Origin of the sequence: Wolbachia endosymbiont of Wiebesia pumilae, assembly GCF_017869285.1 — a bacterium.
GTDB classification, from domain to species: Bacteria; Pseudomonadota; Alphaproteobacteria; order Rickettsiales; family Anaplasmataceae; genus Wolbachia; species Wolbachia pipientis.
This window is the reverse complement of the sequence record NZ_CP054557.1, coordinates 1,153,432-1,211,102: the sequence shown is the minus strand read 5'-3', so window position 1 is coordinate 1,211,102 and position 57,671 is coordinate 1,153,432. Positions and strand designations below refer to the sequence as shown.

The following is a 57,671-nucleotide window of genomic DNA, read 5'->3' as shown; positions in this document are numbered from 1 at the left end:
ACTTGCGAAAGCCTTAGCTGAATTTCTGTTTGACGATCAATCAGCGCTTCTGCGTTTTGATATGTCAGAATATATGGAAAAACATTCTGTTTCAAAGCTAATTGGCGCGCCTCCAGGGTATGTTGGCTATGAACAAGGTGGCAGATTAACTGAAGCGGTAAGAAGAAGGCCATATCAGGTTATTCTGTTTGATGAAATCGAGAAAGCAAATCCAGATATATTTAATCTATTGCTGCAAATCTTGGATGAGGGTAGACTCACTGATAGTCATGGTAAATTAATTGATTTTCGCAACACCATACTGATTTTAACTTCTAACCTTGGCGCTGAGATAATGCTAAAAGGGAATGTTGATTCTGTAAGAAATGAAGTGATGCAAATAGTTAAATCAGCATTTCGTCCAGAATTTTTAAACAGGCTGGATGAAATTATTATATTCCACAGTTTAACCAGAGATGACATCTATAAAATTATAGATGTTCAATTTTCTTATTTACAAAAAACACTTGCTAAGCGTAAACTGAGTATAAGTTTGTTGCAGGAAGCTAAAGAACTAATAGCACAAACTGGCTATGACCCTGAATATGGAGCAAGGCCCTTAAAAAGGGTTATACAAGAGTGTATTCAAAATAATTTAGCTAAATTAGTTTTATCAGGGGAAGTAGTAGAAAATGATGAGCTAATAGTGTACGCTCTTGATAATGAAATCTTAGTTAAAAAGGTTTAAGTTCACTGTGTATTTTTGTTAAAAAAAATGTGTATAGATCATAATGTTGACACTGAGTCTTTATTTAAGTTAGCTGATCAAGAAAATCAGCAAGATAAAGAAAAAATTAAAAAATTTATTAAGTATTTTTATAGTTTTGTTTATAAAAGCGACCTAAAAGCCAATGATAAGTTTTTGCTATATATTGTAAACGATGCTTACAATTTTGTTTCTCAAAAAGAGAAAGATGAAAGTAAGTTAGTAGTAAGCAATATAGATGATATACCAGGAATAGAAGGCGATTTTACCACGATTAAGATAACAAACAATGATATGCCATTTTTGGTTGACTCCGTTATTGCAACTATTAAGTCGCACGATTTAACCATATGCTATTACAGCAACAGCATAATTAACATTAAAAGAAAAGATGGCCTAATAGACGAGATTTACTCTTTGGAAGAAAGCAATGGAGTCAAAGAGTCAGTCATATATGTAATTATCAAAGGTATAAGTGACAGCTTTGTTGATACATTAAAAGAATCTCTACAGAAAACGCTGAAAGCGGTTAATTGCGTTGTGAAAGATTGGCACTTAATGCTCAAGAAACTTGATGAGGCAAGTCTTTCTGTCATCCCAGCTGGGATCCAGGAAAAGGACACGTGGATTCCAGTGTCACGCACTGGAATGACACCAGACCGAAATCAAGAGCAAAAAGATTTTCTAGTTTGGTTAAAGAATAATAACTTCGTATTTCTAGGTTATCAAGAATATATTGCTGGTAAAGATGAAAAACTCGTCTGTGACAGCAAAAAGGACCTTGGCCTGATGAGAGTAGGTCAAAGTACGTTGATTCCTTCTGCAAACCTTGATTCCCTATACATATTGAGATCAGATCTAATCTCAATAGTCCATCGGCGTACATACATGAATTGTATAGGAGTAAAAGAATTTGATGACCAGGGTAATGTGGTAAAGGAACGGCGTTTTTTCGGGCTATTTACTTCTGTAGCGGAGGTCCAAGATATTAGAACTATTCCAATAATAAGAGATAAAGTTAAAGTTATAGAAAAAAATGCAGGGTTTGTAACCGGGGGCCACAATAACAAAGCTCTAATTTATATTTTACAAGTATTCTCATGTGATGAATTGTTCCAGTCTAATGAGGAAGAATTATTTCAAATTTGTACTTCTATTATGTCCCTTGCAATAAGACCAAGAGTCAAGTTATGCTTAAGAAGTAAGGGAGCGTTTACTAGTTGTATAGTGCTGATACCGATGCGTTATGCTAGCTCCAGGCTAATGCTCAAGATAAGCAATATATTGAAGGATGAGATAAATGCAGAAAGTTCAGATATTTATAACCACCACATTATAAACGAATATGACTTAATGAAATTGCACGTGGTGCTAAAGGCTAAAAACGCTAGTGTTCCTGATGATAAAGTTTTGCGTATCGAAAACAAATTAAGGAACATTACGGAAAAATGGGAAGATCGTTTTATAGACAATTTATATAATACTTTTAGCACTGTTGAGGATATATTCATCCGTTATTGCAAGGCATTTCCAATAAGCTATCAAGAGAGTTTCGAACCTCATGACGCATATTACGATATGAAAAAATTGGAGATAGTGAGGAAAAAAAGAGTTAGCGAGGTTGATTTAAGACTTACTCGTGACAATCTTAATTATCAATTAAAGGTTTACACTTCGAGCAATGGAGGTCTTGAATTATTGAAGATATTAAGAATTACTAAGAATTTGGGAGCTAAGATTCTATCTCATAATGGCTATTACATAGAAATTAACGGCGGAATATGGATACACCATTTTGTGTTGTCAAGAGTCGATGAATTAATAGACAACATTACTCTAAAAGAGCAATTTGAAATAACACTTGCGAAAGTGTTTAGCAAGGAAATTAAAAATGACTATTTCAATAGTTTGATCATTATTGCTGGGCTCAAGTGGAAAGAAGTGCTTCTGGTTAGAGCGTTAAGTGCTTACCTAAAGCAGACGTCATTTAACTACAATCCAGAATATATCCAAAAGGTAGTCTCAGAGCATCCAAAAATAGTAAAGTATTTGATACAACTATTTCATGCAAGATTTGATCCTAACATAGACATTGATAGAGCAGAAACTACGGACATTGTCAGAGAAAAAATTGAGGAACTTCTAAAAGAGATCAGCAATGTTTCACATGATTACGTTTTGCGCTCGATATTTAACTTGATAATGGCTATTTTAAGGACCAGTTATTATCAAGACGATAAACCATATTTATCTACAAAATTTGACTCAAGTAAAATAAATGGTTTACCTGATCCTCGTCCGTATCGTGAATTGTATATTTATTCAAACCTTTTTGAGGGAATACATCTAAGAGGAGGGAAATTAGCCCGTGGTGGCTTAAGGTGGTCGGATAGGACGGAAGATTTTCGCACTGAAGTTTTGGGGCTCATGAAAGCTCAGATGACAAAAAATGCGGTTATTGTCCCTGTTGGTGCAAAGGGTGGGTTTGTAATAAAGCAAGCTTATAAAGATAAGAATATTTTAAGAGAGAAAAGTGTTGAGTGCTATAAGAGTTTTATCAGAGGAATGCTTGATATTACTGATAACGTGGTTGATGGTAAAATAATTCCACCAGAGAATGTGATTAGGTATGATGAAGATGATCCATATCTCGTGGTTGCTGCTGATAAAGGAACTGCTTCATTTTCTGATTATGCCAACCAGATAGCCTCTGAATATAACTTTTGGCTTGGCGATGCATTTGCATCTGGTGGATCAGTAGGTTACGACCATAAGAAAATGGGTATTACAGCAAGAGGTGCATGGATTGCAGCACAAAGGCATTTTTGGAAAATGAATAAGGATATTTACCAGGATGCAACTGTTATTGGAATTGGAGATATGGCTGGCGATCTATTTGGAAACGGTATGCTGCTTTCAAAAAATATACATTTAATCGGCGCATTTAACCATATGCATATTTTTGTTGACCCAAATCCTGATGCAGAAAAGAGTTTCACAGAACGTAAACGTCTCTTTAAGTTACCATTTTCAACCTGGATGGATTATAACAAAGATTTGATCTCTCAGGGTGGCGGGGTATTTGAGCGTAGCAGCAAGCAAGTAAATCTTTCTCAAGAAATGAAAAAATGCTTTGATATAACAGAAGATATGCTACCTCCAAGTGATTTGATTAGATATCTGTTGAAAGCAAAAGTGGACTTCATATGGAATGGAGGAATTGGCACGTTTGTTAAGGCAAAGAGTGAAAATCATAGCATGGTCGGTGACAAAGCAAACGATGAGCTGAGAGTAAATGGTAAGGATATTAGAGCTTCTATGTTTATAGAGGGTGGAAATCTTGGTTGTACACAGCTTGGAAGAATAGAATATGCTGAAAGAGGTGGATATATCAATGCAGATTTTGTTGATAATTCAGCCGGAGTGATATGTTCAGACCTTGAAGTTAACATTAAGATTGCATTTGTTTCAGCTATGAAAGCAGGGGGTATTTCTTTAGAAAAAAGGAATGAAATACTGGCAAGTATGGTGGATGAAGTTGCATCCAAAGTGCTTGAGAACCACAACAAAATTGAAACAAAAGCATTACTTCTTGAGTGTTTGCAAGCTAAAGAGAGATTGGAGCAGCACCACAGGTTACTGCTCAGTTTAGAAAAATCTGGGCTGTTAAACCGAAGCGTAGAATTTCTTCCAACTGAAGAAGAGATAGCAAGGATGTTAACTGGTGCAGAAGGTTTCAGTTCTCCTCAGCTCTCTGTTCTAATGTCTTATGCTAGAACAGCAATAAAAAATGAAATTATACATTCCGATCTGTCTGAAAAAGATCTTATATCTCATGACTACTTGCTAGGTTATTTTCCTAAAAAGATGGTAACAAAGTTTAAGGATTTCATATTAAAACACCAACTTCGTAGAGAAATTATCTCTACTTGCATTGCAAATGATGTAGTGAATAGAATGGGCTGTATATTCATCAATAATTTGGCTGAGAACACTGGAATTAAGATACAAGAAGCGGTTAACATATATATTGTTGTTAACCACCTGTATGATTTAAACAGCCTGTGGCAGAAAATTGATGAATTGGATGGAAAAATTGATGTTAACTCATACTTACAAATAGTGAGGAACGTGCAGAAATTTATTGGCAGAGTATCGTTTTGGTTAGTAAAAAATCTTAGCTTTGTAGAATTGGATGATGTTACAAAATTTAAAGATGCAATTGAAACTTTAGGCCATGATGTTTTAGATGAACACCTGTTAAAGGTCTATAATCATGGATACACTTCTTTAGTGGAACTTAATATAGATAAAGATCTAGCAAAAAAAATTGCTGACCTGTGCGTTCTTACTTATGCACTGGATATTATATCTGTTGCTGAACAGACATCTTTGTCCATTCTTGATGCTGGTAAAATATACTTTGAGTTAAAGTCGCTGTTAAGATTCGATCTGATTAGAACAATTGCCATCAAGATGAAAAGCCGCTCTTCTTATTGGGATCGCAGCTTAGTTAATGATTTATTGGACGATTTAAGCAATTACCATCACAAGCTAACTGTTAAAGTCATAAAAGCTACTGATAACCCCGAAGATAAGGTTCAAACCTGGGCTTGTAATGATAAGGACTACATAGAACGTTATAATAGTTTTTTAGATGAGATGGTTGCTTCTAAACTTGATTTAAGCAAATTAATATTTATAATCAGAAGGATTAAAGTACTTGCTTCATAGGAAAATGTTCAATATAGGTCTTTCAGAAATTTTAGTTGTAGCTTTAGTGAGCATAATTGTTCTTGATAAAAATAAGGTACCTGTATTTATTGATTTTATTAAGACTATATATAGGTATTTTATAATTGTAAAGTTAAAAGCTAGGAGGTTATTGAAGGATGCCGGAATTGAAGACTTATATAAAGAATGTAATGCTGAGAAAGTAAATTACATAATTGGTAAAAATGGTAAGCTTTATCCTACTTATGATATAGATAATACATCTAAAGATAATGACAGCAAAGATTCTGGTAGTAGATGATGTACTATCTAATGTCAAGCTTTTAGAAGCTCGACTAAAAGCAGAGTACTATACGGTTATCGTAGCTCATGATGGTGAAGAAGCTATAGATTTAGTAGCAAAGCAGCAGCCTGATATTATATTACTTGATATCATGATGCCAAAGATGAATGGCTTTGAAGTTTGTAAGGAGCTAAAAAATGATCCCTTGACAACCCATATTCCAATAATTATGGTAACTGCGCTGCATGATACTCATGATAGAGTGCAAGGTATTAATGCTGGCGCGGATGATTTTCTGACTAAACCAATAAACGAAACTGCTTTATCTGCACGAATTAAGTCTCTCACACGCTTAAAGATGATTATCGATGAATTGCGTTTGAGAGGAGAAACTAACGCTGAGATTGGTGGAGTCGCAGGAAACAGTATTATGGATTATTCCAATCAGATTTTTGATGCTAACATACTTGTTATAGATGAGGATGTTCATCAAGTAGAGCAGATATATAATATATTAAAGCAACGCTTTAGGTCAATTAAAATACTGAGTGATCCAATGGAAGCATTGAAGGTTGGTATTGAGAATGGTTACGACCTGATCATTTCTGATATGCAATTTTCAAAAACTGACGGCTTGCGTTTGTGTTCTGAGTTTCGTAGTAAGGTGGAAACACGTTATACACCAATTCTGATTCTTTCTGAGGATTATGATAAAAACAATTTAGTAAAAGCACTTGATGTAGGTGCTAATGATTATTTAACAGTACCTTTGGATGAGGGTGAGCTAATAGCAAGGGTTAATTCGCAAGTAAAACGCAAAAGATATCAAGATGCCTTGAGAATGAATTTATTTAATAATGCGGAAATGTCTATAAAGGACCCATTAACTAACTGTTATAATAGAAGATATTTTGATGCACACTTAAGAAACATTGTTAAGGACTCTGTGGAAAAGGATAGAAGGTTGTCTCTTATGATACTTGATATAGACTATTTTAAGATAGTGAATGACAGTTTTGGGCATAGTGCTGGAGATGAACTTTTAAAGCAAATACAGAAAAGAATTTCTGAAAATATCAGAGTGACAGATTTACTAGCTAGGTTTGGTGGTGAGGAGTTTGTTGTTGTAATGCCAGATACCAATGTATCAGATGCGTATACTATTGCGGAGAGAATACGAAAAATTATTGCTAAAAAACCTTTTATACTTGCGGATAAAAATACAACCCACGATGTAACTGTGAGCATTGGAATTGCAGAAATGCAAGAATCTGACCTTGACAATATTAAAGAATTTATAGTACGTGCCGACAAATATTTATATAAAGCAAAAAACAGTGGTAGAAATAGAGTGGTTACTGGCTATAGCTAAAGTGGCTTAAGTTTGCCGACAACCGTCATTCCGCTACTAGTTAGCGGAATCTATGCTGAGATACCGCGAATGAATCGCGGTATGACGGTTCGCGGCAGCATGACGATAAGGTTTATACCTTGTCATTCCAGTGCTTGACACTGGAATCCAGTTTTCCATATAATCTCATCGAAAACGTTGTAACCACTTTCCATGCTAGTTTGCTTGTTCACAAGCAAACTTTTCTGGATCACAGTGTCTGGGCACTGGGATGACATCATAGGGGCGCTGGGATGACACCCTGACAACCGTCGTCCCGCTGCTTGTTAGCTGGATCTATGCTAAGAGATACCGTGAATAAATCACGGTATGACGGTTCGCGGTGGCATGACGATAAGTTCGTCATCCCGCTACTTGTTAGCTGGATCTATGCTAAGAGATACCGCGAATGAATCGCGGTATGACGTAGGACTGCTAAAATTAAAGCGACAACATGAGGTTTCTCAGCTCTGGAAATTTCACGTTTAACTGCAAAAATAGATACTTATTTAAAAAATATCCTGTGACTTTCAGTCCTAACTGAAATTCTTGGAATGAGTAGCTGTTTTGTAGGTTATTATTGTATACATCATGTAACATTTGTGGAAAAGGTAGGAGTTTATCTGCATAATAATCTCCTACTTTTTTTGACACTGCTCTACCAGTTTTTGGAGAAATAAATTGTAAATTTTCCTTAACACCTGTTACAGCGCATTTGGATAAGTCTAACTTGAATCCCAATTGCGTAAGAAGCAGAAGCTCTAAGTTAAGATAATGGCTTTGCCAAGACTGATTGTTGTGTTTAATTACATCGATGAAATATCGAAAATTGTCATACAGCATGGCACAGGGTTCACTTTCTGGAAGCACTTTTTCTAAAATAGAGGAGAAAGAAACAATAGTAATGCTTTTTAACCTATCTTGAAAGAAATGATGGAATGGAGATTCGATTAATTCGCACTTAAAAAAACCTAGATTTTCAGGTAACTTAGCACTCCATTCTGCATGTAATAGATTACTTATCTGAAACTTATAATTGCTATTGTTTGTTAGCTTAGTTAATCCCCTGCGCTTTCCATGATTTTTTGTAAACAGAGAAAGAATTAAGTTTTTATCGCCGTATTTTTTAGCAGCTATAATGATGCCTTCATCTTTCCATCTCATTTAGAGTGTATTGACCGTATGATATATAGGATAGTGCACCTAGAGCGTGTAATCCATAAAAATCACTTACTCCGTTACTGTTTGCTTCCAAAGTTTCAAGGCTATGAGAGAGTAAGTTATTGGCTGCCACTCTTCTTCCTGAGCCTGATGCATTTCATACTGAGCTTTTGGTTTGCTAAATAATTGTTTGAATGATTTTAGTAACATTACTTTTCCTCGTCTGAAATTTTGGATAATTCAGCTTCTAATTCTTCTATCGTCGGTAAAGCTGTTTTTATGTTCTCTGGTAGATTTTCAGTTATTCGATATTCTGCTAGCCCTATTGGCTTGTTCATGTCTCGGAGTGTATATTTAGCAAGTACATCGTCTTTAGATTTACATAAGATTAACCCTATAGAAGGTTGATCTGTCGAGTGCTTCAGTAAATCATCAACTGCAGAAAGATAAAAATTCATTTTACCAGCATATTCCGGCTTAAAATCCTTATCTTTTAGTTCAATCACTACGAAGCAACGTAACTTTAAATGATAGAATAATAAATCAATATAAAAGTCTTTATTACCAACATCTAAATGAAATTGTCTACCAACAAATGCAAATCCTTCACCGAGTTCTAACAGAAATTTTTCCATATGCCCTACGAGTCCTTTTTCTACTTCTCTTTCATGAGCATCCTTACCTATACTTAAAAAATCAAAAATATACGGATCTTTTAATGTGTAATGTGCTAGATCGGATTGTGGAGATGGTAATTTTTCTTTAAAATTAGTTATTGCTTTTCCTTGACATTTATGTAGTCCAAGTTCTATCTGCATCACCATAATGTTACGTGACCAGCCATGTTCAATAGCTTTTTTTACATAAAATAATCTTATTTCATGACTTTCTATTTTTTCCAAAAGAGTGATATTGTGATACCAAGTTAATTGTGCAAGAGGCTCCTGCACAAATTCAACATCAGGATATTCTTCGGCAAACTTACGCATATACTTCAGATTTCTCATGCTAAAGCCTTTCATTTCTGGAAATGTACTTCTCAAATCCTTACTTAATTGATCAATTACCTTAGCTCCCCAGGTATGTTCTTTTTGGCGTTTTAGGATCTCTGTACCAATATGGTGGTAAAGCAAAATAAGCTTACTATTTACTGCAAGTGCTGCTTTATAACGGTTTGTTGCAATATGATCCTTCAATTGCTCTAAAAATTCTGTATATTCTTTTGCTATAATTTTTGTCATACGGTTCCTTTTAATCCATTATACAATTCCTTTGTCTGTCGAGAAGACAATCTTCCGCTTGCCTTCAGCTTTGAAGGGATTCCTTATTGACTTCAAACTCGTCCATCAACTAAAATATATTGACTTTACGTGCAATATTAGCTTTAAACCAGTAAAACAAGCTGCTTAACATATGCGTTTTTTCTATTCGAATTATATTCTTTTTTTGTCTTTATGTTGTTTTTTGCTTTTTTCGTTATCTTCAACAAAAGCCCAAACGAATGATACGTTAGCTGTTCCTATACCACAAAGGAAAAAAGAAATAGTTGAGCACACTGTTGTAGCACAACCGAGGCAAATTATCGAAATGCAAGAAGAAGTCATTATTAACGAGGGTAAAGAATTCATTCCAATTCCAAAAAGAAAAAAAAGTGTAGAGAAAAAACTAAGAAGGGATGTTAGAGGGGCAAAAAATGAAATAGGAAACGAAAAAAGCGTTGAGAGCAAAAAGGATGAATTAGTTGTAACAGAAATTATTAACTCTATAAGAGACAAGCTCACAAAATGCTGGAGCATTCCTGAAAGCATAGCTTACAAAGAAAATTTTAATATAAAAATTAACTTATTGTTATCCAGTCAAGGCGAGATAATTATGGCGGATGTAGCAGACAGTGATTCCTATCGAAATAATCCACTTTTCAGGTCGATAGCAGATAATGCAATGCGTGCAGTATATAAATGTAGCCCATTGACCGGCTTGCCTACTCAGCACCACCACATTTGGCGTGAAGTAACACTAGATTTTATTCTATAGCTAAAGTAATTCTATAATTTAATAAGCCCACTGTATCCGTTCAGGATAGCAGCAAGGTAGTATAACCATAGAGTAAAAGTGAGTTTACAACAAATGGTGTCATCCCAGTGCTTGACACTGGGATGGCTTTGTTGCATCGCTACTTATGAAAGGCTAACTATAGTTAGGATTATAAGCAACCTATTGAAAATCTTGTTTTTTTGCAATCAATCTGATCAAATTTAAGAATAGTAATTTGTTATTTATATTAATAAATTTAATTCTATTGAAAATAGCTAAAGCATTGAAATTCTTGAATTTTAGCCGGATTGGTAAATGGTAGTGAAATTTCTTTTACTCAAATTTAGGTATTCATTGACCGTTCTTGTTATAAATACCAGAATAATAAGCTACTGATATTCGCTATCTTTTTTATCTTTAATCCATCATAGCTAGCGATGCAACAAAGCCCACTGGGATCCAGTTTTCTTTACAAATTCACCAAAAGTGCTTCATTCTATAACGCAAAACCCATACTTACCAAACCCAATGCATTACTTGCAATTAAGTTTCCTGGATCCAAGTAGTCTGGGCACTGCCGTCATAAAGGAACTAGTGTCAGCTACTTTCATGACACCCTTCTGGTAGGCCCAAATCGCAATGTTCGTACAGTTATGGAATGAACCGCGGTATGACGTAGGAAGATCTGAGCAAACTTTCAATCAGAAACAGCCAAAGATCTCTCTAAGATGTCAGTTTCTTTTGTATCTTCAACTTTACCGTCCTGGTCGAATGAAATTTGCAGAGACTTACTACTATACTTCCTTTTTCCTAAAAAATTGGCTTGTTTAATTTTATATGAGACATAGTACCAAACATTGTCATCGAACTTTGATACTAATGTTGGTGATCCTAAAGTGTGAACCACTTTTTCTTTATCGTCACCTACTTTTATCTTGCTCCACAATTCAACACTAATGCCAGGAGCTCCGTGATTGTGAATAGTGTGAGTGCAGCTCACTGTAAATAATAAAATAAAAGATATTAATACTCGCATTTCTGTTGATAAATTACTTGAAGCTATAATACACTAATAAATTATCTGCCGTCAAATTTCAAAAAAGTTAAATTGACTGATTCTCAATATCACTTAATATAATATTTACTTTAGAAAATAATAGGTGTCTTATGTCATTGTTAGAAGCAGATCCAATATACAAACCTTTTAATTACCCTTGGGCGTATGATGCGTGGCTGCAGCAACAAAGAATCCATTGGATACCTGAAGAAGTTCCGCTCGCTGATGACGTGAAGGATTGGAAAACTAAACTTTCAAGTGTAGAAAAAAATCTACTAACCCAGATCTTTAGATTTTTTACTCAGGCAGACATTGAAGTAAATAACTGCTACATGAGGCATTATTCAAATATATTTAAGCCAACAGAAATATGCATGATGCTTGCAAGCTTTTCCAATATGGAAACCATACACATTGCAGCTTATTCTTATCTTTTAGACACAATTGGCATGCCAGAAAGTGAGTATCAAGCATTTTTAAAGTATGATGCTATGAGAAAGAAATATGAATATATGTTGGAATTCGAGGAAAGCAAAAAACACGATAAAAAACATGTAGCTAAAACTCTAGCAGTGTTTGGTGCATTCACTGAAGGGTTGCAGTTATTTGCATCATTTGCAATTTTGCTCAATTTCCAACGTTTTGGAAAAATGAAAGGAATGGGGCAGATAATCGCCTGGTCAGCCCGTGATGAAACTTTGCACACCAATTCAATTATCATGTTATTTAATACATTTATTAAAGAGAATAATGAAATTTGGGACAACGAGTTTAAAGAGGAATTATATTCTGCATGTCGCACCATCGTTGAACTTGAGGACGAATTCATAAAGCTTGCCTTTGATTTAGGAGATGTTGAAGGACTATCCGCAGAAGAAGTGCGCAATTACATACGCTACGTAGCAAACAGACGGTTAATGCAATTAGGTCTTGAGTCCATATATGATGTCAATGATAATCCTATTCCGTGGCTTGATGAAATACTAAATGGCGTTGAACATACGAATTTCTTTGAAAATAGAGTAACAGAGTATAGCCGCGCAGCAACTCAAGGCACGTGGGAAGAAGCTTTTACTGAAAATGACACGAATAATAAGTGAATGCTAATTTCACTCTTTTTTGTCATTCCACTTTCATTACACCATTTGCTGTGCAGTTTAGACAGTTTTGCTTTACTTAACAACTAACTTACCATATATATGTCCATAGGACATTGGTATATAAGAACGTGCTACAACTATTAATCTTACTCACGGTCATCACTTCAGCTGCATTCTTTGGTCATTTAGTTCCAATGGAAGTAAAAACCTTCTTGTACTCAACGAGCCTTAGTATAAAAGAGGTTTTGCTATTTATAATGCCTTTTATTATTTTTGCGTTAATCTTTAGCAGTGTTAACAATCTTAAGCAGTCAGCTATAAAGTTCATATTGTTACTTATTATAATGATCTTCTTATCGAATCTGGCTTCAAGTTTAATAGCTTATTCTGTTGGGCATTTTATCATACAAAACACTTATTCAATACAAGATATAACGTATGAAGAAACAATTGTTCCCTTATGGTCGTTTAGACTGCCTGCATTGCTTTCTAATTTTTATGCCCTTGCTTGTGGATTTGTGTCCAGCATAGTAGTGTCCACACTGCTACCCAAAAAAAGCAGAGAGCTTTCGAACAAAATGTTAGATTTAACTCTCTTTATTTTGAAGACGTTTTTGACGCCGATTATTCCAATATTTGTACTTGGGCTTGCTTTAAAAATGCAGCATGATCAAGTTTTATCTATAATATTTAAGGATTACTCAATAATTTTCATTATTATAGCATCTGCAACCTACCTTTATGTTTTCCTCTTATATGGAGCAGCAAATTCATTCAAGATCACAAGCTGGATAGCTAGTATAGGCAATATGATACCGGCATTTATTACTGCAATGAGCACAATGTCTAGTAATGCAACTATGCCGCTTACTCTTGAAGGAAGCAAAAAAAATGTAAAGCAACCTGACATAGCATCGTCTGTTGTGCCAATAACTGCTAGCTTTCATTTAGTAGGTGATTGCTTTTTTATTATAATATTATCAATGATAATTGCCTCCGGTTATTCATTGTGCACAACAGACTATGTAACTTTCCTTCTCTATTTTTTGTTATTTAAGTTTGCTATCGTGGCAGTTCCGGCAGGAGGAATTATGGTAATGCTACCTATTCTTGAGAAATACCTCAAATTTTCTCCAGAAATGCTTTCGTTAATCACAGCACTGTATATAGTGTTTGATCCAATAATTACTTCAGCAAACGTTATAGGTAATGGTGCCTTTGCTATAATGTTTACAAAACTCTATGATAAGCTTAAGTAATGTCTATTTTAGCGATTGATACTGTAGGTATTGGTAGTTCAATAGCAATAGTTGATTATGATGGTAACTGTTTTGTAGAGCACAATTCCGCCAGCAACAATCATGCAGAATCATTTTTTCAAATTCTGAATACTTTGTTTGATAAGCACAACTATAATTATGATAAAATAGATCATTTAGTGGTAGTAGTTGGACCAGGAAGTTTCACTGGAATTAGAGTTGGTATATCAGCTGCACAAGGTATAAATCTTGCTACAAATAAGCCATTATACGGAGTTAGTGTGCTGGAAGTTCAAGCCTACGCAATATCTTTGCTTTGTACGAATAACAAAAAAAATATCAGAGCTATAGTCAAAAATGCTCAAGGGTTTTATACGCAGTTATTTGATTTCAATTTATTGCCACTATCTGCACCTGGATCCCAGTGTCACGCTACAAGCAGTACACATATGGATTGCAATTTAAATGCTAGCCATGCAGGGCTATTAGTCCGTTATAGATTAGAGAACAAGCAAAAATTAAATGAAGTTGAAGCTCTATATTTAAATGAGCCTCAGTATATGAAATCATTATAGACTATTCTTTCGCGTACATGCAATGTTACTAAGCTTGTGCATCTGGTTTACTATCTCTTGAGCTACTTCTTTTATACTCATATCTGAATTTTCTATCTCTATGGCACTTGGTGGTATAAATAAATCGTCAGTCCTAAATTTCTCTACAATGCTATTTAGATTAATCACCTTCCTATTTTTTCTTTGCCTTTTTAATGCAATACGCTTTTGTAATGTCGGTAGATCACACCTAAGTACCACAGGAAGGATTTCTGTGTTCATTTTTTTACTAAGCCTTACTATTGAATCATACATCCTCATGTTCTGGTCATTATTTTCCATCAACTCATCAATAAATATGTAATTTTTTGAGTGAATCGGATAATTTTCTATTACCTGAAGCATAATTTGCATAATGCCATATATTCTATCTTGAACTTCTTTAGGTATTTGATCACGTTCAAAGACACCATCGTATATAGAGCAAGCTTGAACATTGTTATAGAACTTACTATTTACAATTAATGCGTTTATCATATTAGATAATTCTATTGCTGTGGAAAGTTTACCACTTCCCGAAAGACCAGAGAGATATATGAAAAATCCTGCTGGCTGTTTTTTTGTGTTAATATTTACCATATTATTTTCAATCTTGAAACTTACATTTACAATAACATAAAAATGAAGCTTTAAAACATATGAAATATTATATAGAAAATTATTTTTGTAGTTAAGATATTATGTAATTTAAAAACATAAATTCTGTATATAAACTCTATAATAACGATAACTATTTTTAAGCAAGCTACAACACAAAAGTGTTTGGTATTCAGAAAGCAAGACAGAGTGGCATAGACTTATTAGTTTACTACAAGTCTCTTTTCGCGTATAAACCTTCAGAAGATTCTAACAGAGGATTGTGTTGTTAACAAAGAGCAGAGTAAAAAGGGATCTAGTCTATGCCTATCAGATTTTGTCCTACCTTAAGTTCGATGATCATACATATACTCACCTTTCAGTGCGTTCTGAAGATCAAAAGTCGTTTTATATTTATCCGTTTGGTATGCGTTTTGATGAAGTAGATGAACGTTCGTTAATGAAAGTATCATTTGATGGAGATGTAATTGAAGGCAAAGAATATCAATATAATAGAACTGGCTATATAATTCATGGTTTTGTTTATCAAGCAAGGAAAGATATTCAAGCAATTTTTCACTTGCATACACCTTCTATTGTAGCGGTTTCTTCTCTCAAAGATGGGCTGCTTCCTATAAGTCAATGGGCACTGCACTTTTACAATAAAATCTCTTACCATAATTATAATTCCCTAGCACTTAGCGATACAGAAGGAAAGAGGTTAATAGCTGATCTGAAAGAAAATTTTGTCATGTTAATGCGTAATCATGGATCTATAACGTGTGGTCGGACTATACAAGAAGCAATGTTTTACTCGTATCATTTAGAACAAGCGTGCAAAACTCAATGTTTAACGTTAGCAATGAATAAGGAGTTATCAATTCCAAGTGAAGAAATTTGCTCAAAAGCTGTAAAGGATCTCCTATCTTTTGAAAGCAATCTTGGTGAGAGGGATTGGCACGCATGGGTTAGACTAATTAAAAGTAAGTTGTAAGAGACTTTCGCACTACTATCTGTCATCCAAGTAGTGACCTTACCCAGAAAAAGTAGAGAGAAAGTTAAGACGTTTTTGGAGTAAAATAAAACGTTTTTTCAAAATATGACAAATAGAAGAGAATATACAGCAGAATTCAAATTAGAAGCTGTTAAGCTGGTTAAAGAAACAGGTCAAGCAAGTACAAAAATAGCAAAAGATCTAGGTATAGATGGCAGTATGTTAAGTAAGAAAATATGATGGAAAAATGTCTGGAGCATACGCATTTCCAGGCAAAGGCTCCTTATGACAAAGAAAGATTTGATCTAAAAAAAGAGCTAATAAGAGAAAGAGACATCTTAAAAAAAGCCCTGGGCAAAGAAAAAGAGTAAAGTATTCTTTTATATAGAAATTGCTATAAAACACAGGAACTATGTAGGGTCTTGTACTGGTGGTATGGGTTGCTAAGGAAAAAAGCAGTAAAGAATTAGCAAAAGAAGGGCTTCTAGCAGATATTCAAAAAATACATCAAGCTTCTAAATGCAGATATGGAGCCCCTAAAATTCACGCTGAATTAAAAGCTTTAGGCAAAAATTAAAACAGTACAAAGTGTTATGCAAGAAAATGGCATTAAAGCTAAGTTTAGACGAAGGTTCAAAAATAAAAAACAGCAAATAAGCAACCGAGTTGTGGCTCCGAACACATTGGATCAAAATTTTACTACTGATCAGCCAAATAAAGTTTGGGATTACCTACATAAAAACTAAAGAAGGTTGTTGGCGGCAATAATTGACCTATATTCACGCATGGTGGTTAATGAGTAACATGATAATTAGTTATAGATTCTTTATTGATGGCCGTTGATAAACGCAAACCCGATAAAAATCTGCTGTTACATAGCGATCAAGGGTCACAGTATACCTCTCAAAATTACCAATTTCTATTGAATACAAAAAACATCATTTCCAGCATGAGCCATAAGGGCTGTTGTTACGATAACTCTGTTGCAGAAAAGTTCACTTAAAAGGGAGCTGCTTATTGATACTTCTCGCTCAACAAACCAGAACTACCATATTTGAATACATAGAAATCTTTTATAACAAATAACGTAGACATTCTACTATTAACTATTGCATTCCTGCACAATTTATTCTCATGATAAAAACGTCTTAACTTTCTCTCTACTTTTTCTGGGTAAGGTCAATTTGGGTCTGCACCATTTTTGAGTAATAGTTTTACTTCTTGTGCATTACCATCTTCTACAGCTAGGAATAATTGTTCTTCCTGTGTTTTTACGCGTGTTTCCACATTAGATATAAAAAATAACAATACTAAACATGCAATACCAATAATGCTAATATATTTTATAACTTTTCTCATAAGATATTTTACAATGCTTCTAATAATATTAGATATCATCTATAAAATTAAAAAATCCATGAAAGGGGATGAAAATATGTAAAAAAGTATTATTGATTAATTAAAAACAGATTTTGATTTGATAATACTAATAAAATCGATTTATCTTAAATTTACGTTGATTTTTACCTGTTATTTTTTGTAGTTTATCCAACGTAAATTCCAGGTAAAACAAAGTCGTTATCTCCAACCGTTACAACCAACTCTCCTTCTTTAATTTTTATTTGATTAGGTGTATGGTTCCATACCATCACACTCTGGGATCATACACCTAAAGTACTCCGACACTGGGATGACACCCCGGGGTTTCTGGGATGACAAAAAAGAGCCCCCTGAGCAAAAATCTTATAGCCACTTGAATGATAATTGACTTTTTGCCTAAAATAACTAAGAAAGAAACTTCTCATCAAGATAACTTAAATATATACTAATTCTCTTATTTTTAAACGATTTCTCATCATGAATTGCACGATCAAAAACCTGAATTTGACTTGTTATAATGCTACAATTATTATTTGCAACTTCTAATACGCCACTATCAATTACAACCTTCTTTTCTGTTTGGTTACTCATTTTAACAGTAATCATACCAGGCAATAAATAAATTAAGTAAGGAGCATGGTGAGCTAAAATCATAAGCTCCCCTTCGAGCCCAGTTACTGAAAGAGAAACCACTCCACTGAATGAAATTTGATCATCAGGAGAGAAAAATTGCACTTTAAAAGTATTCATAATCTTTAACTTTTATTTAGCTTCAGCTTGTATTAATTCAGCCTTTTTTATTGCTTCATCTATATTCCCCACCATATAAAAAGCAGCCTCTGGTAAGTGATCATATTTGCCTTCAACAATCCCTTTAAAACTGGAAACAGTATCAGAAAGTGAAACAAATTTACCAGGCATGCCAGTAAATATTTCTGCAACGTGAAAAGGTTGAGAAAGAAATTTCTGAATCTTACGAGCCCTATCAACAATAATTTTATCTTCATCAGATAGCTCATCCATACCAAGTATTGCGATAATATCTTGCAGTGATTTATAAGTTTGCAATATACGTTTCACCTCAGAAGCTACATTATAATGTTCTTCACCAATGATTTCAGCAGATAAAGACTGAGAAGTTGAATCAAGTGGATCAACAGCAGGGTATATTCCCATTTCAGCTATTTGCCTTGACAACACTGTGGTTGCATCAAGGTGAGAGAATGTAGTTGCTGGGGCTGGATCAGTCAAATCGTCCGCAGGAACATATATAGCTTGCACAGAAGTAATAGAGCCAGAAGTTGTTGAAGCTATTCTTTCTTGCATTGCACCCATATCAGTTGCAAGGGTTGGCTGATAACCAACAGCTGACGGTATTCTTCCAAGTAAAGCAGAAATTTCAGAACCAGCTTGTGTAAATCTAAAGATATTATCCACAAAAAATAGAACATCTTGGTTTTCACGGTCACGAAAATACTCTGCCATAGTAAGTGCTGTTAAAGCAACTCTAGCCCTTGCTCCAGGAGGCTCATTCATCTGACCATAAACCAAAACAGCTTGAGATTTTTCATGCTCATTTATATTTATTACATTTGAAGTGATCATCTCGTGATAAAGATCGTTACCTTCACGCGTTCTCTCCCCTACCCCGGCAAACACAGAAAATCCTTTATGAGCTTTTGCTATATTATTAATTAATTCCATTATTAGGACTGTTTTACCAACACCGGCTCCACCAAATAAGCCAATTTTTCCTCCTTTAAGATAAGGTGCAAGAAGATCTATAACTTTTATTCCCGTAACTAAAACTTCTTCCTGTATTCTCTGTTCAGTAAAACTTGGAGGTGCTCTGTGTATAGGCTCTAAGTTATACTTTCCCTTCAGTGGACCACACTCATCTATAAGCTCTCCAACAACATTAAAAATCCTTCCTAAAGTTGAACGCCCAATTGGCACCGATATTGGTGCACCTGTATCAACAAATTCATCCCCCCTTGACATGCCATCTGTGCTATCCATAGCAATACAACGAACTATATTGTCACCTATATGCTGCGAAACTTCTAAAACCAGCTCCTTATCCTTATATTTTAGTTTGCTTTTTAAAGCATTAAATATTTTAGGCAATTCACCTTCAAATTTTATATCAACAACTGCTTGAGTTACCTTAATCGCTCTACCTATATTCATCTCTTTATTTTTATCACCTAACACTATAATTCCATAAAAGAACTTCTAAAGAAAATAAATTTTATATTATTAATAGAAATTTTGCAACATTAAAACGCTTACTAGTTACGCTTCATTACAAACAATGCAAATGCATTTAATAGCCAAGTAATAATAAACAATACTAAACTAAGCGCATAAGCAGCAAGAGTTTGTACACTATTGAAATCCTGATCTCCGGTAAGTAATGTAGCGATCTGCACGGTAATGGTAGTAACTGAATTAAGAGGGTTAAAAGTCAAACTTGCGTTGATTCCCACAGCCATTAGCACAATCATTGTTTCACCTATCACTCTTGAAATTGACAATAAAATTGCACTTAAAATTGTAGGCATTGCATAAGGTATTGTTATATGCCATATAGTTTCCGCTGGAGTTGCACCAAGTGCCATGAAGCCATAACGCAAGCTTTTTGGAACAGATCTTATGGCATCTTCGAGTAAAGAAATAATAAAAGGAAGAATCATTATCCCAATCGATAAACCGGCAACTAAGGCACTTTCTGAGTGTATACTTAAACCAAAAAAATTTGCTACCTGCTTTATAAAGAAAGACAAAAACACAACCGCGAAATATCCATATACAACCGTAGGAATAGCAGACAAAACTTGCAAAGTTGTATTAACAATATAACGCACTTTCTCACTCGCATATTCACTAATATATATTGCAGAAAATAAACCAAGCGGAACGACAACTAACATTGCTATAATAGTTATAAGTAATGTACCAACTAAAAGCGGCGCTATACCAAAACATCCTATCTTCTCTTCATTGATAGTGACTACATTGTGGCCCCATTTCAAGCAAAACAAGAATTCTGAAATAGCTACTTTATTAAAAAAACTAATGGATTGAATAAAAATAGACAGCATTATAAATAAAGTGATAAAAAATGATATGGCCAAAGCCACAAATAACGAAAGTTTTATTATCTTATTTCTTTTATTTTTAAAGATAAAAGCAAGCATGAAAAAAAGTAACGCTATAGAAATAAAAGTTACAAAACAATTATTATAGAATACTAACAACCAAGTTAGCATCCATACACAACTAAGATATAGATAAGATTTAACCTTATTTACTTCTTGAAACCTACTAAAACAAAATAAAAGGATTAGTAAGACAGGTATAACTATCACCGAATTCATTCTTCCATGCATCAAATTTTATTCTACGAAAATGTCATACAAGTTCACCATTATTTGACAATAAAGTAAAACAATTTAAAATAAATAATTATATTAATATAAAAACAATGAAGAGAACATTTCAACCAAAAAATTTGATAAGAAAGCGCAGACACGGATTTCGTTCACGTATGGCAACAAGAGCTGGAAGAAAAATCCTTAATAGGCGCCGTTCATTAGGGTGTAACAAATTATGCGCATAGTAAGTATAAAAAAAAAGATTTTTCTTCTGCTTTCAAAAATAAGTTAGCACTCAACAGTCTTTTTTATCGTGGGCTTTATATATCACTGTACGCTATAAAAGAAAGAGAACCTGAAAAGTACATTCATACTATTAGAGTAGGTCTGGCTATCAGTAAAAAAACCGGAAAAGCAGCAAAAAGAAATAAAATAAAAAGGCAACTACGAATGCTTGCTAAAATTAGCATTTTAAATATAAGTAATATAGGGCACTACTACATAATACTAACTCATAGAAACATTATGCAAGCAAGTTATAAAAATTTACAAAAAGATCTAACTATTTGCTTAAAAAAGATAAAATAAAAAAAAATCTCAATTAAGGTATTTACAACTATATTTTTTATGATAATATAGGTAAAATTTTTAAAAATAGTTAATGGGTGTGGTGAATGGTAGAGCATATAAAAGAGGTAAATAACACAGGCTTTGGTCAGATGTATCAATTCTTATTTCTTCCTAAAGGAACAGGAACAGATTGGAGGTCAGCATTTCGCCAACAAGAAGAATTATTTAAAAAAGTGGGAGGTAATGTAATATTACCAGAAATCAGTAATTCTCCTTCAAAAGGGAATCAATTAGGGGAAGTAGGAACAATGCTAAATAATGTAGAAAATGACCAAGAACATATAAGAAAAAAAAGATATCGTAGTTAAAGTAAAAACTTAAAGAATAGTAACAAAACAAGAAAGTTAAAATATAAGTATACCTACTGTCTAATTAACAAAGAAATTTTTATAAACTTGGCGGCGACCTACTCTCCCTTTTCAAGTACCATCAGCGCTAAAAAGTTTCACTTCCGAGTTCGAGATGAGATCGGGTGGTTCATTTTTGCTATAGCCACCAAGTCAATAAAAATTTCTAACTTAACAATTTTAACTTAATATTTAACACTGCATACACACATATAGAAAGCAAATAAATCAATCAGGCTATTAGTACTAGTTAGCTTCACATGTTACCATGCTTCCACACCTAGCCTATCAACGTGGTAGTCTTCCACGGCCTTAATTGGGAAATCTTTTTGAAGAGGGTTTCTTGCTTATATGCTTTCAGCAATTATCCCATCTATACATAGCCACCCAGCGATGCTATTGGCATAACAGCTGGTACACCAGAGGTATATCCATCTCGGTCCTCTCGTACTAGAGTCAGACCTTCTCAAATTTCCTTCACCCACGGCAGATAGAAACCGAACTGTCTCACGACGTTCTAAACCCAACTCACGTATCACTTTAATCGGCGAACAGCCGAACCCTTGGGACCTTCTTCAGCCCCAGGATGTGATGAGTCGACATCGAGGTGCCAAACGGTGTCGTCGCTATGAACGCTCGAACACCATCAGCCTGTTATCCCCGGCGTACCTTTTATCCGTTGAGCGATGACCCTTCCATACAGAATCACCGGATCACTATGACCGACTTTCGTCTCTGCTTGGCTTGTCAGCCTCGCAGTCAGGCAAGCTTATGCCATTATACTATCAAGCTGATTTCCGACCAGCTCTAGCTTACCTTCGCACGCCTCCGTTACTTTTTAGGAGGCGACCGCCCCAGTCAAACTACCCACCATACAATGTCCTAGTTCCAGATAATGAAACATAGTTAGATATCAAAAGTGTAAAGGGTGGTATCTCAAGGTTGACTCCATTATAGCTAGCGCCATAACTTCAAAGTCTCCCACCTATCCTGCACATCACACTTTTAATAGCAATGTAAAGCTATAGTAAAGGTGCACGGGGTCTCTTCGTCTAACCGCGGGTACCCCGCATCTGCACGGGGAATTCAATTTCGCTGAAGTGATGTTGGAGACAGTGGAGAAATCGTTACGCCATTCGTGCGGGTCGGAACTTACCCGACAAGGAATTTCGCTACCTTAGGACCGTCAGTGTTACGGCCGCCGTTTACTGGGGCTTCAATTCGGAGCTTGCACCCTTCCTATTAACCTTCCAGCACCGGGCAGGCATCAGACCCTATACTTCCACTTACGTGTTTGCAGAGTCCTGTGTTTTTAGTAAACAGTCGCTACTCCCTATTTTGTGCCACCTACTCATAGTTGCCTAAAAGCAGGTTACCCTTCTTCCGAAGTTACAGGTATAATTTGCCGAGTTCCTTCAACATCATTCTTTCAACACCTTAGTATACTCTACTCATCCACCAGTGTCGGTTTGCGGTACGGCCTCATAAATATAAGTGCTATTTCCTGGAGCTTCTTTTAAGCATAGATCAATCCAATAAGATCTATACAAATACGAAACCCGTCACACTTAAGAGGTTTAGGAATATTAACCTAATTGCCATCGACTACTCCTTTACGGACTCGCCTTAGGAACCGACTAACCCTACGCAGATTAACTTAACGTAGGAACCCTTAGATTTTTGGTGAGAGTGTTTTTCACACTCTTTTACGCTACTTATGTCAGCATTCTCACTTCCGATATCTCCAGCAGTTTTCACAAACCACCTTCACAGACTTACGGAACGCTCCGCTACCGCGCCTATTGATCGAAATCAATAAGCACTCACATCTTCGGTATACAGCTTTAGCCCCGGTACATTTTCGGCGCAGAAAAACTTATTTAGACAAGTGAGCTGTTACGCTTTCTTTAAAGGATGGCTGCTTCCAAGCCAACCTCCTAGCTGTAATGGTTTTTCTACTTCCTTCCCCACTTAGCTGTAATTTTGGGACCTTAGATAGTGATCTGGGTTGTTTCCCTCTTCACCACGGACTTAGCACCCGTAGTGTGCCTGCTGTATAATTAATTGTTGGTATTCGGAGTTTAGTTAGATTTGGTAAGACGGTGAATCCCCCTAGTCTATCCAGTGCTCTACCCCCAACAACATACATACAACGCTCTACCTAAATAGATTTCGCGGAGAACCAGCTATTTCCAAGTTTGATTGGCCTTTCACCCCTAATCACAACTCATCCAATAATGTTGCAACATTAACTGGTTCGATCCTCCAGTGTGTTTTACCACACCTTCAATCTGGTCATGACTAGATCACTTGGTTTCGGGTCTAATCCATAAAACTAAAACGCCCTATTCAGACTTGCTTTCGCTACGCCTACACCTAACGGCTTAAGCTTGCTTCATAGATTAACTCGCTGACCCATTATGCAAAAGGTACGCTGTCACTCTAAATATCAATAAATTGATATAGAGCTCCAACTGTTTGTAAGCACTTGATTTCAGATTCTATTTCACTCCCCTCCCGGGGTTCTTTTCACCTTTCCCTCACGGTACTTGTTCACTATCGGTCGTTAAGGAGTATTTAGGCTTGGAGGATGGTCCCCCCATATTCAAACAGGATTTCACGTGCCCCGCTCTACTCAAGGATTTAAAAACTTTCTACTTATACAGGACTATCACCTTCTATGGTTACTATTTCCAGAGTATTCTAATTCTTATTCTTAAATCACTAGCCTTTTCCGCTTTCGCTCGTCACTACTAACAGAATCTCGGTTGATTTCTTTTCCTTTGGCTACTTAGATATTTCAGTTCACCAAGTTTGCTTTACATACTTAGTACGTAATAACTAGCTAAACTAGTTGGGTTTCCCCATTCGGAAATCTGCGGATCAAAATTTGTTGACAATTCCCCACAGCTTATCGCAGCCTGCCACGTCCTTCATCGCCTCTTAACGCCAAGGCATCCATCAAGTGCTCTTAATAATTTATTTATCCGACTATATGCAGAATATGCAGAGTTAAATATTATTAAAATTGAATTGAGATTAAATTAATCTCTACCATAAAACTTGTCAAACATCTAAAAACTAAATTAATCTTTTATATGTTATAACCTAATAAATAATATGTCAACGCCTTTTTGCACAAAACATTTACTTATATTATCAACAACAATATACTAGCAATCCTAAACAGTATAATCTGAGAAATATGTGGTAAACTTATATATACAGTAAAAATTAATAAAAAAGATATTTTGTAAGATAAAATGTGTTAAAATCAATTGCCTAAAAATGATAATAAACATTCGGAGTATTTCTAACGTATGAAAAGTAATCTCTCTTTTATAAAAAACGTTGCTTTAAATTGTATGTCTAAGCTCATTGGCGTATTAAATATTAAGAAAGTAAAACACTTCATTGTGAATAAATATAATACTCTTCATAAAGAAATGACAGTGCTTCTTAAAAAATCTAAGAACCTGTTAAACACCAACATTGAAATCGGTTTATATCACTTTTATAAAGGTAGCATATCAGATGCAAAGTTACGATTTTGGTTAATTAGCATATTTTACCCCCATTTACCTATAGTCTGGTATAACATCGGAAGGTGTCATTTTGCGGTAGGGAATACTAACAAAGCTTATAATTATTTAACAAGGGCACTAAAATTAGATAATGACCACGAGGAGGCGTCTTACTATATAAAAAAAATGACAAACTCAGCGCCTATTACAGAATTGCCAAAAAACCTCATAAGACAATATTTTGATTACACAGGTGAATATTTTGTTGAGCATTGGTTGATTGCCAAACAATATAGAGGGCATGAACTTGTACACATGATAATTACAAAAATCTTCAACAACTCCACTTCTGAGCTCAATATACTCGACCTTGGTTGTGGAACTGGAATATGTGGTCATTTCTTGAAAATAAATAGTATTGGAAACCATATAACAGGAATTGACATTTCAAGTAGAATGCTAAATATCGCAAGAGGATGCTTTATAAAAGGTAAGCCTGTTTACAATGAATTAATACATATGGAAATGAAAGAGTTTCTTAAACAAGAGAAAAACCAGCAGTATGATGTAATTATCTTTGCTGAAGTGCTACATTATCTACATGACTTTCAAGAAGAGTTGGAATTAGCAAAAAGATCTACGAGCAAAAAAGGAGTTATTGTATGTTTAATAAGAAGAAAGGAAGGTGAAGGTATTGACTTTGTAAACAAAGGAGACTATTTTCGTCACTCAGAAAGTTATGTTCAACATGTTGCAAAAGAAATAAATATGCAAATAAGTTATATGAGTTACTGTAAAATATATGGCAGTCAGGTTGACGGTATCTTGTTTGCATTACAGCATCAACAAAAAAATCCGAAAAACCTAACTTAAAAATCGCTCAAAATGACTTTTAAGTACCTATATATAATAAAAGAATAAAAGGAACTTTATGAATAACATTACCATTAATTACGCAAAGGACAGCAAATTAACCGACTTTGGAAAAGCAGTTCTATCAGACAGGTATTTAATAGAAAATGAAAGTTATCAAGACCTCTTTGCACGTATTGCTAATTACTATTCTGATAATAAAGAACATGCGCAGCGTCTTTATGACTACATGAGCAACTTGTGGTTCATGCCTTCAACACCAATACTCAGCAATGGTGGCACTAAGAGAGGGTTACCTATCTCTTGCTTTCTTAATGAAACCGAAGACAGCTTGCAGGGAATAGTTGATCTATGGAACGAAAATGTTTGGCTTGCTGCACGTGGAGGAGGCATAGGTAGTTATTGGGGAAATTTACGCTCAATAGGCGAAAGCGTAAAGGGTAGCGGCAAAACATCAGGAATTGTTCCATTTATTGTAGTGCAAAATGCTCTAACGCTTGCAATTAGTCAGGGATCCCTAAGGCGAGGAAGTTCAGCAGTCTACCTTCCTGTATCTCATCCGGAGATAGAAGAGTTTCTAGATTTACGCAAGCCAACAGGCGGTGACCCAAATCGCAAAGCGTTAAATATACATCATGCTGTAATAGTAACAGATAAATTTATGCAGGCTGTTGAGAATGATCAAGAATGGAATTTAATAAGCCCTCACAACAATAAGGTTATTTCAACTGTAAAAGCGCGGGATATATGGATCAAAATATTAACAGCAAGAGTTGAAACTGGAGAACCTTACATTATTTTCCTTGATGCAACAAATAACAATAAGCCAGAATCTTACAAAAAGCTCAACTTAGACATCAAGATGTCAAATCTATGCAGTGAAATAACTTTAACCACAGGTTATGATCACCTGAATAAGTCACGCACTGCTGTGTGTTGTCTATCATCCGTAAACCTTGAGTACTACGAAGAATGGAAAGACAATAAACTCTTCATAGAAGATATAATGCGCTTTCTTGATAATGTATTGGAAGATTTCATAAATAAAGCACCGAATGAAATGCAGCGAGCAAAATATTCTGCAGCCAGAGAACGCAGTATTGGTCTTGGTGTGATGGGCTTTCACTCATTTTTACAAAGCAAAATGGTTCCTTTTGAATCAGTAACAGCACAACAATGGAATAAAAAAATATTTAAGTATTTACGCGAGCAAGCAGATATAGTTTCTAAAAAATTAGCAGAAGAAAAGGGAGCATGTTCTGATGCCAAAGAAGTTGATCTAATGGAAAGGTTTACACACAAACTCGCTATTGCTCCTACTGCCTCGATCTCCATTATTGCAGGTAATACCTCCCCTGGAATAGAACCATACGCAGCAAACGTATTCATACAAAAGACACTTACAGGCTCATTTGTAGTGCGAAATAAATTCTTGCAAAAACTATTAGCAGAAAAAAATCAAGACAATGATAAAATATGGTCTTCAATTTCAACAAACGAGGGTTCCGTTCAGCATTTAGATTTTCTTAGTGAGCATGAAAAATTGACATTTAAAACAGCGTACGAGCTTGACCAAAGATGGATTATAGAACATGCAAGTAATAGAACTTCGTATATTTGTCAATCTCAATCAGTAAATCTGTTCTTACCTGCCAACGTACATAAACGTTACTTGCACAAAATACACATGCTTGCTTGGAAAAAAGGATTGAAGAGCTTATATTACTGCAGATCACAATCAATGCAGAGAGCCGATAAGGTCTCGCATGACATATTCAAAAAAAGTGAAATATTGCAACAAAAAACAGATATTGACTACGATGAATGTCTGTCATGCCAATAGCGTCCTTACTCAGAAAAAGTAGAGAGAAAGTTAAGCAAATGGGTAAATAGACTTCTTGCATAACCATATAACGCACTTTTATTGGGAATAGAAACGAAAAAACTTCCTTGACAAACTCCGCCAGCCCTCTTATCATAAAATTGAAGCTATTTATTTATCTTCTCTGTACAGATTAAATGACAAAAAAACTCACGTATCTGGCGTCTCATGTTTAATTTTTTGCACTATGTGCACCTTATGTCTTTATAAAACTTCTACCTACATAAGCTGAAACGCGCTTATAAAGCGTTTAAAACATAAAAAAACGCCAACTTAAAAAATGGATAGTGAATAACTAGCTACCCTAGGGTTTCTTTTGCCTTTTTTTCTGTTTAGTAAATTTCTTAAACATTTATAGCTAAGGTTAGTTGCATTTAAAAGCAGCTGAGTCGCGGTTATTAAGCGTTTAGAATAAAAAAACGCCATACTTGAAAGTATAATGTAAGTAATTAGCCAACTACGGGGCTTCTTTTGCCTTTTTTTTCATTTGGTAAATTTCTTAAACATTTATGGCTAAACGACAATCGTCATCCCGCTACTTGTTAGCGGCCGAGATACCGCGAATGAATCGCGGTATGACGGTTCGCGGTGGCATGACGATAAAGTTTATACCTCGTCATCCCGCTGCTTGTTAGCGGGATCTCTTGTTAGCGGCTGAGATACCGCGAATGAATCGCGGTATGACGGTTCGCGGTGGTATGACGGTTCGTGGCAGCATGAAGATAATCCCGCTACTTGTTAGCGGCTGAGATACTGCGGCGGTATGACGTAGATTGCTGTCATTCCGCTACTAGTTAGCGCCGCAGCGGTATGGTGTAGGAAAATTAGCTATATAGCTAACTTGTACCACGCGTTAAAGCTTTTAAACAGGTCTTGGTTTACTTACTCCATTATTTTCTTTATTATCAGATATCATTTTAAATAATATGGAGGAGCAAATTGTCAGCAATTGCCATTATTGATTTTGGTTCACAGTTTACACAGCTTATCGCAAGACAAGTAAGAGGAATGGGTGTTTATTGTGAGATATTTCCAAGCAACATCAGTTTTGAAACAATATCAAAATTCAATGGGTTTATTCTCTCTGGAGGACCACAATCTGTAAATGATGATTGTTCTGAAACAAGTAGAGTAGTACATGAAATTATAAAACTTAATGAGGCAACAAGCGTTCCTATACTTGGAATATGCTATGGACAGCAACTCATTTGTCATTATTTTGGAGCAAAAGTAAAAGAGAGTTTCAAACAGGAGTTTGGTAGAACTAAAATCAAGATACTAAAAGAATCCCCCATTGTAAAGGATACCTGGGATGTTAATTCTGAAGTGGATGTATTAATGAACCATGCGGACAGTGTTGATACTATACCACAGGGATTTACTGTTATCGCATCAGGTGTGATAAATCAAACAATTGCAATGATTGTCAACGAACAGCGGAAGATTTACTGTACTCAGTTCCATCCTGAGGTTAAGCCCACAACAAATGGCAGTAAATTGCTCTCTAACTTCTTGGATATTGCAAATTGCAAAAGAGACTGGACAATGAAGTCGTTTATTGAGGAGCAAAAGGAAAAAATCAAAAATGTAGTAGGAGAGAAAAAAGTAATCGCTGCAGTAAGTGGTGGGGTTGATTCAAGCGTTGCAGCGGCTCTCACACATAAAGCTATAGGAAAACAATTGAACTGTATTTTTATCGATACTGGGTTGTTACGCAAGAACCAAACCATCGCTATGTTGAAAGAGATTCCGATAAATTACGTTGATAAATCAAATTTATTTTTGAGTAGGTTGAAGGGAATAACTGATCCAGAAGAAAAGCGAAAAATTATCGGTAACACTTTTATTGAAGTGTTTGAAGAAGAAGCAAAAAAAATAGGTGATGTGGATTTTTTGATGCAAGGTACCATCTACTCTGATGTAGTTGAGTCAGGGCATGCCTCAGACAACACTAGTACAATTAAGTCTCACCATAATGTTGGTGGGTTGCCAGAAAAGATGAATCTGAAGTTAGTGGAGCCTTTACGTTACCTCTTTAAAGATGAGGTAAGGCTACTTGGAAAAGAAATTGGGCTTTCAGACGAGATAATATTTCAACATCCATTTCCTGGACCCGGACTTGCAGTGAGGATTATAAGTGAAGTCGATAAAGAAAAGGTGCAAATATTGCAAGAAGTAGATGAAATATATATTAATACGATGAAAAATTACGATCTATACGATAAGATATGGCAAGCTTTTGCTGTATTATTACCAATAAAAACTGTAGGCGTTATGGGAGATGGTCGTACGTATGGATATGTTTGTGCTTTAAGGGCTGTAACATCATCTGATGGTATGACAGCCGATGCATTTCCATTTGAAGATAAGGATCAACACTTGCTAGTATTTTGGGATTTTTTACGCAATGTCGGCAGTATAATTGTTAATAATGTTCCCGGAGTAAATAGAGTTGTTTATGATATCACTTCTAAACCACCCGCAACTATTGAGTGGGAGTAAATCAAAAAGATCCCGCTGCTTGTTAGCTGGATCTAGAGATACCGCGAATGAATCGCGGTATGACGGTTAATTTTCTTTATTTTGCTTATAATTTCCACAAGCAGTGCAAACATAAATGAAGAATACAAATATCCTTTTGGTAATTCTATATGAAATCCATGAAGTATGAGGTACACACCGACAAGTAAAATAAATAAAATGGCGATTATTTTTAACCCTGGGTTAGATTTGATTAACTGGGCGGTATAACTTGATAAAAACAGCATTGCTAGCATGGAAAATGTAAATGCTGTAGCAATTATTACCATGTTATAAGTTAGTGCTATAGCAGTTAATATCGAATCAACCGAAAAAACTAAATCTATTAATATAATTTGTAGCACAACTAAAAAAAATTTTGATTTAACGTTTGCTTTCTTTTTATTTTTCTTACATACAAAGATGTCATCCCGTAACTCCATAGAGCTCTTAACAATAAGGAATAATCCCCCTGCGATCATAAGTAAATCCCTTGCTGATGCAGTGTGAAATATAGGTTTTTGCATTGACAATATAGATGATGTAAAAAATAGTATTACAAAACGCATTAATAGTGCTAATCCAAGGCCCATAAGGCGCACTCTTTCTCTCAGCGCATTTGGTACCTTATCTATTGCTAGAGAAATAAAGATTAAATTGTCTACACTAAGTATAGTTTCAAGTAGTGTAAGTGTCAGTAAAGTCCAAGCATCAGTTAGCATTTTTGTTTCAAATTCGGTTCTTCTTACTCTACAATAGATGTGTAAAAATTAAGTGACTTCACTCAGAAGTTTTATAGCAGTTCTCCAGAAAAACAGGATATATAAAGTTCAGCAGCTTCTTCTATTTTCGTTTTTGAGCAAAATCAATAATAAGAGAGTTTCTTATTTTCATGCACGCAAATAAGATAAAGCCTTATTTTCATTTTTGACTTTATTTGAAAATAATATATACTATAAAAATAGTGTGCTAGGTTGAATGAATGTATATTAAAGGATCACCATCAGGCAAAGTATTCGCTGGTTATCAGGCATTTATACCAAGCCCCTTGCCACCAAAATTTGAATGGGACAATGATTTAGTTAGTAGTCTTTAAACCCTTACTTTACTATAAGGAAAGTGGTTGAAAACTTAGGTGTCGTATTTACAACAGCCCAAAGAGCAATCGTAAAGCTTGAAGATTTAGGCATCGTTTCACAAACTTCTCAAGGAAAGAGAGATCGGGTTTATTGTGCAACTGATATTTTGAATATTCTAGAAGAACCAACTAAGATTACAGAGAACTTCGATAGCACATTGTAGCTATTGCGATGAATAAATTCAGCAAACAGCAAGCTTAAAGAGTCTGATCCAATGGACATGCTGAACAAAAAGTAAGGAGCTCCTTTTGGAGGATTATATTAACTTATTAATTAATTGCTTGACTTTTAGCAGGATTTATTATATTATTTATTAATGAGTAATGCAATCAAACCAAGGAGGATAGCATGATAAATAATTTGGATTCAATAATTCTTGGAATAAAAGATGGTGAAAAGGCGATTGAAGATTTAAGGGTTGTTCTTAAAAAAAGAAAAGAAGAAGTTATTACTACACAGACATTTAATTACGCTTTACAATGCCCACAAACTACAAAGGAAGCGATAGTACACGAAATTCTGCTTCATTTTATACAAAATCCTGGCGAGCAATCACTAGAACAAGTAATACAATACTTAGATGGAGCAATACAATCTGGGATATATGCAAAAAACAACCCAATAAGAAATCTAGATGAAGAATTTCGTACTCATATAAACTTTAAAGATGAAGAGGGAAATACATTACTACATCATGCAGTTATAGGTAATAAAACTGAAGAAATAACCACCCTGCTTGTTACATATAGTGCAAATCCTTTGATACAAAACGCGGATAATAAAATTCCTTCAGATTTAGCTCAGGGAAAAACAAAAGAAGTGCTTATTCAAAGTATGAAAAAACAAGCTAATACGAAAAAAGAAAGTGCTATGGTAGGCAGTTTGGTGCCTGGCGTAATAATTGGTGGTTTTCTTGGTGTTGTACTTGGAGCTGGTGTGTGTGTTGCAGTAAGTCTTTCTGGTGGTATGATACTAGGTGTAATGATAGCATCTTCTCTTGTTGCTAGTATAGCTATTGGACTGGCCATGTATTTTTTGAGTCAAGACTATGAACAGGCTAAAGCGATAGAAAAAACTATTAGCACTGTTAGCTCTGAAATATCTGTTGATGATACAACTGTCGCAAATGGTAAAAAGGGGCCACAACTTACATAGAAAAAGCTATAGTATTTTTCAAACTAAATAATAAACCTTGTAATTAGGATATTCTGGATTCCAGCGTCACGCGCTGGAATGACAACTGTGTTTTTGTTTTTTTGTCATCAAATACTCCTACTCTTTATGTCATCCAAGTGTCCTGACTACTTGGATCCAAGAAATTTAATTGTTTTAAATTTTCCCCTCTATACACCTATTTAAAATTTATGTTATTCACATGTGCAATATAATCTATAATAACGTTTATCAATACAATATATTAAAAAATATTATGAGCTTCGTAAAAGAAAAAAACACCCCTGTGATGGAGCAGTATTTGAACCTGAAAGCTCAATACAAAGATCATCTGCTATTTTATAGGCTAGGAGATTTTTATGAATTGTTTTTCGATGATGCTATTAAAGCTGCGAAATTGCTGAATATAGTGCTCACTAAGAGAGGTAATTCGTGTGGGCAAGAAATACCAATGTGTGGAGTGCCAGCACACAGTAGTGAATCTTACCTGCACAAGCTAATAGATTTAGGATTCAAAGTAGCAATCTGTGATCAATTAGAAACTGCTGATGAAGCAAAAAAGAGGGGCTATAAATCCATAGTAAAACGTGATGTAGTGCGAGCTGTAACTCCAGGTACAATTATAGAAGATTCACTACTGGAGGATAAAAGCAATAATTATCTCGCATCCATAGTTGAACAAAATGACGAATATGCTATTAGTTGGCTTGAATTATCGACGGGAAAATTTTTTCACACTTTAACGAGTTTGAAAGCTCTAGATAGTGATTTATTGCGTATATCACCAAGAGAATTATTAATTTCTGAAAAATTCACTGAGGATGAAAAAATTAGATCGATTTTAAAAAATTATAAAATATCAATTACGCAACACGCACAGAGCTTTTTTGAGTATAGTAAATCTCACAGAACATTATGCGAGTTTTATAAAATCAGGGAACTTGGGAGTATAGGAAATTTCAGCAAAGTAGAAATCATGGCGTGTGGTGCGCTGCTTGAATATGTCAGAGTAACACAAAGGGGCTCTATTCCAAGGCTTGAATTCCCAAAAACCTATAAGCAACAAAATTTCATGCTTATTGATGCTTCAGCAAGGAGAAATCTTGAGTTGTTTTCAACTCAATTTGGTGAAAAGAAAGGTTCACTAATTTCAGTTATTGATCATACAGTTACAGCTTCTGGTGGACGCCTGCTCAAACAAATGCTCGCTTCACCCCTTGCTTGCTCCAAGGCAATCAATTTGAGGCTCAGCACCGCTCAATTTTTTGTAAATAATCATGATTCACGCAGAAAAATACGAGAGATATTATCTAACATTCCGGATATTGAAAGGTCTTTATCGCGCTTAATACTAGGGCGTGGTTCACCAAAGGATATGAACCTATTGAAAATAGGCCTAGGAAAGACTTTAGAATTGTCTGAGTTCTTATGTAAAATTGAATCAGGTGAAAATGGATCTCTCCCACAACAATATGTCATCCAAACTGAGATCCAGCCAGCGTCACGCGCTGGAATAACAGTAAAATCAGACGAGAGTGAACTAAGCACAATACATAAAAGCCTTGGCAATCATAAAGACCTATTTGAACTGTTAAATAGTGCTATACTCGATAATAACCTCAGTTCCGTGAAAGAAGGAGGATTTATTCACTCAAAATACAACTCAGAATTATCTGAGTTATCTTATATATTGAACAACAGTAACAAGTTGGTAACTAAGCTCCGTGAATCTTATCGCGATCTTACTGGCATTGCCGCACTCAAAATATTACACAACAACATACTTGGTTATTACGTTGAAGTGTCGGCAAATCACAAAATAACTTCGGATATATTTATTCATAGGCAAAGCTTAGCAAATAGCATGCGCTACACTACTAATGAATTGAAAGAACTAGAAAATAAAATTCTTACGGCACGTGATGCTGCAATCGGCTTAGAAATGAAAATTTTTAGTGAACTGTGTAGTGAAGTCGCTAAAGAATCTGAAAAAATTGCTCTTGCTGCAAATGCTTTGGCAAAACTTGATATTAGAACCGCATTTGCAGAGCTTGCAGTGCAAAATAATTACGTAAAACCCATTATTGATGACAGCAAAGAGTTCAATATCTGTAGCGGAAGACATCCAGTGGTTGAAGTTAACGATAAATTCATTGCAAATAGCATCAATTTAGCTGGTATACATCTAATTACTGGTCCTAATATGGCTGGAAAAAGCACTTTCTTGAGGCAAAACGCTCTCATTGCAATTTTAGCTCACATGGGGTCATTTGTGCCAGCAGAGAGTGCACATATTGGAGTGATTGACAAGATATTCAGCAGGGTTGGCGCAACGGATAATATAACAGCTGGTTATTCTACCTTCATGGTAGAGATGATCGAAACAGCAACGATAGTAAATCAGGCAACGGACCGTTCCTTGGTGATACTTGATGAAATTGGTAGGGGCACAGGGGTGTATGATGGATTATCTATTGCACAGGCGGTGATTGAACATATTCACAATGTAAATAAGTGCCGCGCCATTTTTGCAACTCATTATCATGAATTAACTAAAGTAAGCAAATACTTGAAGAACGTGAAATGTTTTTGTGTAAAAATAAGAGAGTGGAACGGAGAGGTTATTTTTCTACATGAAGTAATTGAAGGCATTGCAGATGAGTCATATGGAATACATGTAGCAAAACTTGCTGGTTTTCCTGATTCTGTTTTAAATAGAGCAAGTGAAGTGTTTGAGGAGCTGAAGGCTTGAATCATTATTATAAGTGAAGAATTACCTATACAATCGTGGTAGTAGCTATAGAAACGAAAAACTTACTTGACACCCTTCGCCAGCTCCCTTATCATGATAGTGAAGCTATTGTATTTGCTTTCGCCAATCTGCAGATTAAAAGGTAAGGATTACTTAATGTATCGGCGTCTTATGTTCAATTTTTTGTAGTATATAGATACTGTATGTCTTTACAAAACTTCATCTACATCTAGATTTTTATCTAAATAAGCTGAACGTGCTTATAAAGCGTTACAAGACATCAAAAAATGCCAATACTCGACAGAGATAGTAAAAGACTAGCTAACTCGGGGATTCTTTGTCTTTTTTTCTGCTTAGTAAATTTCTTAAACATTTGCAGCGTAAGTTAGTTGCAATTAAAAGCAGCTTAATCTTGCTTGTCAAGCGTTTAAAACATAAAAAACGCCAATATTTTAAAGCGGATAATAACCCCAGGGCTTCTTTTGCCTTTTTTTTTATTTGGTAAATTTCTTAATATTTATAGCTAAACGACAATCGTCATCCCGCTACTTGTTAGCGGGATCTAGAGATACCGCGGCGGTATGACGTAGGACTGCTGTCATCCCAGTGCTCCTTTTTTTGTCATCCCAGTCTGGGATCTATTTTGCATGTAACTCCAATTGTGTTTTGGCATAAAACGCGACGCGTATTAGACTTATTTGCAAGCAAAGCTTGCTAGATCCAAGTAGTCAGGGCACTGGGATGACAGGAGAAGGAAGCACTGGGATTGGGATGGAAAAGGCTATTTGTGTGATGCCAATGAGTGATAGAAAGTTCTGCAAGAAGTCATTAATTGCAAAAATTTAATATAAATTATAAAATAAATCCACTGAATAAAAAATATATGCTAATTAGTACAACATCAGAACTGGAGAATACATGTGAAGAGTTAATAGCAAAAAAGCCGAAATTTATAGCAGTTGACACGGAGTTCATTAGAAATAATTTAATCTACTACCCAAAATTATCGTTAATTCAAATTTCTTACGGAGAGAAGAGTTTTATTGTAGACGCATTAGTGCCAGAAATTGATTTATCATTCATTAAGAAAATAATGCTAAATCAGGGGATAACCAAAGTGTTTCATAGCTGCCGGCAGGATATAGAATCCTTACTCACTGTGTTTAAATGTATTCCCACTCCCATTTTTGATACCCAAGTTGCTGCTATGTTTTGTCATTATTATCATGACTTTATTGGTTACTCAAAAGTAGTGGAGCAATATCAAGGAATAGCACTGGATAAAATTAAAGCTAAAAATTCAGATTGGTTAAGGCGTCCGTTGTCCGAAGATCAGTTAGATTATGCAGTAAACGACGTGGTACACCTATATGACCTATACCAAATATTGTGCAATAAACTTGAAGAAAATAATAGGATGGGTTGGTTTCAAGAAGAGATGGAATCAATAGTTGATATAAATAAGTATTTACATAGCCCAAAAGATGCATGGAAGAGGATTAAATTTAATTATGAAGTAAATCCAAGATTGATACTAACTGTTAAAGCAGTTAGTGAGTGGCAAGAAACCTTAGCACAGCGCTATAATATGAACCGTAATAAAATAATCAATAATGCTGTAATAGCTGATTTTATTGAAAAAAATGTAGAGCATGTTGATGAGATTTTAGATGATCTCAAGAGGAATACAAAAAATATAAAAGATGCGGATTTACTAGAGTTTGTGAATATTTTTAATGAAAATGAGAGAAATTGGATGCAGCAAAACAACACCTTATCGAGTAATTATGACAAATCTGTACTTGATATACTCTCAATTATTTTAGATAGTAAATGTAAAGAAAGTAACATATCAAGGAAATTAGTTTCTTCAAAAGATGAGTTAACCGGGTCAATATCTGGACAGACAGATAAATTATTCAAGGGATGGAGATATGATTTTTTTGGCAGGTCAGTTGAATCATTTTTGAACACAAGCTCAAAATTTGAGATTTCAGCAGTGAAATCCGCAAATAATATAACCAAAATTCAGAGTAATTTAGTGGAGAATAACTGTTGCTAAAGTAACTTAGATTTATCGACAATCGTCATCCCGCTACGTGTTAGTGGCTAAGAGATACCGCGGCGGTATGACGGTTAAGTAGGGTGTTATCCAAGTAGCCCTGACTACTTGGATCCAGGAAAATTGATTGTGCACTATACAACATAAAAGCTAGATTCCAGACTGGAATAACACCACCTACAAATTGCAATGTTCGTATAGTTATGTGCTTGACACTGAGATCTAGAAAATCTAGTTAATATATATAGAGAAACCTTAGCTATAGTTTCAAAAGAAGTCGAATGTATTTTGTTATATGATTATAAGTCTAACAGGCGGAATTGGGGTAGGAAAGAGCTTTGTAGCTAATTGCTTTCAAGAGTTTGGTGCTGTTGTATTTGATGCTGATTCTGTTGTACACCAACTTTATAAAGTGGATAAAAGCATAATAAGTTATGCAGAGAAAAATTTTCCTGGAGTGGTAGTAAATGGTGAAATAGATAGAACAGTACTGTCTAAATATTTCTTAGCCTACGATGAAAATTGGAAACAATTTCAATCTTTGGTTCACTCTGCTGTGCTGCGTGAATTAGAATTTTTTATTGCCAAGGAAAAAAAGATCGATAGAAAACTTTTAGTTTTAGATGTGCCACTTCTATTAGAAACAAAATTTTATTTATATTGCGACCTTATTGTTTTTGTTCATGCAGATAGCGTTGTGCAAGCTCAAAGACTTAACGAACGCAACATAGATAAAGAAAAGCTTAATCTAATCTCCGATGTTCAGTTATCTATTGAGGAGAAAAGGAAGATGAGTGACTTTATTATCGATACCAGTGTAAGCAAAGAGTATGTTTTTTCTCAAGTAAAAGATATAGTGGATTCATTAAACCTAAACACGTAGCTCTACGTCATACCGCCGCGGTATCTCTAGATCCCGCTAACAAGCAGCGGGATGACGGTTGTCAGGATCCCAGCAGCCTCCCTCCCCTGTCATCCAAGTAGCCCCCTATGGTGTCATCCCAGTGCCCAGACACTGGGATCCAGGAAAATTGATTGTGCACTATAGCAACATTTTTGATCAAAAACTGGATTCCAGTGTCAAGCACTGGAATGACACCCTTCCGATGGGAACTGCTCTCAAACTACAACAGCATGAGTAGCTACAGAAGCTTTAATGATACAAGAAAAAATAAACAGCTATCATTTTTTTAGTAATTAAGTAAAATAGAGTGAAAGATTGCGAGGAAGTTTTGAAAAATAAGATAAAAAAGATAGTAATTTCAGGAAAGGAAGTGTGGCCAATCATCGAAGGTGGTAAAGGCATTGCAGTTAGTGATGGGAGATCAAGCGGAGCATTTGCTGCAGCAGATGCTGTGGGTACATTTTCTGGTGCAAATGCTAAGCTTATTGATGATAATGGCGAGTTAGTGCCACTAATTTATAAAGGCAAAACAAGAAATGAAAAGCATAGTGAATTGATTGAGTATAGTATTGAAGCTGGAATTAGTCAGGCAAGAATAGCAAATGAAATATCAAAAGGTCATGGAAGAATACACATGAATGTACTTTGGGAGATGGGAGCAGCAGAACGCGTACTTCATGGCATATTAGAAGGAGCGAAAGGTTTGATTCATGGTATTACCTGCGGTGCTGGTATGCCTTATAGGCTTGGAGAAATTGCAGCTAAATATCAGGTTTATTATTACCCTATTATCTCATCGGTGCGTGCTTTTAAAGCATTATGGAAGCGTGCTTACCAAAGAATATCTTCCTATTTGCTTGGTGGAGTAGTGTATGAAGATCCATGGCTTGCTGGAGGGCACAATGGACTGAGTAACAGTGAAGACCCAGAGCTACCACAGGCTCCATTTGAAAGAGTTGCAGAGCTTAGATCTTTCATGAACGAGATCGGTCTTTCAGAAACACCAATTGTTATGGCAGGAGGAGTGTGGCATTTGAAAGATTGGGAACATTGGTTTGACAATCTGCAAATTGGACCAATAGCTTTTCAGTTTGGCACTCGTCCACTTTTGACGAAAGAAAGCCCAATTTCTGCAGAGTGGAAAAAGAAGCTACTCACTTTAGAAGAAGGTGATGTATTTTTAAATAAATTCAGTCCAACAGGGTTTTACTCATCTGCGGTGAGGAATAATTTTATACGTGAGTTACAGGAACGAAAATTACATCAAGTAAATTTTTCAGAAAATGCCAGCGAAGAATCCAATAGTGAATTTGCAATGGGTAGCAGAGGTAGGAAGATCTACCTTACTGCAAAAGACAAAGAACTGGCAAATACATGGACTAAAGCAGGGTACACAGAAGCAATGAAAACCCCAGATTCAACTGTTATTTTTGTGACGCCAGATAAATTTAAACAAATAAGAGAAGATCAAATCAATTGTATGGGATGTTTGAGCCATTGTTTGTTTAGCAATTGGAAAGATCATGGTGACCATTCAACAGGACGAAAGCCAGATCCGCGTAGTTTTTGCATACAAAAAACACTGCAAAACGTTATACACGATGGTGATATTGAGAACGAACTCATGTTTTCCGGGCACAATGTGTACAAATTTAAGCAAGATCCATTTTATGAGAATGGCTACGTACCGGCAGTAAAAGAACTGGTGGAAAGGATATTGACTGGGTATTGAGTCAGTGACCTTACCCAGAAAAAGTGGAGAGAAAGTGTGGAATGTTTTTTACAAAAAGAATGATGCATCAAATTGTTCTGGAATGCAATAGTTAATAGTGACGTTGTTTGTTATAAAAAATTTCTATGTATTCAAATATTGCAGTTCTAGTGTGTTGAGCAGAGTGTTGTGAAGTATCAATAAGTATTTCTCTTTTCAATGAGCTAAAGAAGCTTTCTGCAACAGAATTGTCGTAACAACAGCCTTTATTACTCATCTATATTCTTTACAGCTAAGAGATATTGATACCCTTGCGCAGTATATTGTGAACCTTGGTCACTGTGCAGCAGTAGATTTTTAACAGGTTTACGCCTATTAATGGCCATTAATAAAGAGTTCATAACCAATTGTTTATTTATTGCACTACTCATTAACTACCATACGTGAGAATTATTGCTGCCAAATATAGCCATCCCTCCTTGGTTTTGATGTAAGTAATCCCATACTTTATTTGGTTGATCAACAATAAAGTTTTGATCTAGTATATTGGGAGCTACAGCTCTATTATCTGTTTGTTGTTTTTTAATTTTAAACTTTCTTCTCAGTATAGCCCTGATGTCATTTTTCTGCATAATACTTTGCACCGTTTTCAAATTGCAACTTTTACCCAAAGCCTTCAATTCAGCATGAATTTTAGGAGCTCCATATCTACATTTAGAAACTTGATATATTTTTTGAATAGCTTCGAGTAGCTCTTTATTTGCTGATTCTCTACTGCTTATTTTTCTTGTGGTCCACTTATAGTAGCCACTAGCAGAAAATCCTACATAATTCCTGTACTTTATAGCAGTTACTATATAAAAAAATATTTTACTCTTTTTGACTGGCCAGGGCTTTTTTTTAAATGTCTCTTTCCCTTGTTACTCTTGCTTTGTAAATCAAACCTCTCTTTGTCATAAGGTGCTACATCTGGAAATGCATTTGCCGCTGACTTTTTTTCGTTGTGTTTCTTTATCCATTTTCCTAATAAACCACCCTTTATTCCTAAATCTCTTGCTATTTTTGTAATTGTTTGACCTGCCTTTCTTTGTTCATTTGCCAGTTTAACAGCTTCCAATTTGAATTCTGCCGTATATTCTCTTACCATTTCTAATCCTCCAAAATTTTATTTTACCCAAAAAAACTCTTTTCTTTCTCTCCACTTTTTCTGGGTAAGGTCAGTTTACTGGCCTCTCCATGAGTGAGATTGAAAAATTAAGTGGAAATCTGTGAACGGTTACCTTGGATAACAGAAAAGAGTGTTGGAAGGAGGCAATATTAAAAACTTAATTTCAGTCCAGCCAAGAACACATAACCAGAGTTGTTATTTTCTATTTTAGGCTCTTTTGTACTAAACTTTACAATATCGAAATAGTATGAAGTACCTAAAAAAAGAGAATTTTCAAGGCTTAAAGCATATGATGTTAACTCGTTTGTACCTTCGCCTGCAATATCCCTACCACTACTAAAATATGTTAAGCTTGATTTGTAAGAATCAGAATGGTAAGCGATACCTGCATTCATATAATACGTATTATTTATTTCAGGATTACGCTTCTCACCAGATTTACCACCATTACCATACGAAAAAATGCAATCAAGATCGAACAATTTTAGCTTCAAACCAAAATTCCAGTGCAGTAATTGATTACGGCATTCATAATTTTTAGAAGTTCCATCTGAGCAATCAGTTAAATTTTCTCTTGCAAATTTACCAGTTAAGGCAGTAGTAAAACCTATATCATCTGACAAGCTGTTTTTATAGGAAAGGCCAGCAGCAATTAAATTGCTGTACTGTAAGTTATTTTTTCCTGGAACATAACTGAATCCGAGTTGAAAGTTATAGATTTCAGGGGAGATGTAGTTAATTGATGATTGTTTTAACCCTAGTTCGAGTTCATTATAATCGCTATAAATATTGGGCTTGACCCAGAACACCTTGTCTTGATCATATCCAGGGTCACCATCTTTTTTATGATCACCGCGCAAATTTGCATAGTTTGTCCAATGACCATTTACTCCTCCAGCAGCTGCATAAATTTTTGAAGTGTTAATTAACATGCTCTGACCAACTAAACTTCTTTTACCATATTCAATTGATCCAAGTTCCTGGTTTTTTATGATAAAATACCATTCCTCCATGTCTAACTTTTCTATGTCTAACGCTTTTAGGTTTGCAATACCAGAAACCCCTGCCTTAACATTAACCCCCATTTGAGTATTTGGATAAACTTGCTGTAAATAAAGAAAGCGCAAGTATGAATAACTTGAAGTTTTATCCTTAGGCTTAGCATTGAAAGAATCTCTGTTGAAGGCGTAGCCGAATCTCAAATCTATTTTTCCGTCTAGTTCTGCATAAAATATTTCCTTATCCAAAATTGTTTTAGAGCTAGCACTATTCTGCAAAAACAATGATGAAAGCAGTGCTACCAGGTAGTACTTTAACTTCATAAATAAACTTAAATCTTTATAAAAATTTAAGTTTAAACTCAATATAAATAAAAAACAACTTTTCAGAAGGCACCGCTGGTAGATTTTGCTGCCTGTTTTTGAGCTATATTCCCATAAATTATTGATACACTTGGTAATTTTCGCTTTAATAACTGCTTATTAATGGCAGAATGTATACGATTAATTATTTTAGATATACTTTTTACATCGCAGTTAATCAAAACAAAAAGCACTTTATTCTCATCAATATACCCTAGAAAATCATCACTACGGCAATTTTTATAAAAATGTTCTATGATAACTTTCAGTGCATTATTTGTCTCACTACAGCTACTATTTAAGCCAATCACTCCTATAGCTGCATTAATTTGATGTTGAAAGGCAAAATTTAATATAACGTATAACTCTAGAATAGTGGACTCATTGCCCGGTATATCGAATAAGTCATGGTTTTTATATTTTTTACCCATTAGATATTTATCTCTAAAGATTCCTAGTTTATGGGACAAACTGATATCACGTATTAATAGCTCATAATTTATTTTATTACTGGCAAATTGTGCAGTGCGGAAAACTTTTACTTTTGTCCTGATATCTTCTCCCTTAGCATCAATTAAGGAAAAATCTATCACTTTAGGTAGTATATCAAGTAAATCGTGTCCATTTTCGGTATACTCTAAATAATTCTTCACGTTGTCAGCTGCTCTTGTGCTTAAGATATTAATTAATGGCTTATTAAGCAAATTCTTCTCTTCATATTTTAACAAATCCCTTGCAACTTGATTGAGCCCTAAAATTAACACGTTTTTTTTCTTATTATCCTGACAAACAGATACCACAGCATCATCTTTTCTTCTTGCAGTTATGAAATCATCCATACTTTCATTCTATACAGCGTATTTATAAGTATAATAAGATTATATTAAGATTTACTTACTTATTAATATGCTTAATTGGGTATAGGCAGAATGTCATATGGAATGGCTTTGTTGTAAAAGAATCAAGATTACTGTTTATAGACTTCAAGTTACTGCAAAAAATATTTTAAAACATAGTGATATCTTGACTTTACCTAGTTAATATTCCAAATTATAAAAAAACAGATAGTTCTATGACGACAAGTCTATTACAAGGCAAAAAGGGATTAATAACCGGAATAATAAATAAGAGATCAATAGCATACGGTATAGCAAAAACTCTCTCAGAGCACGGAGCAGAACTTGCAATCACCTACCAGAATGAAATAATAAAAGAAAAACTATCACCAATAGCAGATGAACTAAATGTGGAGCTAATATTACACTGCGACGTTTCAAATGAAAAAATCATAGATAACGCTTTCGAAATAATAGAGAAAAAATGGGGTACTCTTGACTTTTTGGTGCATGCAATAGCATTCTCCGATAAAAATGAGTTAGATGGTAAATATGTCAATACTTCACTGGATAACTTCCTCAATGCAATGCATATATCGTGCTATTCTTTTACTGCTTTAGCGCAAAGGGCTGAAAAAATGATGTCAAATGGTGGTAGTTTACTTACTTTATCTTATTATGGCGCTGAAAAAGTTATGCCAAATTATAACGTTATGGGTTTATGTAAAGCGGCACTTGAAGCAAGTGTAAAATATATAGCATGTGATCTCGGGCCACAAAATATCAGAGTAAATGCAATTTCCGCTGGTCCAATCAGAACTTTAGCATCTTCTGGAATAAGCGATTTTCACTCCATATCAGAATGGAATAGAAATAACTCTCCGCTCAGACGCAATGTTACAATAGAGGATGTTGGCAAGGCAGCGTTATACTTATTAAGCGACTTAAGTAGTGGCACTACTGGAGAAATTTTGCACGTTGATTCAGGATATAACGTTGTGGGAATGAAGGTGGTTGACTGAGATCTAAATCCTTAATTCAAAGCGCTAGTTCCTTCGGGTTCATACACAACTCTATCAGGAGTTTTGTGACTGTGATTGCAGAAAACATCGAACATAAAATTCCTATTGATAGAGTGACAGAAAAGCCTCTTATTGCTCCACTGCCAATAATGAACATTATTCCTGCAGCAATTAATGTAGTGATATTTGAATCCAGTATTGTCTTTATAGCGTTTTTAAACCCTTCTTCAATAGCACGTTCCACTCTCTTGCCAGATTTGATTTCCTCACGAATTCGCTCAAATATTAAAACATTTGCATCCACCGCCATACCAACAGTAAGTGCAATACCGGCAATTCCAGGTAAAGTTAGAGTTGCTTCAAGCAGAGTGAGAATTGATAATATAAGAACTACATTAGAAAAAAGTGCAACAGAGGCCAATACACCTAATTTGCCGTAAGTGATGATTATAAATAAAGCCACGGCTATAATAGAGATTGTTGCTGCCATTTCCCCTGCCTTTATTGATTCTTCTCCAAGACTTGGGCCAATGTTTTTTTCTTCAATTATTTTAAGTGGTGCTGGCAGTGCTCCAGATTTTAAAAGTATTGCAAGTTCGCTTGCTTGTTTTTCAGTGAAATTACCGCTAATTTCTCCCTCTCCATTTAAAATTGGCTCACGTATTGTAGGTACTGTTAAAACTGTGTTATCCAGAACAATTGCAAAAGGCTTTCCTACATTTTCTTTAGTGATTTTCGCGAATCTTTTACTCGCTATACTGTCAAATTTAAAATGCACTGTCGGTTTACCTAAATTGCCGAATCTAACTGATGCGTTAACCAGCGAATCACCACCTATTTCAGTTTTGCGGAATATTGGATAAGAATTACCTAAAGAATCCTTGAGCATGACAGTGGTTTCATGGTCTATATCCTGCACCTTGGCTATGTTAGTGTTTGCCAAATGAAAAGCTAGCTTAGCAGTTTTGCCAAGCAGAGATTTTATCTGCTTGGTATCTTCTACTCCAGGCACCTGCACTAATATTTTATTCTGCCCTTGTTTTTGAACGCTGACTTCCTTTGTGCCAAGTTTGTCCAAACGGCGCTGGACATTGTTTATTGATTCTGCAGCTACTTCACTGATCAAAGAATTTTTATAATGGGGTTTATACGAAATGAGAATCGAAGAATCTTTTCTATTTAGCTCTAAATTTGGATTTATCGCATTAATCAACACAGATGCTTTTTTATAATCATCAATATTATTTAAAGTTATAACGCTATTTTGTACGTTAGATTCAATATTTTTTGTTAGCAATGTCTCTTTTATTTCGTTAGCTAGCATGCTTAGCTTTTCCTTAAAATAGAAGTCTAAGTCTATGTTTAAAAGCAAAGATGCCCCTCCTTTCAGGTCAAGGCCTAAGTTTATTCTTCTTTTCGAAATAAAAAGCTTATTATCAAAGAAATTTGGCAGTGTTATGTATAAAGCAAATAAACAGATGCATAATACTGAAAAAGATTTGACTATAAGTCTGTTATACATAAGTTGTAGGTTTAAAATTGTAATAATTGATTGTAAGTTAAAAATAGATTTTTGTAAAATTCTCTATTTGACCTTACCCAGAAAAAGTAGAGAGAAAGTTAAGACGTTTTTATCATGAGAATAAATTGTGCAGGAATGCAATAGTTAATAGTAGAATGTCTACGTTATTTGTTATAAAAGATTTCTATGTATTCAAATATGGCAGTTCTGGTTTGTTGAGCGAGAAGTATCAATAAGCAGCTCCCTTTTAAGTGAACTTTTCTGCAACAGAGTTATCGTAACAACAGCCCTTATGGCTCATGCTGGAAATGATGTTTTTTGTATTCAATAGAAATTGGTAATTTTGAGAGGTATACTGTGACCCTTGATCGCTATGTAACAGCAGATTTTTATCGGGTTTGCGTTTATCAACGGCCATCAATAAAGAATCTATAACTAATTATCATGTTACTCATTAACCACCATGCGTGAATATAGGTCAATTATTGCCGCCAACAACCTTCTTTAGTTTTTATGTAGGTAATCCCAAACTTTATTTGGCTGATCAGTAGTAAAATTTTGATCCAATGTGTTCGGAGCCACAACTCGGTTGCTTATTTGCTGTTTTTTATTTTTGAACCTTCGTCTAAACTTGGCTTTAATGCCATTTTCTTGCATAACACTTTGTACTGTTTTAATTTTTGCCTAAGAACCTGTCTTGAAAGGAACTAAGCAGCTAATTTAGCAAGCATAATAGTAATCATATTAAAGGAGATATTAGTTTTTGAAGTAAGAGGAGAATGCTCATAATCCTTGCTCATACGTCTAAAATTGGAAAGCCAAGCAAAAGTTCTTTCAACAATCCACCGTTTAGGAATAACTTGAAATCCTACAGCATCAGCTGCTTTTTTAGTAATCGTCAATAAACATCCTGTTTTCAATAAACAGTAATTTTGCAATTTACCAATATATCCCTGATCAGCGAGAAACCTTTGTAGCGTTGAAGCTTTTCGTTTAGCTTGAGTAAAAAGATTTAGAGCACCATCACGATCTTGAATGCCTGCACTATGAACATCAGCTGTAATAATTAGGCCTATTGTATCCACAATGATGTGACGTTTTCTACCCTTTATTTTCTTGCCAGCATCATATCCTCTGGATCCCCTTTTTGAGTGGTTTTCACTGATTGACTGTCAATTATTCCTACCGAAGGTATTTCATTTTTGCCAACCATTTTTCTTACCTTTTTTACTAACATATCGTGTATTTCTTCCAATTTGCCACTATTACGCCACCTGAGAAAATAATCATACACCGTTTTCCATGGCGGAAAATCTTTTGGCAGCATTCTCCACTGGCAACCACCTTTCATTATGTATCTTATTGCATTAATAATTGTTCTAATATTGTGCTTTCTTGGCCGTCCTACTGCACCTTGTGCAACACTTGGCTCCAAAATTTCCCATTCTTTGTCACTTATATCACTTGGATACATTTTTACCTACTATTTTTTACTTATCTCATCATATTCTCTTTCTCATTTCTTTTCAAGACAGGCTCTAAAGCTTTTAATTCAGCGTGAATTTTAGGGGCTCCATATCTGCATTTAGAAGCTTGATGTATTTTTTGAATATCTGCTAGAAGCCCTTCTTTTGCTAATTCTTTACTGCTTTTTTCCTTAGCAACCCATACCACCAGTACAAAACCCTACATAGTTCCTGTGTTTTATAGCAATTTCTATATAAAAGAATACTTTACTCTTTTTCTTTGCCCAGGGCTTTTTTTAAGATGTCTCTTTCTCTTATTAGCTCTTTTTTTAGATCAAATCTTTCTTTGTCATAAGGAGCCTTTGCCTGGAAATGCGTATGCTCCAGACATTTTTCCATTATATTTTCTTACTTAACATACTGCCATCTATACCTAGATCTTTTGCTATTTTTGTACTTGCTTGACCTGTTTCTTTAACCAGCTTAACAGCTTCTAATTTGAATTCTGCTGTATATTCTCTTCTATTTGTCATATTTTGAAAAAACGTTTTATTTTACTCCAAAAACGTTTTAACTTTCTCTCTACTTTTTCTGGACTACTCCGAATCGGTTGACAAATTGGACGTTTGATAAGCATAATTTGGAGCTTCTTGTGTAATGACTATATCATGAGCGTGACTCTCTCTTAATCCTGATGCAGTAATAGTAACAAATTTACAATTTTTTTTCATCTCTTCTATATTCCTATTACCAGTATACCCCATTGCAGCTTGCAATCCGCCAATCAATTGATGGATTACTCCTGAAGCTGGACCTTTGAATGGAACTCTTCCTTCCACTCCTTGTGGAACTAATTTGAGTTTTGAATCTTTATCTTGAAAATAACGGCTAGCTGAACCCCGTTTCATTGCACTAATAGATCCCATTCCTCGATAGCCTTTATATGCTCTGCCCTTATACATAATAATCTCACCTGGGCTTTCGTCAGTGCCAGCAAAAATCGAACCAATCATCACAGAGTCAGCACCAGCTGCAATAGCTTTTGCAACATCTCCTGAGTATTTTACCCCACCATCAGCAATTAGTCTGACGTTTCTTGCTCTACACGCCTCTGCAACATTCTTGATTGCAGAGAATTGTGGCACACCAACACCTGTAACTATTCTGGTTGTACAGATTGATCCTGGTCCTATTCCAACCTTCACTGCATCAACACCCGCATCAATCAACGCTTCAGCAGCCTCCTTTGTTGCAATGTTTCCGCCAATTAATTGCGTATTAGGATACATCTTTTTTATTTCCCTAATGGTATTGATAACGTTTTCGGAATGACCGTGAGCAGTATCCACAACAACTACATCAACTTCTTCTCCGATCAAAGCTTCACATCTGTCTATACCATCTTTTTTACCAGTGCCAATTGCAGCGGCAACTCTGAGACGCCCTTTACTGTCTTTACATGAATTTGGGTATCTATTGTATTTTTCAATGTCTTTAACCGTAATTAAACCTATACAACAAGAATTTTCATCTACGACCAAAAGCTTTTCTATTCTATTTTCATGCAACAATTTCATTGCTGAGGCACTATTCACTCCCTGCTCCCGCACTGTCACTAACTTATCTTTTGTCATCACTTCGGAAACTTTTACATTCATGTTCTGGTCTTCAATAAATCTCACATCTCGGTTAGTTAAAATTCCAACTAACTTGCGTTGATCGACTACAGGAATGCCAGAATAATTGTGCTCTCTCATTAATGAAATTGCTTCCGCAACTGTTTTATCCGGTGAAATCGTAATTGGGTTATACACGATCCAACTTTCATATTTTTTCACCCTTCTCACTTCTAAAACTTGTTCATCTATTGATAAATTCTTATGTATGCAACCTATCCCTCCATGTTGGGCAATAGCTATTGCAAAGCCCGATTCAGTAACAGTATCCATTGCAGAGGATATGAGAGGGATATTTAGTTCTATACTATTTGTTAAATAAGTTTTTGTATCTGCATCGCAAGGCAATATATTAGAATAGGCTGGCAAAAGAAGTATATCGTCAAACGAATAACAAGCTTCCATTTTTTTCATAGGCTTTATTTAAAGCTTATACGCCAATTAATTAAATTGCAATAGGCAAAATTAGCTAGGAGCCTTTAATTGTATAGCTCTAACTGTTTTTAGGAGATAGAAAAGCTATATGGTTGCTAATACATTTTATTGCAAAATAAGCATTCTACATTATTTGCCAGCAAACAAAACTGCTCAATAGTTAAGTTTTCTGGACGCTGGTTTCCGCTCAATTTAGCGTTTTCAAGGACAGTTTCAGCGTGGTTCGTTATATTTTGCAAGCTATTTCTCAGCATCTTTCTTCTTTGAGAAAAAACGACACGTGTTAATCTTGTTAAGGTTTCCAAATTTACTGCAAACTTTGGGGTAGGCAAAGGATTTACTGTAATTACTGAAGAATGTATTTTTGGTCTTGGAAAAAACTCTTTAGGTTCAATATCAAATTCCTTTTTTATATCACATAGCAACTGGCTTAGCACTGATAAGGAACCATAATCTTTAGAATTGGGTCTTGCCGTAATGCGATCTGCTACCTCTTTTTGAAACATTAATGTCAAGTTCGTAAAAAATTTTATATTATTTAACCACTTTAAAAATAACACTACCGAGATATTGTAAGGCAAGTTAGCAATAACTTTAACTGGGCGCTCTATCAGCTCTTCTTCTGTAACATGCAGTGCATCCGCTTCTATAATTCTATACTTTCCTTGATGCTCATTTAGCAGTTGGTCATGGTGTTTTACTAAATCTCTATCTTTTTCTATAGAAAGTAGAGACTTTGGATTATGCACCAATATTTCTCTTGTTAATGCACCATATCCAGGACCAATTTCAATGACATTAAAATTTTCCAGACTACCAGCTAAAGCGACGATTTTTTTTGTTATCTCACTCGATAAAATAAAATTTTGCCCTAGACTCTTTTTTGGCTTCAGTAAAAATTTTTTCATATTATTTTCATTATACAGTATTTTAAAAATTAGTTGACGAAAATTCATTGATAATTGTATATTATTAATGTGTTTAACGCCGGCTTAGCTCAATTGGTAGAGCAACTGACTTGTAATCAGTAGGTTGTCAGTTCAAGTCCGACAGCCGGCACTCTCGCCCATATAAGTAAAGTTGATGTCCTTTTTAATAGTAGCAAATTGGAAAATGAATGGAATGCGTTCTTCATTTGTTGACTTTATAGGCAAACTTAACAACAAGAGCAACGAAATTACCTCTAAGCTAGTGATTTGCCCTCCTTTTACGTCATTTCCAAGCAGTATAGAGTTGAACAATAATATTAATATAGGAGCACAGAATTGCCATCATAAAAAGTTCGGTTCTTACACAGGTGAAATTAGCGCAGAAATGTTAAAAGAACTAGGGTGTACTTACGTAATACTTGGGCATTCTGAAAGGGCTAATGAAAAAGATAGTGAAATAAAACTTAAGTCGGAAATAGCAATAGAATCAGGCTTACACCCAATTATCTGTGTAGGTGAAAATTCAGAAGATTATAAGAATGAAAAAACAAAAGAAGTAATAGAATATCAATGTAAAAACCGCTTGCCAACACACGGTGAATATACCGTAGCATATGAGCCAATATGGGCAATAGGCACAGGTCATGTGCCAAATAATGATGCAATTACTGAGGTGATAGAGGTAATAAAATTGTGTACTAGTAAAAAACACATTATATATGGTGGTTCAGTTAGTTCAGAAAATATAGAAAATTTGTTAAATATTTCAAATTTATCAGGAGTTTTAATTGGCAGTGCAAGCTTAGATTTCGATCACTTTTATAAAATTATACAACAAGTTGAAAAAAAGTTTTCTCTTATCAATTCTAAAATCAGCAACTAAGAATCCTATGATAAATGTCATCATTTCAGTGTCAAGCATATATAGCTAACCCAAGAAAGATTTCCCTACGTCATACCGCGATTCATTCGCGGTATCTCAGCATAGATTCCGCTAACGAGTAGCGGAATGACGAATTTGTTGTTTTTCAAATTGTAGGTAAACCTAAGCCACTTTAGCTATATCTGTACGAACATCTAGTAAAACGACATAGCTAAAGTAATCTAGAAAATTAACGATATTTTATTCCCCGGTGAACGCTCTATTTTGTTTTCCAACTCTAGTTCTAAAAGAGCCATTAGAGCTATGTTGGTAGAAAGTCCGCTTGCTAATATAAGTTCATCTATATCAACAGGTACAGAGTTAATATGATTAACTATAACAGATTTTGCCTGTTGTAATTTTTCTTGTTTTTGGTTAACAAAATGGTGCTCAACATCAAATAGGTTTTTTTGCTGCGGAGGTAAACTAAACCTAATACTCTCTATTATGTCATCAGCGGATTCGATAAGCTTAGCACCGTTTTTAATTAAATAATTACTACCACTACAGCGTGAATCTAAAGGGAAACCAGAAACTGCAAACACCTCTCTCCCTTGATTTAAAGCAAAATCTGCTGTTATTAGAGAGCCAGAACGTTTCGATGCTTCAATAGACCTCTTTCGAAACTCATATAGACAGCTCAAAATTGTGAATTCCTGCTATAAAATTGAATCTTAAGCCAAAACGTTTTCTCCGATTGCGGTATCTGTCTGCAATAATTTTGAATCTTTTTAACAGACCAATTACATTCTCAACTACTACTCTTTTGCTTGCTAGCTCCCGATTTTCTACCTTTTTTTCCTTAATTAAGGGACTCTTTTTCATCCTTCTGTGTGGCAACTCGACATTTTTGTGAATTTTCTGAAAACCTCTATAGCCAGCATCGGCTAAAACTTTTATACCTTCTGATACATGCACTTTTGACTCCTTGAAAAGCCGAAAGTCATGCTTTCTCCCGTTTGAAAATGACGTACAAATAATTTTCTTGCTCTTCTTTTCTGCAATTATTTGGGTTTTTAGCGTATGTTTTTTCTTCTTTCCTGAATAAAATCTTTTCTGCTTTTTTTTGGTCTCTCTACAGGTGTTTCCGTTGCATCAATCACCAGAATCTTATATTCCACGTCGCTTTTTAGGAGTTCTTTCCGTCCTGGCAATGCGAAATCTGGGTGTTGTATTAGAGTATCCTCTACCCATTTTACAGTTTTATATGCCGTACTTTCACTTACTCCATAACTTTGACTTATGTGAAAATATGTACGGTATTCTCGTAAGTATTCTAATACCATGAGCAGCATATTCTCCTCGTTTAGCTTATTTTTCCTTCCTCCTTTGGCTTTCTTTTTTTTATTCTCTTCACATAAAATCCCTACCATTTTGTTAAATGTTGATCTCTTTACTCCTGTTAGTCGACGAAACTCCCCTTTATCGAGCTCTTTCACTATTTCATACTTCATTTCTCCTTACCTCAAAATTACTATTTTTACTACTTTATCCTAGTTTCGAAAGAAGTCTAATCACTGCAACACCCAGCGATAGACCAGATATAATTCGATTCCTTTGAGGAAAATACTGAGGCTTTGGTTTAGTAGCAAATGGAAGCTCAGTAACTATTAATCCGCCATTCTCGGTGATTTTTTTGTATAGATCAAAATTCTCTTTTGGGTACACCACATCAATTCCACTTGCTGTAACAGCAATAGTGGGATGATCTTTGTATATTACACTGTTTGCCGCAGTATCGATTCCTTTTGCAAGTCCAGAAACAATAACAAAACCAGCTTCGCTTAAATCAAGTGCCAACTTATTGGCAAAATTTCTTCCATTCATCGAAGAGTTACGCCCACCGATTATTGCAATTATCTCACGGCTTAATAATGATATATCACCAAACGCAGTTATTACAGGAGGACAACTAGAGATATTTCTTAAAAGATCAGGGTAATCTGGGTCACATGCGGGTATAATTTTAGCTCCAATTCTTTCTGCATTATTGATTTCTTCTCGTGCATCTTGAATGCCATACACCTTATTATTAGCCACCTTATTGAGATATTTCAACACCTCATCTAGCGATCCATGTGTTCTTAGTATACTAAAAAACTTTATTGGTCCTATAGTTCTAGCCAAGCTTAACCATACTTCTAATTCTTCGTTGTTCAATTTATTTATCTTCATAAAAGGCTTGAATTTCTTATCAATTTAGTGTACCCAAGATAATACAAATATACAGTGTTTTATGACGCATTTTGTTACAGATAAATGCATAAAATGTAAATATACGGACTGTGTGGAAGTATGTCCCGTTGACTGCTTCTATGAAGGTAAAAACATGCTCGTGATTAACCCAGATGAATGTATTGATTGCGGAGTGTGCATACCTGAGTGTCCAGTAGATGCAATTGTAACTGATGATTCCATAAAAGATATTTTAGAACTAGATGAAGAGTTACTGAACAGTGAACAAAAAATCTTCAAATCATTTTACAACATAAACGTAGAATACTCACAAAAATGGCCAAATATCACAGCTAAGAAGCAACCCCTCTATACCGCAGAAGAGTATAAGGAAAAAAAGGATAAAACAGCTTATTTTGATGAAAATTTAGAATAATGCTACTGAAGGAAAAGAAACTTTTTGTATTTCAGGGTTGTTGTTTTTGGTTGCTGAAAATAGTTGCGTTATCTAAGTTGTTATGCTGATAAATTAGTATCGATTAACTTAAGGATTAAGGAAAAAGGCTTATTGACTTTTGAAATATTTGATTATAAAACTAGCTGTTAGCATTAAATCTTGGGGGTAAGTTATGAGTATAAATAAAAGAGAAACCATTAAAAAGATTGAAGGGTTACTTTTTCAAGTGAATGGTGATCTTGAAAAAACATGTGATCTATTATCAACAGTAGAGTTAACCGAAGATGATATTAAAATATTGCTGAAAGAGATGATAAAAGAGTATCATAGCTTATCTGAAAAGATTTCTTATAGTTGTGGAATTACTGCAGGCGGTGCACAAGATGCCAACGCAAACAGCTTCAACGAAGTTTTTAAGCTAGGTTCACAAGAGTTAGCATTAGCAATGATGTCAGATTTCAGAAAGTCTTATGATCAAGAATTATTTAAGAAATATAAAAAAGAAGAAATGTCTTATCCTGAAGGAGAAGGAATACAATTTATTAGAGAATTGAGAGTTTTAAGTAGAATACTTACTATATCTTTAATAAGGAAACTTGATGAAGTTTACAAGTTTACTCCAGAAGAAATTGAGCGTTTGAAGGAATATATATTAGCTAGCAACTATGATACAAACAAAAGTCTTTCTGATATAGACAAATATATGCATGCACTATCTGCCTTAATTAGAAACCCCTCACTTGATACAAAAAAGATATTTGAGCTAAATAATCGAATGATAATATACACTACAGCCTTAATTGATTTAGTAACTAGTGGAGTAGTGAAAAAAGAAGAAGCAAAAGAACAATCTGCTGAGGATTTAGAAAAGCTTATCTGTGAACAGTATAAAGGTGCAGCAAACACGCCACTACCGTTGCCGAGCACGCTATTTGAAGTGGATAAAAAAAGTGCTTGAAGAAAGTAAGAAGGTCTTATAGTTAGCCAAAGTAGGTATTTAATAAGCTTAATGTAACCATTATATATGCTATATAGTAAAACATAGAATGCTTATGGTTCCAACTATAGCAATTTTAAGTGGTGGGTTTTCTTGTGAGAGAGAAATATCGCTTATGAGCGGAAAAGCAGTAAAGAAGGCGCTCGATAGCCTTTCATATAATGCAATAGAAATAGATGTTGACAGCAACATTGCTGAAAAGCTTAGAAAAATTAATTCGGGCCTTGCTTTTATCGCTCTGCATGGACCTTATGGTGAAGATGGCTGCATTCAAGGTTTATTGGAGATTTTAGGTATAAAATATACACACTCAGGAGTTATGGCTTCTGCTGTTGCTATGAATAAAGTGATGTCAAAGCATATATTTCGGTCCCTTAGTATCGACACTCCAAAAGGTTATGTAATTAGCCGAGAAGATCTACTAAAAAATAATATTAAAATTGATTATCCGTACGTCTTAAAACCAATTAATGAAGGTTCAAGTATTGGAGTGTACATAATTTTCTCGCACGAGGATTACTTAGAACTGAAAGATAATAGTTCTACTATAATGGAAAAGATGATCGTAGAAGAATACATACCGGGCATAGAGTTACATACTGCTGTATTGCTGGATGAAGCAATTGGCACTATAGAAGTACGACCAAAAAATAAATTCTATGATTATGAAGCAAAGTATACAGATGGATTTACAGAACATATATTTCCTGCTGAAATTCCTAACAATATATATAAAATGACCTTGGAACACGCACTGAAAGTTCATCAATTTTTAGGATGCAAAACTATTTCCCGCTCAGATTTCCGTTATAATCCCCAAAATAACACTTTAAAAATGCTTGAGATTAATACACATCCTGGCTTTACTGAGTTATCGTTAGTGCCAGAAATTGCAAAATTGGCAAAAGGAATCAATTTTAATGAATTAGTTAAAATTATTATTGAAGATAGTTTGCAGCACAAAAATATTAGGGATTTAAGTCATGTTGAGCAGTATTACTAGAAGCCAAAGGAGTTTTTTGCGTAAGTGTGCCTTGGTTATTATCACAGCACTTTTTCTTACGCTAATACTTTACAGCTCACTTGATAAAATAATAAATCGATTTAATTACTACTTTACTTGGTATAATGACTGCCTATCTAGTTTATTACTCAGTAGTGGATTTTCAATCGACGAAGTAGTCGTGAGCGGCAATAAATTTACAAACAAAAAGGATATTCTAAGTTTGACAGATAGAACGCAACCTATCCTGTATATATCACTTTCAAAACTTGCCGGTAACATACAATCCGTAAGCAGATGGATAAAACACGTAAGAGTTCACAGAATTTTGCCCAATACTCTACACATTAATATAGATGAGCATAAACCGTTTGCTCTCTGGAAAGATAATAACAAAACCTCGGTAATTGATTTTGAAGGTAAAGTGATCGTAGATGACTATTTAATAGATGATCTTGTTGTAATTACAGGACAAAACTCATTATCAAACCTAGAATTTGTTAGAGATGTGTTAGAGAGTAAAACTCAATTAAGTGACCACATTTCTTCTTTTGCTTATATAGGGAATAGAAGATGGAATATCATACTTGATAACGATTCCACAGTAAAACTGCCTGAAGATAACCCTTATAGTGCATGGGACTATTTAAACCACTTACACAATACAACTGATTTTACTTTCAGCGATTGGAGTATTATTGATATGCGTATTACTGATAAAATTTTTGTGAAGAGGTGATCTGCTGTAATCCAAGTAGCCCCTTTTCCTGTCATCCCAGTGCCCAGACACTGGAATCCCGCCGCGAACCGTCATACCGCGATTCATTCGCGGTATCTCTTAACATAGATCCCTTATTTAACCGCCATACCTTAACATAGATCCCGCTAACACGTAGCGGGATGACGAGGTTATCGTCATGTCACCGCGAACCGTCATATCGCCACGAACCGTCATACCGCGATTCATTCGCGGTATCTCTTAGAGCCTGTCTTGAAAAGAAATGAGAAAGAGAATATGATGAGATAAGTAAAAAATAGTAGGTAAAAATGTATCCAAGTGATATAAGTGACAAAGAATGGGAAATTTTGGAGCCAAGTGTTGCACAAGGTGCAGTAGGACGGCCAAGAAAGCACAATATTAGAACAATTATTAATGCAATAAGATACATAATGAAAGGTGGTTGCCAGTGGAGAATGCTGCCAAAAGATTTTCCGCCATGGAAAACGGTGTATGATTATTTTCTCAGGTGGCGTAATAGTGGCAAATTGGAAGAAATACACGATATGTTAGTAAAAAAGGTAAGAAAAATGGTTGGCAAAAATGAAATACCTTCGGTAGGAATAATTGACAGTCAATCAGTGAAAACCACTCAAAAAGGGGATCCAGAGGATATGATGCTGGCAAGAAAATAAAGGGTAGAAAACGTCACATCATTGTGGATACAATAGGCCTAATTATTACAGCTGATGTTCATAGTGCA

At 35.0% G+C, this 57,671-nt stretch carries 47 protein-coding genes, 1 tRNA gene, 2 rRNA genes and 7 pseudogenes (2 of these 57 only partly in view); 32 read left to right on the top strand and 25 right to left on the bottom strand.

Annotated elements, in window-relative coordinates:
* The 4 genes in view from clpB to HUB92_RS06315 are tightly spaced (at most 27 nt apart) and all read left to right on the top strand, a layout consistent with a single transcriptional unit that may run on beyond the window.
* Positions 1-727, top strand: partial view of an ATP-dependent chaperone ClpB gene (gene clpB, locus HUB92_RS06330; RefSeq protein WP_209473398.1) — the final stretch only. 1,835 nt of this gene lie to the left of the window's left edge; the window shows 727 of its 2,562 coding nt (coding positions 1,836-2,562); its start codon lies off the left edge, out of view; it ends in the stop codon at positions 725-727.
* Positions 728-754: 27 nt separating this feature from the next.
* Positions 755-5,479 (top strand): NAD-glutamate dehydrogenase, encoded by a 4,725-nt coding sequence (locus HUB92_RS06325; RefSeq protein WP_209473396.1) that lies wholly within the window; start codon positions 755-757, stop codon positions 5,477-5,479.
* A gap of 4 nt (positions 5,480-5,483) precedes the next feature.
* On the top strand, positions 5,484-5,780 hold the full coding sequence (gene tatB / locus HUB92_RS06320; protein ID WP_209472739.1) for a Sec-independent protein translocase subunit TatB: 297 nt from the start codon (positions 5,484-5,486) through the stop codon (positions 5,778-5,780).
* Complete coding sequence (locus tag HUB92_RS06315) at positions 5,752-7,134, top strand: PleD family two-component system response regulator (protein ID WP_209472737.1); 1,383 nt, start codon at positions 5,752-5,754, stop codon at positions 7,132-7,134. Before tatB ends, HUB92_RS06315 begins: the two co-directional genes overlap by 29 nt.
* A 459-nt stretch (positions 7,135-7,593) precedes the next feature.
* On the opposite strand, the gene recO is transcribed toward HUB92_RS06315, so the two are convergent.
* From recO to HUB92_RS06300, 3 genes are all read right to left on the bottom strand, one after another.
* Positions 7,594-8,316 (bottom strand): DNA repair protein RecO, encoded by a 723-nt coding sequence (recO, locus tag HUB92_RS06310; protein WP_010082260.1) that lies wholly within the window; start codon positions 8,314-8,316, stop codon positions 7,594-7,596.
* Positions 8,300-8,446, bottom strand: coding sequence for a hypothetical protein (locus tag HUB92_RS06305; protein ID WP_007548499.1), 147 nt, complete (start codon positions 8,444-8,446; stop codon positions 8,300-8,302). The genes recO and HUB92_RS06305 overlap by 17 nt, the downstream gene beginning before the upstream one ends.
* 76 nt (positions 8,447-8,522) lie before the next feature.
* Positions 8,523-9,554 carry a PDDEXK nuclease domain-containing protein gene (locus tag HUB92_RS06300; RefSeq protein WP_209472735.1) on the bottom strand — a complete coding sequence of 344 codons (1,032 nt, stop codon included), beginning with the start codon at positions 9,552-9,554 and terminating at the stop codon, positions 8,523-8,525.
* A gap of 172 nt (positions 9,555-9,726) precedes the next feature.
* On the opposite strand from HUB92_RS06300, the gene tolA reads away from it, so the two are divergent.
* On the top strand, positions 9,727-10,347 hold the full coding sequence (gene tolA / locus HUB92_RS06295) for a cell envelope integrity protein TolA (RefSeq protein ID WP_022626225.1): 621 nt from the start codon (positions 9,727-9,729) through the stop codon (positions 10,345-10,347).
* A 437-nt stretch (positions 10,348-10,784) separates the two neighbouring features.
* Entirely contained in the window at positions 10,785-10,913 is a 129-nt protein-coding gene (locus HUB92_RS07020) for a hypothetical protein (protein WP_255325705.1), read from the top strand.
* Positions 10,914-11,044: 131 nt separating this feature from the next.
* On the opposite strand, the gene HUB92_RS06290 is transcribed toward HUB92_RS07020, so the two are convergent.
* Positions 11,045-11,383 (bottom strand): outer membrane protein assembly factor BamE, encoded by a 339-nt coding sequence (locus HUB92_RS06290; protein WP_006279908.1) that lies wholly within the window; start codon positions 11,381-11,383, stop codon positions 11,045-11,047.
* Positions 11,384-11,514: 131 nt separating this feature from the next.
* Here HUB92_RS06290 and HUB92_RS06285 point away from each other — a divergent pair, with 131 nt between their 5' ends.
* The 3 genes from HUB92_RS06285 (at position 11,515) to tsaB (ending at position 14,338) form a co-directional block, all read left to right on the top strand.
* On the top strand, positions 11,515-12,504 hold the full coding sequence (locus tag HUB92_RS06285) for a ribonucleotide-diphosphate reductase subunit beta (RefSeq protein WP_006280119.1): 990 nt from the start codon (positions 11,515-11,517) through the stop codon (positions 12,502-12,504).
* Between the two features lie 128 nt (positions 12,505-12,632).
* The gene (locus HUB92_RS06280; RefSeq protein ID WP_209472733.1) at positions 12,633-13,763 is read left to right on the top strand and encodes a cation:dicarboxylate symporter family transporter; all 1,131 of its coding nucleotides are present in this window, start codon (positions 12,633-12,635) and stop codon (positions 13,761-13,763) included.
* A complete protein-coding gene (tsaB, locus tag HUB92_RS06275) occupies positions 13,763-14,338 on the top strand; it encodes a tRNA (adenosine(37)-N6)-threonylcarbamoyltransferase complex dimerization subunit type 1 TsaB (RefSeq protein ID WP_209472731.1) in 576 nt (191 codons plus the stop codon). Before HUB92_RS06280 ends, tsaB begins: the two co-directional genes overlap by 1 nt.
* Here the strand turns inward: tsaB and HUB92_RS06270 are convergent.
* Complete coding sequence (locus tag HUB92_RS06270; RefSeq protein ID WP_010082279.1) at positions 14,333-14,956, bottom strand: DEAD/DEAH box helicase family protein; 624 nt, start codon at positions 14,954-14,956, stop codon at positions 14,333-14,335. The two genes, tsaB and HUB92_RS06270, sit on opposite strands and share 6 nt — an antisense overlap.
* Before the next feature lie 280 nt (positions 14,957-15,236).
* On the opposite strand from HUB92_RS06270, the gene HUB92_RS06265 reads away from it, so the two are divergent.
* Positions 15,237-15,947 (top strand): class II aldolase/adducin family protein, encoded by a 711-nt coding sequence (locus HUB92_RS06265; protein WP_010082280.1) that lies wholly within the window; start codon positions 15,237-15,239, stop codon positions 15,945-15,947.
* A 105-nt stretch (positions 15,948-16,052) separates the two neighbouring features.
* A pseudogene (locus HUB92_RS07320) lies at positions 16,053-17,033 on the top strand (IS3 family transposase).
* Between the two features lie 93 nt (positions 17,034-17,126).
* On the opposite strand, the gene HUB92_RS06245 reads toward HUB92_RS07320, so the two are convergent.
* From HUB92_RS06245 to pstC, 4 genes are all read right to left on the bottom strand, one after another.
* Positions 17,127-17,306, bottom strand: a complete 180-nt coding sequence (locus tag HUB92_RS06245) for an ankyrin repeat domain-containing protein (RefSeq protein WP_223823054.1) — start codon at positions 17,304-17,306, stop codon at positions 17,127-17,129.
* Between the two features lie 426 nt (positions 17,307-17,732).
* Positions 17,733-18,077 (bottom strand): F0F1 ATP synthase subunit delta/epsilon, encoded by a 345-nt coding sequence (locus HUB92_RS06240; RefSeq protein WP_006279902.1) that lies wholly within the window; start codon positions 18,075-18,077, stop codon positions 17,733-17,735.
* A gap of 12 nt (positions 18,078-18,089) precedes the next feature.
* Complete coding sequence (gene atpD, locus HUB92_RS06235; protein ID WP_010962432.1) at positions 18,090-19,517, bottom strand: F0F1 ATP synthase subunit beta; 1,428 nt, start codon at positions 19,515-19,517, stop codon at positions 18,090-18,092.
* A gap of 101 nt (positions 19,518-19,618) precedes the next feature.
* Entirely contained in the window at positions 19,619-20,707 is a 1,089-nt protein-coding gene (gene pstC / locus HUB92_RS06230) for a phosphate ABC transporter permease subunit PstC (protein ID WP_209473394.1), read from the bottom strand.
* 107 nt (positions 20,708-20,814) lie between these two features.
* Between pstC and rpmH the strand changes: the two genes are divergently transcribed.
* The 3 genes and pseudogenes from rpmH (at position 20,815) to HUB92_RS06215 (ending at position 21,642) form a co-directional block, all read left to right on the top strand.
* Positions 20,815-20,949 (top strand): 50S ribosomal protein L34, encoded by a 135-nt coding sequence (rpmH, locus tag HUB92_RS06225; RefSeq protein WP_006279898.1) that lies wholly within the window; start codon positions 20,815-20,817, stop codon positions 20,947-20,949.
* Between the two features lie 67 nt (positions 20,950-21,016).
* A pseudogene (gene rnpA, locus HUB92_RS06850) lies at positions 21,017-21,292 on the top strand (ribonuclease P protein component); the annotation flags it as partial.
* Positions 21,293-21,378: 86 nt separating this feature from the next.
* A complete protein-coding gene (locus tag HUB92_RS06215; protein ID WP_077188558.1) occupies positions 21,379-21,642 on the top strand; it encodes a hypothetical protein in 264 nt (87 codons plus the stop codon).
* A gap of 85 nt (positions 21,643-21,727) precedes the next feature.
* Here the strand turns inward: HUB92_RS06215 and rrf are convergent.
* Both rrf and HUB92_RS06205 read right to left on the bottom strand, forming a co-directional pair.
* A 5S ribosomal RNA gene (rrf, locus tag HUB92_RS06210) occupies positions 21,728-21,834 on the bottom strand.
* A gap of 66 nt (positions 21,835-21,900) precedes the next feature.
* A 23S ribosomal RNA gene (locus HUB92_RS06205) occupies positions 21,901-24,666 on the bottom strand.
* Between the two features lie 335 nt (positions 24,667-25,001).
* Between HUB92_RS06205 and HUB92_RS06200 the strand changes: the two genes are divergently transcribed.
* From HUB92_RS06200 to guaA, 3 genes are all read left to right on the top strand, one after another.
* Positions 25,002-26,078, top strand: a complete 1,077-nt coding sequence (locus HUB92_RS06200; protein WP_010082287.1) for a methyltransferase domain-containing protein — start codon at positions 25,002-25,004, stop codon at positions 26,076-26,078.
* 58 nt (positions 26,079-26,136) lie between these two features.
* Positions 26,137-27,921: a ribonucleoside-diphosphate reductase subunit alpha gene (locus HUB92_RS06195; protein ID WP_209472729.1), complete on the top strand. Its 1,785-nt coding sequence runs from the start codon at positions 26,137-26,139 to the stop codon at positions 27,919-27,921.
* A gap of 978 nt (positions 27,922-28,899) precedes the next feature.
* Positions 28,900-30,462: a glutamine-hydrolyzing GMP synthase gene (gene guaA, locus HUB92_RS06190; RefSeq protein ID WP_010962427.1), complete on the top strand. Its 1,563-nt coding sequence runs from the start codon at positions 28,900-28,902 to the stop codon at positions 30,460-30,462.
* Between the two features lie 32 nt (positions 30,463-30,494).
* On the opposite strand, the gene HUB92_RS06185 is transcribed toward guaA, so the two are convergent.
* Positions 30,495-31,202: a TerC family protein gene (locus HUB92_RS06185; protein WP_038199715.1), complete on the bottom strand. Its 708-nt coding sequence runs from the start codon at positions 31,200-31,202 to the stop codon at positions 30,495-30,497.
* Between the two features lie 765 nt (positions 31,203-31,967).
* Between HUB92_RS06185 and HUB92_RS06180 the strand changes: the two genes are divergently transcribed.
* The 7 genes from HUB92_RS06180 (at position 31,968) to HUB92_RS06155 (ending at position 40,242) form a co-directional block, all read left to right on the top strand.
* Entirely contained in the window at positions 31,968-32,774 is an 807-nt protein-coding gene (locus HUB92_RS06180; RefSeq protein ID WP_209472727.1) for an ankyrin repeat domain-containing protein, read from the top strand.
* A gap of 274 nt (positions 32,775-33,048) precedes the next feature.
* A complete protein-coding gene (gene mutS / locus HUB92_RS06175) occupies positions 33,049-35,544 on the top strand; it encodes a DNA mismatch repair protein MutS (protein ID WP_209472725.1) in 2,496 nt (831 codons plus the stop codon).
* A 711-nt stretch (positions 35,545-36,255) separates the two neighbouring features.
* Positions 36,256-36,390, top strand: a complete 135-nt coding sequence (locus tag HUB92_RS07010) for a hypothetical protein (RefSeq protein WP_010962423.1) — start codon at positions 36,256-36,258, stop codon at positions 36,388-36,390.
* A gap of 37 nt (positions 36,391-36,427) precedes the next feature.
* Positions 36,428-37,606 carry a ribonuclease D gene (locus tag HUB92_RS06170; protein ID WP_010962422.1) on the top strand — a complete coding sequence of 393 codons (1,179 nt, stop codon included), beginning with the start codon at positions 36,428-36,430 and terminating at the stop codon, positions 37,604-37,606.
* 295 nt (positions 37,607-37,901) lie between these two features.
* Positions 37,902-38,489, top strand: coding sequence for a dephospho-CoA kinase (coaE, locus tag HUB92_RS06165; protein ID WP_006280338.1), 588 nt, complete (start codon positions 37,902-37,904; stop codon positions 38,487-38,489).
* A gap of 58 nt (positions 38,490-38,547) precedes the next feature.
* Complete coding sequence (locus tag HUB92_RS06160; protein WP_209473407.1) at positions 38,548-38,748, top strand: hypothetical protein; 201 nt, start codon at positions 38,548-38,550, stop codon at positions 38,746-38,748.
* Positions 38,749-38,838: 90 nt separating this feature from the next.
* Positions 38,839-40,242 (top strand): NAD(P)H-dependent flavin oxidoreductase, encoded by a 1,404-nt coding sequence (locus HUB92_RS06155; protein ID WP_138265073.1) that lies wholly within the window; start codon positions 38,839-38,841, stop codon positions 40,240-40,242.
* Positions 40,243-40,290: 48 nt separating this feature from the next.
* Here the strand turns inward: HUB92_RS06155 and HUB92_RS07315 are convergent.
* From HUB92_RS07315 to HUB92_RS06130, 3 genes and pseudogenes are all read right to left on the bottom strand, one after another.
* Positions 40,291-41,368: pseudogene (locus tag HUB92_RS07315) on the bottom strand (IS3 family transposase).
* Between the two features lie 170 nt (positions 41,369-41,538).
* The gene (locus tag HUB92_RS06135; RefSeq protein ID WP_209472723.1) at positions 41,539-42,711 is read right to left on the bottom strand and encodes a porin; all 1,173 of its coding nucleotides are present in this window, start codon (positions 42,709-42,711) and stop codon (positions 41,539-41,541) included.
* 62 nt (positions 42,712-42,773) lie between these two features.
* Positions 42,774-43,589, bottom strand: coding sequence for a PAS domain-containing protein (locus HUB92_RS06130; protein WP_010962355.1), 816 nt, complete (start codon positions 43,587-43,589; stop codon positions 42,774-42,776).
* A 233-nt stretch (positions 43,590-43,822) separates the two neighbouring features.
* Between HUB92_RS06130 and HUB92_RS06125 the strand changes: the two genes are divergently transcribed.
* Positions 43,823-44,608: an enoyl-ACP reductase FabI gene (locus HUB92_RS06125; protein WP_006280349.1), complete on the top strand. Its 786-nt coding sequence runs from the start codon at positions 43,823-43,825 to the stop codon at positions 44,606-44,608.
* A 16-nt stretch (positions 44,609-44,624) separates the two neighbouring features.
* Here the strand turns inward: HUB92_RS06125 and secD are convergent, their stop codons facing one another.
* From secD to rsmA, 6 genes and pseudogenes are all read right to left on the bottom strand, one after another.
* On the bottom strand, positions 44,625-46,130 hold the full coding sequence (gene secD, locus HUB92_RS06120; protein WP_209472721.1) for a protein translocase subunit SecD: 1,506 nt from the start codon (positions 46,128-46,130) through the stop codon (positions 44,625-44,627).
* Positions 46,131-46,294: 164 nt separating this feature from the next.
* A pseudogene (locus tag HUB92_RS07310) lies at positions 46,295-46,808 on the bottom strand (DDE-type integrase/transposase/recombinase); the annotation flags it as partial.
* A 29-nt stretch (positions 46,809-46,837) separates the two neighbouring features.
* Positions 46,838-47,604 (bottom strand): IS5 family transposase gene (locus HUB92_RS06110; RefSeq protein ID WP_410543339.1). Its coding sequence is split into 2 segments (ribosomal slippage): positions 46,838-47,277 and positions 47,277-47,604, totalling 768 coding nucleotides; the frame shifts between segments, so codons are not numbered across the junction.
* A gap of 23 nt (positions 47,605-47,627) precedes the next feature.
* Positions 47,628-48,129 (bottom strand): annotated as a pseudogene (locus HUB92_RS07305) (IS3 family transposase); the annotation flags it as partial.
* A 63-nt stretch (positions 48,130-48,192) separates the two neighbouring features.
* Complete coding sequence (gene guaB, locus HUB92_RS06095; RefSeq protein WP_065095043.1) at positions 48,193-49,686, bottom strand: IMP dehydrogenase; 1,494 nt, start codon at positions 49,684-49,686, stop codon at positions 48,193-48,195.
* Positions 49,687-49,802: 116 nt separating this feature from the next.
* The gene (rsmA, locus tag HUB92_RS06090; protein ID WP_209472716.1) at positions 49,803-50,615 is read right to left on the bottom strand and encodes a 16S rRNA (adenine(1518)-N(6)/adenine(1519)-N(6))-dimethyltransferase RsmA; all 813 of its coding nucleotides are present in this window, start codon (positions 50,613-50,615) and stop codon (positions 49,803-49,805) included.
* Positions 50,616-50,693: 78 nt separating this feature from the next.
* On the opposite strand from rsmA, the gene HUB92_RS06085 reads away from it, so the two are divergent.
* Both HUB92_RS06085 and HUB92_RS06080 read left to right on the top strand, forming a co-directional pair.
* A tRNA-Thr gene (locus HUB92_RS06085) sits at positions 50,694-50,766 on the top strand.
* Between the two features lie 24 nt (positions 50,767-50,790).
* Complete coding sequence (locus HUB92_RS06080; protein ID WP_209472714.1) at positions 50,791-51,519, top strand: triosephosphate isomerase; 729 nt, start codon at positions 50,791-50,793, stop codon at positions 51,517-51,519.
* A gap of 221 nt (positions 51,520-51,740) precedes the next feature.
* On the opposite strand, the pseudogene HUB92_RS06075 reads toward HUB92_RS06080, so the two are convergent.
* The 3 genes and pseudogenes from HUB92_RS06075 to HUB92_RS06065 all read right to left on the bottom strand — a co-directional run.
* Positions 51,741-52,169, bottom strand: a pseudogene (locus tag HUB92_RS06075) (DNA-processing protein DprA); the annotation flags it as partial.
* A gap of 16 nt (positions 52,170-52,185) precedes the next feature.
* Positions 52,186-53,012, bottom strand: a protein-coding gene (locus HUB92_RS06070) for an IS5 family transposase (protein WP_209472530.1) whose coding sequence is annotated in 2 segments (ribosomal slippage) — positions 52,186-52,625 and positions 52,625-53,012 — 828 coding nt in all. Because the reading frame shifts where the segments join, the coding sequence is not laid out codon by codon here.
* A gap of 37 nt (positions 53,013-53,049) precedes the next feature.
* Positions 53,050-53,733 (bottom strand): annotated as a pseudogene (locus tag HUB92_RS06065) (DNA-processing protein DprA); the annotation flags it as partial.
* A 61-nt stretch (positions 53,734-53,794) separates the two neighbouring features.
* Between HUB92_RS06065 and HUB92_RS06060 the strand changes: the two are divergent.
* From HUB92_RS06060 to HUB92_RS06045, 4 genes are all read left to right on the top strand, one after another.
* Positions 53,795-54,169 (top strand): ferredoxin family protein, encoded by a 375-nt coding sequence (locus HUB92_RS06060; RefSeq protein WP_077188509.1) that lies wholly within the window; start codon positions 53,795-53,797, stop codon positions 54,167-54,169.
* 193 nt (positions 54,170-54,362) lie between these two features.
* Complete coding sequence (locus tag HUB92_RS06055) at positions 54,363-55,148, top strand: hypothetical protein (protein ID WP_209472712.1); 786 nt, start codon at positions 54,363-54,365, stop codon at positions 55,146-55,148.
* Between the two features lie 88 nt (positions 55,149-55,236).
* Positions 55,237-56,190 (top strand): D-alanine--D-alanine ligase, encoded by a 954-nt coding sequence (locus tag HUB92_RS06050; RefSeq protein ID WP_209472710.1) that lies wholly within the window; start codon positions 55,237-55,239, stop codon positions 56,188-56,190.
* A complete protein-coding gene (locus tag HUB92_RS06045) occupies positions 56,171-56,929 on the top strand; it encodes a cell division protein FtsQ/DivIB (RefSeq protein WP_209472708.1) in 759 nt (252 codons plus the stop codon). Before HUB92_RS06050 ends, HUB92_RS06045 begins: the two co-directional genes overlap by 20 nt.
* Positions 56,930-57,110: 181 nt before the next feature.
* On the opposite strand, the gene HUB92_RS06040 is transcribed toward HUB92_RS06045, so the two are convergent.
* Entirely contained in the window at positions 57,111-57,263 is a 153-nt protein-coding gene (locus HUB92_RS06040; RefSeq protein WP_209472706.1) for a hypothetical protein, read from the bottom strand.
* Here HUB92_RS06040 and HUB92_RS06035 point away from each other — a divergent pair.
* Positions 57,238-57,671, top strand: a protein-coding gene (locus HUB92_RS06035; protein WP_410543339.1) for an IS5 family transposase whose coding sequence is annotated in 2 segments (ribosomal slippage) — positions 57,238-57,565 and positions 57,565-57,671 — 768 coding nt in all; it runs 333 nt beyond the window's last position. Because the reading frame shifts where the segments join, the coding sequence is not laid out codon by codon here. The genes HUB92_RS06040 and HUB92_RS06035 overlap by 26 nt on opposite strands.

Bases quoted from the DNA above. Each gene is read 5' to 3' on its own strand.
- HUB92_RS06325 (WP_209473396.1), top strand. From the start codon at position 755: ATGTGTATAGATCATAATGTTGACACTGAGTCTTTATTTAAGTTAGCT.
- tatB (WP_209472739.1), top strand. From the start codon at position 5,484: ATGTTCAATATAGGTCTTTCAGAAATTTTAGTTGTAGCTTTAGTGAGC.
- HUB92_RS06315 (WP_209472737.1), top strand. From the start codon at position 5,752: ATGACAGCAAAGATTCTGGTAGTAGATGATGTACTATCTAATGTCAAG.
- recO (WP_010082260.1), bottom strand. From the start codon at position 8,316: ATGAGATGGAAAGATGAAGGCATCATTATAGCTGCTAAAAAATACGGC.
- HUB92_RS06300 (WP_209472735.1), bottom strand. From the start codon at position 9,554: ATGACAAAAATTATAGCAAAAGAATATACAGAATTTTTAGAGCAATTG.
- tolA (WP_022626225.1), top strand. From the start codon at position 9,727: ATGCGTTTTTTCTATTCGAATTATATTCTTTTTTTGTCTTTATGTTGT.
- HUB92_RS07020 (WP_255325705.1), top strand. From the start codon at position 10,785: ATGCAACAAAGCCCACTGGGATCCAGTTTTCTTTACAAATTCACCAAA.
- HUB92_RS06290 (WP_006279908.1), bottom strand. From the start codon at position 11,383: ATGCGAGTATTAATATCTTTTATTTTATTATTTACAGTGAGCTGCACT.
- HUB92_RS06285 (WP_006280119.1), top strand. From the start codon at position 11,515: ATGTCATTGTTAGAAGCAGATCCAATATACAAACCTTTTAATTACCCT.
- tsaB (WP_209472731.1), top strand. From the start codon at position 13,763: ATGTCTATTTTAGCGATTGATACTGTAGGTATTGGTAGTTCAATAGCA.
- HUB92_RS06270 (WP_010082279.1), bottom strand. From the start codon at position 14,956: ATGGTAAATATTAACACAAAAAAACAGCCAGCAGGATTTTTCATATAT.
- HUB92_RS06245 (WP_223823054.1), bottom strand. From the start codon at position 17,306: ATGAGAAAAGTTATAAAATATATTAGCATTATTGGTATTGCATGTTTA.
- HUB92_RS06240 (WP_006279902.1), bottom strand. From the start codon at position 18,077: ATGAATACTTTTAAAGTGCAATTTTTCTCTCCTGATGATCAAATTTCA.
- atpD (WP_010962432.1), bottom strand. From the start codon at position 19,517: ATGAATATAGGTAGAGCGATTAAGGTAACTCAAGCAGTTGTTGATATA.
- pstC (WP_209473394.1), bottom strand. From the start codon at position 20,707: ATGAATTCGGTGATAGTTATACCTGTCTTACTAATCCTTTTATTTTGT.
- rpmH (WP_006279898.1), top strand. From the start codon at position 20,815: ATGAAGAGAACATTTCAACCAAAAAATTTGATAAGAAAGCGCAGACAC.
- HUB92_RS06215 (WP_077188558.1), top strand. From the start codon at position 21,379: ATGGTAGAGCATATAAAAGAGGTAAATAACACAGGCTTTGGTCAGATG.
- HUB92_RS06200 (WP_010082287.1), top strand. From the start codon at position 25,002: ATGAAAAGTAATCTCTCTTTTATAAAAAACGTTGCTTTAAATTGTATG.
- HUB92_RS06195 (WP_209472729.1), top strand. From the start codon at position 26,137: ATGAATAACATTACCATTAATTACGCAAAGGACAGCAAATTAACCGAC.
- HUB92_RS06185 (WP_038199715.1), bottom strand. From the start codon at position 31,202: ATGCTAACTGATGCTTGGACTTTACTGACACTTACACTACTTGAAACT.
- HUB92_RS06180 (WP_209472727.1), top strand. From the start codon at position 31,968: ATGATAAATAATTTGGATTCAATAATTCTTGGAATAAAAGATGGTGAA.
- mutS (WP_209472725.1), top strand. From the start codon at position 33,049: ATGAGCTTCGTAAAAGAAAAAAACACCCCTGTGATGGAGCAGTATTTG.
- HUB92_RS06170 (WP_010962422.1), top strand. From the start codon at position 36,428: ATGCTAATTAGTACAACATCAGAACTGGAGAATACATGTGAAGAGTTA.
- coaE (WP_006280338.1), top strand. From the start codon at position 37,902: ATGATTATAAGTCTAACAGGCGGAATTGGGGTAGGAAAGAGCTTTGTA.
- HUB92_RS06135 (WP_209472723.1), bottom strand. From the start codon at position 42,711: ATGAAGTTAAAGTACTACCTGGTAGCACTGCTTTCATCATTGTTTTTG.
- HUB92_RS06130 (WP_010962355.1), bottom strand. From the start codon at position 43,589: ATGGATGATTTCATAACTGCAAGAAGAAAAGATGATGCTGTGGTATCT.
- HUB92_RS06125 (WP_006280349.1), top strand. From the start codon at position 43,823: ATGACGACAAGTCTATTACAAGGCAAAAAGGGATTAATAACCGGAATA.
- secD (WP_209472721.1), bottom strand. From the start codon at position 46,130: ATGTATAACAGACTTATAGTCAAATCTTTTTCAGTATTATGCATCTGT.
- guaB (WP_065095043.1), bottom strand. From the start codon at position 49,686: ATGAAAAAAATGGAAGCTTGTTATTCGTTTGACGATATACTTCTTTTG.
- rsmA (WP_209472716.1), bottom strand. From the start codon at position 50,615: ATGAAAAAATTTTTACTGAAGCCAAAAAAGAGTCTAGGGCAAAATTTT.
- HUB92_RS06080 (WP_209472714.1), top strand. From the start codon at position 50,791: ATGTCCTTTTTAATAGTAGCAAATTGGAAAATGAATGGAATGCGTTCT.
- HUB92_RS06060 (WP_077188509.1), top strand. From the start codon at position 53,795: ATGACGCATTTTGTTACAGATAAATGCATAAAATGTAAATATACGGAC.
- HUB92_RS06055 (WP_209472712.1), top strand. From the start codon at position 54,363: ATGAGTATAAATAAAAGAGAAACCATTAAAAAGATTGAAGGGTTACTT.
- HUB92_RS06050 (WP_209472710.1), top strand. From the start codon at position 55,237: ATGCTTATGGTTCCAACTATAGCAATTTTAAGTGGTGGGTTTTCTTGT.
- HUB92_RS06045 (WP_209472708.1), top strand. From the start codon at position 56,171: ATGTTGAGCAGTATTACTAGAAGCCAAAGGAGTTTTTTGCGTAAGTGT.